Below are 57,671 nucleotides of genomic sequence, written 5' to 3'. Positions count from 1 at the left end.
GGTTGAAATTGACATCCGCCGTCGAGGGCATGCCCTCGTCGATCAGATACATATCGAAATCAAGCGCCAACAACAGCGCGAAAGACAAGCGTGAGCGCATTCCGGCAGAGAATGTCGACACGGGCATTTCGAAATATTCGTCCAACTCGCAGAGCCAGCGGCAAAACGCCTCTACGTAATCGGGATCAAGATCGTAGAGCTCGGCGATGAAGCGAACGTTTTCGCGCGCGGTGTGTTTGCCGATCAGCCCACCCATGAAGCCCAAAGGAAAAGACACACGACAGCTGCGGCGAATTTCGCCCTCGTCGGGTTTCTCTAACCCGGACATCATATTGATGATCGTGGTTTTGCCCGTGCCGTTGGGGGCGAGAATGCCGAGGGAGTTGCCGATTTCGACACGAAAAGACGCGCGATCAAGGATCACCTTGCGCTGCTTGCCCGTCCAGAAGGACTTGCTGACATTGTCAAATTCGAGCATCTCTACGCGCCCTGATACTGCCTCAACACCCAACGTTTACATGGGGCTTCTTAATGGACTGTCTTACACGGCCATTTCGGCCAGAATATGTCGCCGCATCTGCGGCAAGAATGCTTTTGATCGCGCATATGTGGCAGGAAAGCGGCCAAATCGCAAGTTTGTAACCTTGGTGCAGAAACAGTAGCGCCTGCATATGGCTCTTTTACGCCGATTGTTTCTTAACGCCGCACAGCTTGCCCGCCACGATTGACACGATGGCTGCGAAGAATGAGAACAACGCGCCCATCTTGGCGGCGGCCTGAACCGGAGTGTCACCAAGCATGGCGTTGCCGTCAAAGGCGACGGCGGCGATGAACAGCGACACAGTAAAACCGATGGCCGCGACACAGCCGATCACGAAGAGATCAATCGTGCGCATCCCCGCAGGCAACCCAAGCTTGAGCGCATGCGCGGCAAAAGCGCCCATGACCAAAACGCCAAGAGGCTTGCCAATCAAAAGGCCCGCCAGCACAAGCCAGGTCGGATCGCCGATCGCATTGAATTCAACGCCCGCGTTCAGGAGGCCGAAGAAGAACAGGATGACCTCAACCGGGCCTTTGAGCTTGTGTTCAATGTCGTTCAACAGGTCATGAAGATGCTCTTCGGCGGCGGCAAAAATGCCGAAGGCGCGGTCGGCGTGCGGGATGGTCGGCACGATGGGCAAGAGGCCCAAAGCCGGGTGAATGCCCGCGCGCATGAAACCATACCAGGAAATACAACCTGCGATCAGATAGGGCCAGAAGGACAGGTGTTTGCGCATCCAAGTCGAGTTGGGCCGAAGCTGATTGCCCGCATCCATTTTGCGCGGCAGCCAGTTGGCGAAGACAAAGACCGCGACAGCAGCGGCCAACGACAGCAAAAGCCACTGCGGTCCAAGCTCACCCGTGGGGTAGAAAATCGCTAGAATAACGAGACCTGCGGCATCATCCGCGATGGCCAAAAGCAACAGGAACCGCACCGCCGGATGCCCCGCGCCAAATACCACGCGGCCCACCAGATAGGAAAAGGCGATGTCGGTGGCGGTCGGCACGGCCCAGCCGTTTTTCACCGCATCAAAGGTGTCGGACCCCATGAGCATCGCGAGGCCCAGATAGACCGCAATCGGCCCCAGCATCCCGCCAGAGGTCGCGATCAGCGGCGTGGCGGCTTTTTTTCCGCGCAGGCTGCCATTTTTGAGGATCACCGCTTCCCAGACCTCTTTTGCCGCAATGGCAAAGAAGAAGGCCATAAAGAGATCGTTGAACAGATAGTGCAGCGTCAATGTTCGGTGGACATGGCCGTGATCATCAATATGGGCGTGACCGATGAAGAAATTCTCGGCAATCGGGTATTCGACAAAAGCGTGGTAGGAATGCGCATCCACATTGGCCCAGATCAGCGCCAAAATCGCACCAAGGATCAAGAGGAGCGAATAGTTGGTAACAAAATTCCAGACCTTATACATGCTCAGCCCTTCTTAGCCCGATCCCGTCTGGGAGGCATCCGGAGGCCGGATGTTCGCCAAACCCTATAGTCGGGATAATTCAACTGGGCTTTCAGAGCAAGCGCGGGCCTCTTCTGGTCGCGCTCGCAGGGGGGTCAGAAGGCTGACCAGATCACCCCGGCGAGCACCGCGCCGATGAGGGCAAAGCCGATATAGGCCGCAAAGACGCGCGGTTTCACCAGCGCCCAGACGGCGACGGCCGCCGGGATGCAGGAAATGCCGCCCGCGATCATAAAGGACATGGCGGCGCCTTCGGCCATGCCTTGTGAGATCAGCCCGGACATGAGCGGCACGGCGGCAAACCCGTTGAGATAGGCGGGCGCGCCCACGACCGCGCCGATCAAGATCGGTTTAAGGCCCTCGCCGCCCATAACGGAGGCGATCACATTGGCGGGCAGGTAGGACAGCATCACACTTTCGAGCGCGTAAGCCACCAGCATCCATTTTCCGAGGAACAACAAGTTCTTGAGAAAGCTCGATTTGAAGGTCGCGATGCGATCCATGTCGCGCCAAAAACTCCAATTCGGCTTGCCACGCAGGCCTGAGGTGGCACAGCAAGAGGGCTTGTCGAAGGCCTTGAGCGGATCGGCAAACAAAGCGGTGCCGCCCAGTAGTTTTACGCCCAAGCCGCCCAAAAGTCCGATGCCCACGGCAGCCACGGTTTTGGCGATGGCGAAATCCATGCCCAACTCGCCCGCAGTGACAAAGAACATCGCCGGGTCCATCAGGGGCGAGGCGAGCCAAAAGGCCATGACGGCAGACAAAGGTACGCCCACGGCCAGCGAGGCGGCGATAAAGGGGATGACCTGACAGGAGCAAAAGGGCGAAATGCCCCCCACAAGCGCCGCCACAAAGATCATCTGCATCTCGCGGCCCTCAAACGCTCTGCTCAACAGGGTCTCTGCGCCCGTGGCCTGAACGTAGGCGGTGGCGAGAATGGCAAACAACAGGAATGGCGCCGCTTCCCACAGGGCTTCCAGCGTGAATTTGAAGGTCGGGAGCAGGTTTGTCGGATCAAAGATTACCACGGCCAAGAGCACCAGTCCGGTGACCAAAAGCGCCTTGTCGAGCCGCTTCCAAAGTTGCGGGAGGCGAGGCGGGCTCTGGGTGAGATCAGTCATTTCTCCGTTCCTTTCGGCAGGTCTCGGTCACAGCGATCCTCGGGTGCGCAATCGGCACAGCATTCGCCCAAAAGACCGGTGAGCTGGCTTTGCAGCTGGTCGTAATCGGCGGCGATGCAGATCACCGAGCGGCCTTGTTTCTCCTGTTTCACGACGCCAACGGCGGCGAGCGTTTTCATGTGATGGGTCAGCGTCGCGCCGGTGATGCCGGTGCGATTGCCCAACTCGCCGATGGACAGCCCCTTTGGCCCCGCCCTCAAGAGGGTGCGCAGAACCATGAGACGTTGCTCGGACCCCAGCGCTGAAAACAGGCTAGCGGCTTCAGCCAAAGATAGGTCATCAAACTGTGGCGAGAGGTGTGGAGCGGACATGAGGGTCTCCGGCATAGGATGTGATTCATTTCTATATTTCTAAAAATATCAAAATGAGTCAAGTGGCCAATCATGCGCCCTCGCGCTACAACCCCAGAATGACACTCGCTCATGACATCCAAAACTGTCGCCTCTGCGCAGATCGCTTTGCCGCCACGGCCACGCGACACAGCCCGCGTCCGGTGGTTTGGTTCCGCCCCACGGCGCGCATCCTGATCGCGGGACAGGCCCCCGGCGCGCGGGTGCATGAGAGCGGGCGGCCCTTTACCGATGCCTCGGGCGAGCGGCTGCGCACGTGGTTGGGGTTGGATGAGGCAACGTTTTATGACCGCGACCGCATCGCCATCGTGCCGATGGGTTTTTGCTTTCCGGGCTACGATGCCAAGGGATCGGACCTGCCGCCGCCCGCGCTCTGTCGCGACACATGGCATGACAAGGTGATGGCGGAGCTGACCGATCTGGAGCTGATCCTGTCCGTGGGCCTCCACGCGATCCGTTATCATACGGGTCACAAAGGCAGTCTGACCAAGGCCGTGACCCACTGGCGCGCGCATGCGCCGCGTCTCTTTCCCTTGCCTCATCCGTCCTGGCGCAATACGGCTTGGCTCAGGAAAAATCCGTGGTTCGAGGCCGAGCTATTGCCGGACCTGCGCGCCCGTATCCAAATGCTGTTGTGAGAGATGAGATGACCGAACAGACCCCGATTGATCTGGCCCATGCCGCCATGCAGGCTGCTCCCGACGATGACAACGCGCGTCTGCGGTTTTTTGAACGGGTGGCCGATGGCGAATGGTTCCTGCTTTTGGAGGAGGAACATGACGGCGAAGGCCCGATCTCGCCGCGTGTCTTTCCGGTCGAGGCGGATAATTTCGTGCTGGCCTTTGACCGCGAGCAACGTCTGGCGGAATTCGCGGGCCATGCGCCCTATGCCGCTATGTCGGGGCGGGTTTTGGCGGAAATGCTGGCGGGGTCGGGCTATGGCCTGGGGCTAAACCTGTCCGTGGCGCCGTCTGAAATGCTTTTGCCGGGGGCGGCGGTCGATTGGCTGCATGCGACCCTGGGCAATGCGCCCACCGAGGGCCATGGCAAAGCCGAAGAGATTTTCCCGCCTGCAGGTCTTCCCGAAGCGCTGATCGTGGCTCTGGATGCCAAACTGGCGATCGCGGGCGGACTGGCGAAGCTCGTTTATCTCGCAGGGGTGAAATACGAAGATGGGGTGCGCTCGCACCTTTTGGCCTTCGTGGATCAAATTCCCGGCGCGGAAGATGCCTTGGCGAAACTTGTCTCCGAGGCGCTGATTTTTTCGGGCGTCGAGGCGGGCGCCTTGGATGTCGCGTTTTTCAAATCCTCCGATCCGCTCTGTGCGCCTTTGGCGCGCTTTGGCCTGCGTTTCGATTTGCCGGAGCCTGAACCGATCTCGACCGGACCGTCGGCGCCGGGGATGGACCCGAATTCGCCGCCGAAACTGCGGTGATGTGAGTCTTTATCGCAACAAAGGAAACGCAAGCGCGAAGTGCGAGGGGGCGGGTCAGTACCCTGCGCTGCGGTCCACGAGGTGCAGCAGCGGTTCACCCGCCTCAGAGCGTCTGATGTTTTCCGCAATGACGCCGGAAGCGGTGTCGGCGCGGGTTTCGGCGGCGATATGCGGCGTGACCGTGACGTTGGGATGCGCCCAATATGGATGATCCGCGGGCAGGGGCTCGGTGCGGAAGACGTCGAGTGTGGCGTGGTCGATCTGACCGCTGTCCAAAGCCGCCAAAAGCGCAACGTCGTCAATCAGAGTGCCGCGCCCCGGATTCACGATACGCGCGCCCTTGAGCATCAGCGCAAGCGTGTCGGCGTTCAAAGTGTTTTGGGTTGCCGGCGTGTCGGGCAGGAGTGTGACGAGGATCTCGGCGGTGCTCAGCGCCTGAGCGAGGCCATCGGGGCCGTGGAGGCACGTGAGACCGTCAATCTCTTTGGGGCGCCGAGACCAGCCCGTGACGTTAAAGCCAAGTTGCGCAAGGGCCACAGCACAGGTCCGGCCCAATTCTCCAAGGCCTAGAATTGTCACCGAGCGGTCCTTGGCCAGCGGCGGCGTGATATGATCCCATTGGCCGTTCAGTCCGTGGATATGACGATCCATGCCGAGGTGATAGCGCATCACATGGCCGACGACATAATCCCGCATCCCAAGCGCCAGACCGGGATCGACCATGCGGCAGAGCGGCTGGGTGAGCGTCGCATTGGGGGCGATTTTCTCGACCCCGGCCCAGAGGCTTAAGACGGCTTTGGTGTTTGCGTAGGGGGTGAAATCCTTGAGCACGTCATTGGGGGCATAGACGATGTAGTCGACCTCTTCCGGGGGGGCCGCGCGGGTGAGACGGGCCTTGAGGCCGGCGTGTTTCAGGGCTTGTGGCAGCACGGCTTCATAGGCGGGCCAAATCCGGTCGGGCGCGGAAAACAGCAGGGTCAGCGTCATCTTAAATCATCTTTTGCTGCGGGGGCGGTGCACATGCGCCGATTGCAGGATGCCGAAAGCCGCCAAGAGCACCAGCATCGCCGAGCCACCATAGGACACGAGCGGCAAAGGCACCCCCACGACGGGCATCAGGCCCATCACCATCGACATGTTCACGGCGAAGAAGAGGAAAAACGTTGCGGCGATCCCGATGGTCACAAGCGCGCCGAAACGGTCCTTGTTGTTCATCGCGGAGACCAGACAAAAGACGATGATCCCAGCGTAAAGCGCCAAAAGCGAGAAGGCGCCGATAAAGCCGAATTCCTCAGCCAATGTGGTGAAGATAAAGTCGGTGTGCTTTTCGGGCAGGAAGTTCAAACGCGATTGCGTGCCCTGCATGAACCCGCGCCCGGTCCAGCCGCCGGAGCCAAGCGCGATCTTGGCCTGTGTGATGTGATAGCCTGCCCCCAGAGGGTCGGCGGAGGGGTCGAGGAAAGTGTCGATGCGGCGATATTGGTAGTCGTTGAGCAACTGCCACGGCGTGCCGCGTGAGGCGAAAACGGCGGTGATCAGGCCTGCGAAAAGCGCGATGACGACACCGAAATAGATCCAGCTCACACCCGCCGCAAACATCACGATGGCGCCGCCCGCGACCAAGAGAATTGAGGTGCCGAGGTCGGGTTGTTTGAGCACGAGGAAGGTTGGCACAAGGATCAGAACGACGGGGATTAGGACCCACAAGGGCCGCGAGACTTTCTCCAAAGGCAGCCAGTCATAATAGGCCGCTAACAGCATCACGAGAGAGATTTTCATCAATTCGGAGGGTTGAAGTTTGATTGGGCCAAGATCGATCCAACGCTGCGCGCCCATGCCGACGTGGCCGAAAAATTCCACGAAAATCAAAAGCATGAAGGAAAAGATATAGGCCAGACCCGCGATGTTCCGCCAAAACCAGATGGGCACCATGGCGATCATCAGCATCGCCACCATGCCAAGCGCAAAGCGTTTCATCTGCGGCTCTGCCCAAGGCTGAAACGAGCCGCCTGCGTTGGAATAGAGCATCAGAAAGCCGACGGAAGCGACAGCGGAGAGCAACAGCACGAGCGCCCAGTTGACATAAAGTACCTTTGAGATGCCCGTGGGCGTCGTCTTGAGCGTGCTTTCGAGATAGCTCATGCTTGGCTCCTCTCGTCGCTCTCCACGTCATTGCCGATCAGGGGCAGGGTGCGGAAGCGCTCGCGGATCGTGTTGCGCTGCGAGCTCGGGTAGGATTCCATCGGCGGCACAGCACCATGGAGTGCGAACAGCATCAGGTCGCGTGCGATAGGTGCGGCAACAGAGGAGCCGCCGCCGCCATGTTCGACCACCACGGAAATGGCGTAGCGCGGCGCATCATAGGGGGCAAACGCGACGAACAGCGCATGGTCTCGCTCTTCCCAAGGCACGTTGTTGTTGTTCACCACGGTCGAGCGCACCTGCGAGGTCCCGGTCTTGCCCGCCATGCGCAGGGTCTCATCGGCGATCCGCGAGGCGTAGGCCGTGCCGCGATTGGAGTTCGAGACTTCGAACATGCCCTGACGCACGGCGCGCAACATGTTTTCGTTGAGGCCCAAGTCGCCGCCGCCCTGAACAGGTTGTTCGACCCCGTCGATGGAGCGCACGATGCGCGGGATCACTTCGCGGTTGGTGGCGATCCGGGCGGTCATCACAGCAAGCTGCATCGGCGTTGCCAAGACAAACCCCTGACCGATGGAGGCGTTGAGGCTGTCGCCGACGACCCAATCTGCACCGCGATTGGCCAGTTTCCATTGTTTGTCCGGCATGAGACCCGAGTTGATCCCGGAGAGCGGCAGATCGTAGGTCTGCCCGAGGCCGAGACGCCGCCCCATCGCCGCGATTTGATCGATGCCTGCGCGCTGGGCCATCTCGTAATAATAGACGTCGCAGGAATGGCGCAGCGAGCCGACGAGGTTCACGTTGCCATGGCCCGCACGTTTCCAGCAATGGAACCGCCGCCCGCCAACTTCCGTATGGCCAAGACAGCGCACGGTCTCGTCGGGCGTGGTCACCTCCGCCTCAAGTGCGGCCATTGCGGTTACCATTTTAAAGGTGGAGCCGGGGGGATAGGCGCCTTGCACGGATTTCGCGGGCAGGGGCCGGTGGTCGTTTTCCAAGAGCGCGTTGTAATCCGGCACGGAAATGCCGCGCACAAACAGGTTCGGATCAAACGCAGGGGTCGATCCCGCGGCGATGATGTCGCCGGTTTGCACGTCGATCACCACGGCGGCGGCACTCTCGGCACCCAGACGCGCTTGAACGAAGTTCTGCACTTTGTGATCGACGGTCAGCTGCACATTCGCGCCGGGCTGGCCCTCTTGGCGGTCCAGCTCGCGGATGATCCGGGCGTGCACGTTCTGCTCGACACGTCTGAGCCCGGCCTTGCCCTTGAGTGTGTCTTCGAGTTTTGCTTCGATGCCGAATTTGCCAAGTTGGAATTTCGGAATTTTGTAGACCGGATCGACCGTGTCCATCCGGGAAATGTCATAGCTGGACACCGGACCGACGTAGCCGACGAGGTGTGCGAAATCACTGTGCAGCGGGTAGTAGCGCGACAGGCCGACCTCGGGCGTGACCCCTGGTAGCGCGGGGCCATTGGCGGAGACGAGAGAGAAATCCTCCCAACTTAGTCGATCCGCGATGATCACGGGGGCGGAGGGGCCGGCTTTTTTAAGCTCGTCACGTACGCGCGCCTGATCTTCGGCGGTGATGCCGATCAACTCTTGGAGTTTGATGAGAACGGCATCCAATTCGGCGGCGTCTTCTTTGCGGATCACAACTCGAAGCGTCTGTTCGTTCTCGGCCAAAAGCGCGCCGTTTCGGTCGTAAATCAACCCGCGTGCGGGCGCTAAAAGGAAATCGCGAATGCGATTTTCCTCGGCCAAAAGTCGGAACGTGTCGGCCTGATCGACCTGAAGATAGCGCATGCGCAGGCCCAAAGCGCCCATGAAGGCCACCTGAGAACCGCCCAGAAATAGGGCGCGGCGGGTGATCTTGCGCGAGGAGGCGGCGTTTTCCGTAGGCGTTCGTTTCATCGCACATACCTCATCTCATCGGCCTCAGACGGCGTGATCTTGGCGATGCCAAGTCCGTAATGGGAAATGGCAATAACGATAGGATAACTCAAGATGGTCGAAATTTGTCCCAAAATGGCCAGCCCCAGAGAGGTTTGATCCACCATGAAAATCGCGAGGCTGAGGCGATAGGTCACCGCCATCGCCAGCATAACACCGGCCACCATCGCCCATTCGATGGCAAAGGGCAGATCGCGCGAGGTCGGTTCGCGGCTGCGCAGGAATTCGAGGCCCATGATGCTGAGCGCGGCCCATAGGCCCGGCGGGCGCAGAAAGATGAAATCGGCCAAAAGCAGCACAGGGGCCAATAGAAACACCGGCACATAGTCGGGGCGTCTGAGGACCCAGGCAAAGGCAAAGGCGAGGATCAGATCCGGGCCCGGCCAGCGACCGGAGCCGACTTGCAAGGGCAAGAGGTAGAAAAACGTCGCTAGAGCGGTGATCCCAAGGAAAACACCGCGGAAAGACCAGGTGCGCACCGTGCGGGGATCAACCATTCTCGGCCTCCGCGCTTTGCTCTGCGTCGTCGACCGTCTCGGCGTCAGGCAGCGGACTATCCCGCTCCGGGAGGATCAGCGCGCCGGGGTCCGTGATGCGTTCGCTCTCATGGGTGCGCAAGACGCGCAGGTAGTCCATGCGTTCGTAATCCGCGGCCAAAATGACGCGCAGACGCCGGTCCGGGCCTTTGGCGACTTGACCGATCAGAATGCCCGGCGGAAACACCCCGCCATCGCCAGAGGAAATCACCCGGTCGCCGGGACGGACCAGTTCGGGTGTCTCGATGAAATCGAGCGAGGGGCGGATGGAGTTGTCACCCGAAAGGATGGCGCGCTGGCCTGAAGGCTGGATCGTCACCGGCAGGCGGGAGTTGCTATCGGTCAAGAGAATCACCCGCGCGGTGTTCTGTCCGACACCAGAGATACGCCCAACGAGGCCGATCCCGTCCATCGTGGCCCAGCCGTCCATGATCCCGTCACGCGCGCCGACGTTCAACAGTACGGATTGGCGAAACGGAGAGCCGCTGTCGGCCATCACAACGCCGGTCACATAGGTGTAGCGCGGGTCGATCCGCACCTTATTCAAATCCAGAAGTTTGGCGTTTTTCTGTTCCAGCTGAAGCGCGGCTTCTTTCCAGGCCTGCATCTGGCGCAGCTCGTTGCGCAGCTCCTGGTTTTGATCGTAAAGCCTTTGATAGCTTTGGAAATTCTCGATCATTCCGATGGTTTTGGTGACCGGAATTAAGGCCCATTCAAACGAAGGCACCACCTTGTCGACCAAGCCCGCACGGAGCCGTTCGACCCGTGGGCTGTCGATGCGCCAGAGGATAAAGAGACCGAGAAAGCACAAGAGCATGATCCCGATCAGCAAACGCCGGATCGGGCGGACATAGGTTTCCGAATTGCCCTTGTTTCTGGCCATCTATCCTCCGGGTCCGCGCGCCGGACATCCCGCCAGACATTTTACTGGGGATGCGCCCGAAAGGCGCAGGTCCTCAGCTGTCGTAGTCAATAACGTGCCGGAGTTGTTTCTCATATTCCAGCGCTTTGCCAGTGCCCAGAGCCACACAATTGAGTGACTCGTCGGCCACCGAAATGGCAAGGCCGGTCTGTTCGCGCAGCGCCAGATCCAATTCGCCCAAAAGCGCGCCACCGCCCGTCAGCATCACGCCACGGTCGACGATGTCGGCGGCGAGATCCGGCGGAGTGGTTTCCAAAGCGGTCATCACCGCTTCGCAGATTTGTTGCACCGGCTCGGCCAGCGCTTCGGCAACCTGCGCCTGGTTGATCTCAATCTCTTTCGGCACGCCGTTCAACAGGTCGCGCCCGCGAATGGTCAGCACAGAGCCACGGCCATCGTCGGGCATCCGTGCGGTGCCGATGGTGGTCTTGATGCGCTCGGCGGTGCCTTCGCCGATCAAAAGGTTCTGCTGGCGGCGCAGGTAGGCGATGATGGCGTCATCCATCCGGTCGCCGCCGACACGCACGGAGCGCGCGTAAACGATGTCGCCCAGAGACAGAACAGCCACCTCGGTGGTGCCGCCGCCGATGTCCACGACCATGTTGCCGGTCGGATCGGTGATCGGCATGCCCGCGCCGATGGCCGCTGCGATCGGTTCGGCGATCAGCCCGGCCTTGCGCGCACCGGCGGAGAGCACGGACTGACGGATTGCGCGTTTCTCGACGGGGGTGGCGCCATGCGGCACGCAGACGATGATCTTCGGCTTGGAGAAGGTGGTGCGTTTGTGAACTTTGCGAATGAAATGTTTGATCATTTCCTCGGCGGTGTCGAAGTCGGCGATCACACCTTCGCGCATCGGGCGAATGGCTTCGATGGAGCCGGGGGTTTTGCCGAGCATGTGTTTGGCGTCTTCGCCGACGGCCAGCACCTGTTTGCGTCCGTCTTTGACGTGATAGGCCACAACGGAGGGTTCATTGAGGATGACGCCCTTGCCTTTGACGTAGACCAGCGTGTTCGCCGTGCCCAAGTCGATTGCCATGTCGGAAGAGAAAAGTCCCGCAAATCCTGCCATTGTGTGCCCCGTGTGTGCCCCGTATGCCCCGTCTAACCAAAAAGGCCAGCCGCAAAGGGGAGAATCCCCCCGTATCGGCAGACTTATAGGGGGCGCTTTGGCTGTGGAAAAGGGGGGGCTTGGGCTGGGCTTGGCGAAGACTTGCTCAAATTCGGGCGTCGCTCACGAAAAAGGCGCCCGGTGGGCGCCTTTTGACAGTCATGCAACGGAATGCCGCCTTTGATCAGCTGGCGTCAGTGTATTTGATCTCGCGCACATCCGCGTTCGGTGCGGTTTTGCCGCGGCGCACGATCAGGCGGTTCAGTGCGTTGACATAGGCCTTGGCAGAGGCAAACACCGTATCCGTGTGTGAGCTTTGCCCGGTGGAGATCAAACCGTCCTCTTCCATCCGCACCATAACGGTCGCCTGCGCGTCGGTGCCTTCGGTCACGGCCTGCACCTGATAGAGCTGCAAGCGCGCCTGAGTCGGGTAGAGGGTTTTGATCGCTTTGAAGGTCGCGTCCACCGGACCGTCGCCCTCAACTGTGCAATGGCTTTCGACGCCATTGATTTCAAGGATGATGTCGGCGGTTTGCGGCGCCTCAGACCCACAGATCACGCGCAGATGCTTGATCTTGATGACCTCGTTCTGGCTGTCGGCACCTGTGGCCTGCATCAGCGCGACGATGTCATCATCCAGCACTTCCTTCTTGCGATCCGCCAACTCTTTGAAGCTGACGAACAGGTCTTTGAGCTGGTTGTCGCCCAGCGTGTAGCCCAGTTCTTCGAGCTTGGCGCGCAGTGCGGCGCGGCCGGAGTGTTTGCCCAAGGGCAGGGAGGTGCCCGAGAGACCTACGTCCTGCGGGCGCATGATTTCGAAGGTTTCCTTGTTCTTCAGCATGCCATCCTGGTGGATGCCGGACTCATGAGCAAAGGCGTTTTTGCCGACGATGGCCTTGTTCGGCTGCACCGGGAAACCGGAGACCTGCGACACGCGACGCGAGATGTTCATGATCTTCGTCGTGTCGATGCCGGTGGTGAAGGGCATCACATCGTTGCGCACCTTGAGCGCCATGACGACCTCTTCGAGTGCGGTGTTGCCCGCGCGTTCGCCCAGACCGTTGATTGTGCATTCGATCTGACGTGCGCCTGCTTCGACGGCGGCCAGCGAGTTGGCGGTCGCCATGCCCAGATCGTTGTGACAGTGGGTTGCAAAGATGATCTCGTCAGCACCCGGCACGCGCTCCAACAGCATACGGATGATGTCGGCGCTTTCGCGCGGCGTGGTGTAGCCCACTGTGTCGGGGATGTTGATGGTGGTCGCACCCGCCTTGATCGCAATCTCAACGACGCGGCAGAGATAATCGTGCTCGGTGCGGATCGCATCCATCGGCGACCATTGCACGTTGTCCGTCAGGTTGCGGGCGTGGGTCACGGTCTCGTGGATCTTGTCCGCCATCTCGTCCATCGTCAGCGCCGTGATGTCGCGGTGCAGGGGCGAGGTGCCGATAAAGGTGTGAATGCGGGGACGGGCCGCGTGGCGCACGGCTTCCATGCAGCGGTCGATGTCGCGTAGGCTGGCGCGCGCCAAGCCACAGATCACCGAGTTCTTGGAGTTTTTCGCGATGTCGGTGACCGCTTCGAAATCGCCCTCGGAGGCAATCGGAAAACCCGCCTCGATGATGTCCACGCCCATCTCGTCGAGCATGGCGGCAATCTCGAGCTTCTCATTGTGGCTCATGGTTGCGCCGGGGGATTGTTCGCCGTCGCGCAGGGTCGTGTCGAAAATCAGGACGCGGTCCTGCTTGGTTGTCTCGGTCATTTTGAAATCTCTCTTTTAGTCCTTAGCGTTTCTCTCCGGCGCATGCGGTCACCTCTGAGCATCGCGCCGTCGGCACGCTCAGAGGCAGCTAAGAAGGAGGAGGCCACGACGAAGCGCCGCACCGGAGTGCGGGGGCAAGGCAGAATGGCATGCCGCGATATGTGTCGTGCTCGTCATGGGGTCGGAATATACTCCGCGCGGGCGGCTTGAAAACCCCAAAAATCCAAAAGTCTGATTTTGAACCATATTCGGCAGAGCGGCGTAATGTCTCTGAGAGGATAGAGATATGAAAGCATTGGTCATAGGCGCCTCAGGCGGGATCGGCGCGGCAGTCTGTCATAGTTTCACGGACCAGGGGATGGCGGTCACCGGCCTGTCGCGGCGCGAAGACGGGCTGGACGTCACCGATCCCGACAGCGTGGCGGCGCATCTTGGAGCCCTCGAAGGTCCGTTCGAGCGCGTTGTGATTGCCACCGGGAAACTCGAAGGGGCAGGGGCGCCGCCGGAGAAATCCTTGCGGGCGCTGAGCGCCGAGGCGCTGCGCGATCAATTCGCGACCAATGCCATCGGCCCGGCTTTGATCCTGCGCGAATTGCCCCGGCTCTTGCCGAAAGATGCGCCCTCGGTGGTGGCCGTTCTGACCGCGCGTGTGGGCTCCATCGGCGACAATCACTTGGGTGGCTGGTACAGCTACCGCGCGGCGAAGGCGGCGGCCAATCAATTGACCCGCACGGCGGCTATCGAGATCGCGCGCGGTCACAAACAGGCCTGCCTCATCGCCTATCACCCCGGCACGGTGGCCACCAAATTCACCGAAGGCTACAGCCGTGACAAGTTGAGCCCGGAGGGAGCCGCCGGTCATCTGATCGACGTCATGGCGGCGCGGGAGCCGCAAGACACGGGGCGGTTTTTCGACTGGAAAGGGCAGGAGGTGCCCTGGTGAGCCGTGTCATCCTGATCCTCGGCGATCAGCTTTCTTCTGAGATGTCGTCGCTCAAAGAAGGCGATAAGGCGCGCGATCTGGTCGTCATGGCGGAGGTCGCCGCAGAGACCGATTACGTCGCGCATCACCCGAAAAAGATCGCGCTGATCTTTGCCGCCATGCGCCATTTCGCCGAAGAGCTGCGCGCCGCGGGCTGGCAGGTGGCCTACACAAAGCTCGACGATGAGGACAATACGCAGTCGCTTTTGGGCGAAGCACGACGTCGGGCGCAAGGCCACGGCGCGGATGAGATTGTCATGACAGAGGCCGGGGAATGGCGATTGCGCTTAGAGGCCGAGGAAAGCGCGATACCTGTGCGGCAATTGCCCGATACGCGGTTCATCGCGACGGAACAGGAGTTCGCCGATTGGGCTGAAGGGCGCAAGGCGCTTCGGATGGAATATTTTTACCGTGAAATGCGGCGCAAAACCGGGCTTCTGATGGACGGCGACGCGCCCTCTGGTGGGCAATGGAACTTCGACCACGACAATCGCAAACCCGCGTCTGACGACCTGTTCCGGATCAAGCCTCTGACGTTCAAGCCGGACGAGATCACCCGCAAGGTCCTCGATCTGGTCGAGGCGAAGTTTGGTGAGAACTTCGGAGAGCTGCGCCCGTTCTCTTATGCGGTGACGCGCAAGGACGCCGAATGTGCGCAGCAGCATTTCCTTGATCATCATTTGCAGGACTTCGGCACCTATCAGGATGCGATGCTCTCGAATGACCGCGTGCTGCATCACTCGCTTTTGTCAGCCTATCTCAACATCGGCCTCTTGGACCCTTTAGAACTCTGCCGCGCGGTCGAGCAACGCTACCGCGATGGCAAAGTGCCGATCAACTCCGCCGAAGGCTTCATCCGGCAAATCCTCGGCTGGCGCGAATATGTCCGTGGGCTCTATTTTCTCAAAGGCCCCGACTATCCGCACCAGAACAAACTCAATCATCAACGTGGCCTTCCTGCGCTCTACTGGGGCGCTGAGACCAGGATGAATTGCCTGTCGCACGCGGTCGCCCAGACCCGCGAAGACGCCTATGCCCACCACATTCAGCGCCTCATGGTCACCGGCAACTTCGCGCTTTTGGCCGGGGTCAATCCGAAGGAGGTGCATGAGTGGTATCTGGCGGTTTACATCGACGCCTTCGAGTGGGTCGAAGCGCCCAATACGGTGGGGATGAGCCAATTTGCCGATGGCGGGGTGATCGCGTCCAAACCCTATATTTCCTCGGGCAATTACATCCACAAGATGTCGGATTATTGTGGTGACTGCGCCTATGCGGTGACGAAGAAGACGGGGGAGGGGGCCTGTCCATTCAACCTCTTGTATTGGCATTTCCTCGACCGCCACCGTGAGCGGTTCAAAGGCAATCCGCGTATGGGGCAGATGTATCGGACTTGGGATCGGATGGATGAGGACAAACGCCAAACGATACGAAAAGAGGCGGCCGCATTTCTGGACCGCCTCTCGAATGGGGAAACTGTTTAGCGTTTATTCGGAGGCGGGTGCTTCCGGCGCGGGGTCTGCCGGGGTGTCCTCCGCAGGCGCATCCTCGGAGACCAAGGCCCCATCGACCCATTCGCCCGAGACCACTTTGCCATCGGCATAGGTGATCGTGCCGTGGCCGTTGGATTTACCTGCGACAAACATGCCCTCATAGCTGTCGCCATTGGGGTAAGTCGCTTTGCCGCGGCCCTGAATTTCGCCGTCTTTCCACTCGCCGGTGTAGGTGAACCCCGATGCCATCACAATGGAACCGATCCCGTCCCGTTTGCCCGCGACGTAATCGCCCTCATAGACTGTGCCGTCGACATAGGTGGCTTTGCCTTTGCCCTGACGTTGACCATCGACCCAGTCGCCGTCGTAGACGAAGCCATCGGCGTAGGTCATTTTGCCTTTGCCGTGGTTCTGCGCGTTCTTGAACTCGCCCTCATAGGTCAGTCCGCCTGCATAGTGTGCCACGCCCGTGCCGTCGATCACGCCATATTGCCAATCGCCCTCATAGGTCGTGCCATTGGGATAGGTGATCTTGCCCTTGCCATGTGACAGGTCGTCAAGGAATTCACCGACATAGACGGAGCCGTCCGGGTAGGTCACCTGACCCTGACCCTCGATCCGCCCATCGGTCCAAGCGCCGACATAAAGGTAACCGTCCGCGCCGGTGAACGTGCCTTGGCCATCGCGTTTGTCGTCGTCAAAGCTGCCTTCGTAGACGTCGCCGTTGGCATAGGTCACTTTGCCTTCGCCCTGACGTTTCCCGCCAACCAGCTCGCCGGTGAACACATCCCCATTGGGCTGGGTGATCGTGCCCTGACCGTTGCACTGATTTTCAACCCAGTTGCAATCGAGAATCATGCCCTCGTCGGTGGTCAACACGCCTTGCCCGTGGCGCATGTCGCGGGCCATTTCGCCCTCGTAGGTCGCGCCCTCGGGATAGGTGATTGTTCCACGGCCTTCCTTAACACCGTTGACCCAGCCGCCCTCGTAGATATAGCCGGTCGGGCTTTCCAGACGTCCTTGTCCGTGGTGCTTGGCAGCCAGAAAGCCGCCCTCATATTTCACGCCGTTGGCATAGACCGCAACGCCCGATCCGGTGGCCTCACCCTCGACCCAGTCGCCCTCATAGGTGCCGCCGTCGGCATAGGTGATCTTGCCAAAGCCATGCGGTTTGCCCTTCTCGAAAGCGCCCTCATAGACCGAGCCGTCGGTGAACCGCGCAAGGCCCTGGCCCCTGATCTCACCCATCACCCATTCGCCGGTATATTCATAGCCGTTGGGCAGGCTGTAGGTGCCCACACCGTCCTGCAAGCCGTCCTTGAACGTGCCCTCGTAAATCCCGCCCTCTTCGAACTGACGGGTTTCCACCTGTCTGGCGTCCTGTGCAGCCGTCGCCATGGGGAGGGCAGGCATGGCCCCGATCATCGTTACCGCGAAAAGCGTGATGCGCATTCGTGTCACTGTCTTACGTCCCATTCCCGATGAGGTCATGTGTCTGCCTGGGCCGCCGCTGTGTCGCTTTGGTCGCCTAGGTGGACCTTGTTCTAATCCGGGCCCTTGTCTCCGCGGGCCCTTTCGCGCGCCAGACTAGGGGTAAGGCCCGCGGTCTTCAAATGTTTTTCCCGTGAGCGCCTTTCCCTTGAGCGTCATTCTGCTAAACCATGGCGTAAGAGATGAGGACACATGAGTGCCGAGACCGCTGTTATGACCGAGACCTTCCGCCTGACCCTAGCCCAGCTCAACCCGACCGTGGGCGCGATCGATGCCAATGCCGACAAGGTCCGCGCGGCATATGCCGAGGCCAAAGCGGCAGGCGCCGATATGATTGTCTTTCCAGAGCTGTTCCTGATCGGCTATCAGCCGCAGGATCTGGTGATGAAGCCCGCTTTGGTGAACACGGCCATGGCCATGGCCGAGGAACTCGCTGCACTGACGATCAACGGTCCTGCGATTGGTGTCGGCGCGCCTTATTCCTACGGTGATGCGCTCTACAATGGCTATTGGATTTTGGCCGATGGCGGCGTCAAACAGGTGCTGCGCAAACATCACCTGCCGAATTACAAGGTCTTCGACGAGAAACGCCTTTTTGCCTCCGGCCCCATCGAAGGCCCCTATGCCATCGGCCCGCTGCGCATCGGCTCGCCGATTTGCGAAGACGCCTGGTATGAGGACGTCGCCGAGGCGCAGGTTGAAAGCGGGGCGGAGATTCTGATCGTGCCCAATGGCTCGCCGTATTATCGCAACAAATTCAACACGCGCCTCACGCATATGGTGTCGCGTGTGATCGAGAATGACGTGCCTCTGGTGTATTTGAACATGGTTGGCGGTCAGGACGATCAGGTCTTTGACGGGGGCTCTTTCGTCTTGAACCGCCACGGCAAGCCAGCGCATATTTTGCCAGCCTTTGATGAAGCGCTGCGTCATGTGGATTTCGAGAAAGCCGACGGGCGCTGGGTGGCGCTTGAGAGCGAAGTGACCCATCAGCCGGATGAGTGGGAGCAGGATTATCGCGCCATGGTCGAGAGCCTGCGCGATTACCTTGGCAAGACCGGATTCAAAAAGGTCGTTTTGGGTCTCTCCGGCGGCATCGACTCGGCGATTGTCGCCACTATTGCCACCGACGCGCTGGGTGCCGAGAATGTTCACTGCGTGATGCTGCCGTCGGAATACACGTCCCAGGGCTCTCTGGACGACGCCAAGGATATCGCTAATCGTCTCGGATGTCGCTACGACTTCGTGCCGATTTCCCAAGGCCGCAATGCGATCACCGACACACTGGCGCCGATCTTTGGCGATCTTCCGTTCGACACCACCGAGGAAAACATCCAGTCGCGTTTGCGGGGTTTGCTCCTGATGGCGCTGTCAAACAAGTTCGGCTCTATGTTGCTGACAACAGGTAATAAATCCGAAATGGCCGTGGGCTATTGCACGATCTATGGCGATATGAACGGCGGTTATAATCCGATCAAGGATCTCTACAAAACGCGCGTCTTCGAGCAATGCCGCTGGCGCAATGCCAATCATCGCGATTGGATGAAGGGTCCGGAGGGCGAGGTCATCCCGGTCACGATCATCGACAAGCCGCCCTCGGCGGAGTTGCGCCCCGATCAGCGTGATGACGACAGCCTGCCGCCCTATGAGGTGCTGGATGCGATCCTCGAAGGTCTGGTAGACCGTGAGGAAAGCGTCTCCGATCTGGTCGAGGCTGGGTTCGACCGGGCAACCGTCAAGCGCGTCGAGCATTTGCTCTATATCTCTGAATACAAACGCTTCCAATCCGCGCCGGGCACCCGTCTGACGCCGCGTGCTTTCTGGCTGGATCGTCGCTATCCGATCGCAAGCCGCTGGCGCGATCCGAGCTGACGCCTCCCCTTGCTCAAGGCGCTCTGCGGCGTTAGACAGCGCGCTTTCCCCTCAGGAGGCGCGTTATGGAACTCACGGTTGGCATCGACTTCGGCACATCGAATTCCGCGCTGGGCCTTGCGGTCAACGGCACGCCTTGGCTCGTCGAACTTGAGCCCGGTGAAAAGACCCTGCCGACGGCTGTGTTCTTTGATCCGCGCGGCAACATGCGGCTCGGATCGGCGGCCAACAAAGCGCTGATCGACGGCGATGAGGGCCGCTATATGCGGGCGCTTAAATCCGTGTTGGGCACACCTTTGTTGCGAGAAACCCGTCCTATTGGGGGCAAGCGTCAGAGCCTTTTGGAGGTGATCGCGCAATTCCTGACAGTGCTTAAAACCCGCACCGAAGATCAACTGCGTCAGCCGGTCACAGGCGTCGTTTCCGGTCGTCCGGTGCATTTTCACTCGAAAGATGCCGGACGCGATGCGCAGGCGGAACGTGATCTGCGCGAGGCCTACGAGATGGCCGGGTTTTCTCGCATCCGCTTTCTGGCCGAACCCGAAGCGGCGGCGCTGGCCTCGACGGATTTGCAATCGAGTGAGATCGGGTTGGTCGTCGACATCGGTGGCGGCACCTCGGATTTCACGCTGTTTCGCAAAGAAAACGGCAAGGTTGAGGTGCTGGCCTCTCACGGTATTCGCCTTGGCGGCACCCATTTCGACCGCGCGCTGAGCCTTGCCCATGCCATGCCGCTCTTGGGTGCGGGGACCGAGCTGCGGCGGACCTTTGGTGAGGGCCTGTTGCCCATGCCGACACAGATTTTCAACGACCTTGCGACCTGGCAAAACATCCCCTTTCTCTACACCCGTGACACGCTCTCGAAGGTCGAAGATCTTCACGCCCATGCGGTTGAACCAGAAAAACTCGAACGTCTCGTTGAGGTGATTGAGGCCGAGTTGGGCCATGATCTGGCCTTTGCGGTGGAGGCGGCGAAGATTGGGGCCAATGGCGGTGCGGCGGCACAGATTGATCTGGCGCTTATTGAAAAAGGCCTGTCTGCGCCTTTGACCCCCGCCGCGCTGGCCGAGGATTTGGCGAGTTATCAGGCTGAGCTTGCAGAGGCGATAACGGCCACCCTTGCGCTTGCGGGGCTCGCGGCCGAGGCCATCGGCGCGGTCGTATATGTCGGCGGCTCAAGTCTGATGCATGTCGTAGAAGCGGCCTGCCAAACCGTGCTGCCTGAGGCCCGCGCGTTGCGCGGCGAGGCCTTTACGGCAGTCGTTGATGGTCTCGCTTTGGCCTCCGCCGAAGGGGCATAGGGCCTACAGCGTGATCAATTCGCAGTCGGGCAAAAGTCGGGACACATCCTCCGACGAGCACAACTGCGTCCCGGCGGTCAATACGGCGGCGGAGGCGGCGGCGGTGCCAAAACACAGCGCCTCTTGCATCGCATCACCGCGGGTCAAGGCATAGGAAAACGCGCCCACGAAACTGTCGCCTGCGCCCACGGCGGAGACCACATCTTCGGGATTGATCGCCCGCGATGCGTGCCAGCGCCCTGTTGAATTGGCGAGCGTCGATCCATCCGCCCCCCGCGCGACGATGACGTTTTCGGCGACCCCTTTGGCCACCAATTCTGAGGCGAAATCCGCCGTGTCCTCGCGCGTCGGAAGCGGGTGCCCCGCCAAATCCTCCGCCTCGACATCATCCATTCGAAGCACATAGGGATTGGCCGTGTGTTTGACCAATTCATGTAGCGGCTGACCAGAGGTGTCGACGAACAGTTGCACGCCTTTCGCGGCCAGATGGCGCGCCAGACGGGCCGGGTAATCCATCGGCACGCCCGGCGGTTGCGAGCCGGAGAGTACGATGACACCGCTCGCGGGCGCGGCTTGTGCAATGGCGTTGAGCGACTCGTTGACCATCTCGTGGTTCCAATAGGGTCCGGGCATGACGAAACGGTATTGTTTGCCGGTCTCTTGCTCGGTCACGGCGATAGATTGCCGCGTGGCGCCGCCGGTGACGGAAAAGGCGGTGAAACGCACATGTTCCTTCGCCAAAAGCCGTAAAAGCTGCGCGCCTGTTTCGCCGCCGACGGCGGTAAAAGCGGTGCTGTCACCACCCAGGAATTTGATCGCGCGCGACACGTTGATGCCGCCGCCGCCCGGATCGGCTTCTGGCGTTGTACAGCGCAGCTTCGGCCCCGCTTCGACGGTGGCAGTCGCGGTGGACAGGTCCACGGTCGGGTTCAATGTGATGGTCAGGATATGGGCCATGGGTGTCTCCGTGTCACGACTCTCTCACTTTTGGCCGATCTTAGCGCCGCTAGCGTTAACATCATTGATGCAGGTCACGTCGTCCTGCCTTACGACCGTTTTTTACGCAGTCCCGTCCGGCACTGTCTAATGCTTTTGCAAATGATATGTGACACGGACCAGTTGCAAGGGGCTCTGACAGGCGCGTGCTGCGGCGGACCGGATTGGTGGCCCGCCGCAGAGGTAGTCAGCTTTCGATCATGGTCTGGTAACTGGCCGGAACATATTCGAAATTGCTGTCCTTCGCGGCAACATAGCCCAGTGCAGGGAAGGGCATGTGATAGCCGATGAAGGGCACGCGGTCCGCTGCCATCATGTCCAAAAGTTTGCGACGTGTCGTGGCGGCCATCGCTTTGTCGGTGTCGTAAAGCACCTCCCAATCCGGGTTGGCCAGCGAGTAGACGTAATGGTTGGCGAAATCCGCGCCGAGGATCAGACGTGCGCCTTCACTTTCGAGATGATAGGCCATGTGGCCCGGGGTGTGACCAAAGGCGGCCATGGCTGTGATGCCGGAAGTGACTTCGGAGCCATCATCCAAAAGGTCGAATTGGTCCTGAAGGGGGCGGATCTTGGCCTCGAACCCGTCATTGCCGGACATATCCCAGTGATCCATTTCCACTGAGCCGGTCGAATAGGCGGCATTCGCGAAAGTCGGCGCATCGGTGTAGATGCCGCCGATGTGGTCGCCGTGCATATGGGTGATCACAACGCGGTCGACTTGGTCCGCGGTATAGCCCGCGGCTTCCAGTGCGGCGGTGATGCCCTCGGGCGCGAGGCCGGTGTCAAAGAGGATCAGCTCGGAGCCGGTGTTCACCAGCGTGGGCGTAAAGAAAAACTGCGCGGCATCAGCGGGGATGAATGCGGCCTCGGAGGCGGCGGCGAATTCTTCTTCTGAGGCGTTGAGGCCAAAGATCGATTGCGGATCGGGCACGGTGCGGGTGCCGGCCAAAAGCGTCGTCACCTCGAAATTGCCGAGTGTGAAGCGACGATAGGGGGCTAACGCCGCGCCCATCATCGGCGCTTCGGCACGGGCGCCGAAGGGCAGGCTTGCAGCCACTGGCATAGCCGCAGCACCCAGCAAGAGATGGCGGCGGGATAGGTAAGGCGTTCTCAGAGAAGTGTTTTTCATAATGTGCGTCCTCCGGTTTCGGATAAGATTGACATCAGAATAGCACAGCTTCTCGTCGGCTGGATGACAATTGCGTCAGGTGAGAAAAGGCCCGGCTCACTCGTATTCCCACCACTTGTCGATGGTCGCGATGTCCTCGTCCGACCAGCCGAAATGATGCGCCAGCTCATGCACGGTGACATGTGCCACCATCTGTTGCAGCGTCACATTCCCACGCATGCACCATTCGTCCAGAATGGGCCGACGAAACAGCCAAATCGTGTCGGGCGCCATGGCCTGATCCATTGTCGATTTCTCGGTCATCGGAATGCCGGTATAAAGCCCGGTCAACTCAAAAGGGTCTTCGATGCCGATCTCGGCCAGCAAGTCCTCCGGCGCGAAATCCATCACCGTCAGTGACACATTCGAGGCCAGCACTTTGAAAGCGGGCGGCAGGTCGTTCATCGTGGCGCGGGCGATGTCCTCGATCACATCGAGATCGGGCGCGGTTGCATCAAGAAGCGGTGAAGACATGTCTGACCTCCGGTTGGGACTGGCTCCGATATGGACTCTTTGGCCGCGATATGAAAGAGGAAGCGCAACAGGAGACCCACGATGATCGTCACACGTTTCGCGCCTTCGCCCACGGGCTTTATTCATGTCGGCAACCTGCGCACCGCGCTGTTCAACTATCTGATTACCCGCAAGGCCGGGGGGCAGTTCATTCTGCGTCTCGACGACACGGATCAGGAGCGCTCGAAACAGGAATATGCCGACGGCATTCTTGAAGATCTCGAATGGCTGGGCTTCACCTGGGATCGCTTTGAAAAGCAATCCGAGCGTCTGGACCGTTACCACGCCGCCGCCGATGAACTGCGCGAGAAAGGCCGGTTCTACGAGGCCTTCGAGACGCCGACTGAGCTCGATCTAAAGCGCAAGAAACAGCTGAACATGGGCAAGCCGCCGGTCTACGACCGTGCCGCTCTGGCGCTCACTGAGGCCGAAAAAGACGCGCTGCGCGCCGAGCGTGGCGATGGTGTGTGGCGCTTCAAACTCGATCAGGAGCGTATCGAATGGAATGACGGCATTCTGGGCGACATCTCGATCGATGCAGCCTCCGTCTCCGATCCGGTGCTGATCCGTGCCGACGGTCAGTTTCTCTACACGCTGGCCTCGGTCTGCGATGATGTCGATTTCGGCGTGACCAACATCGTGCGCGGCTCCGATCACGTCACCAACACCGCGACGCAGATCCAGATCATCGAGGCGCTTGGCGGCTCCGTGCCGTCCTTTGCGCACCATTCGCTTTTGACCGGCCCGCAGGGCGAGGCGCTGTCGAAACGTCTCGGCACGCTCAGCCTGCGCGACCTGCGCGCGGCGGGGGTCGAGCCGATGGCGCTTTTGTCCCTGATGGCGCGTCTTGGTTCGTCGCAGCCGGTCGAGCTGCGGACCTCCATGGAGGAGTTGGTCGAAGGCTTCGATCTGTCGCATTTTGGCGCCGCTCCGACCAAATTCGATAGCCAAGATTTGTTCTCCCTGACGTCGCAGATCAACCACGCCAAACCCTTTGCGGATGTCGCGGACGACGTGGCCGCCCTTGGCGTGCCCGCGGAGATCGCCGAGCCGTTCTGGACCGTCGTGCGCGAAAACATCACCGTCAAAGCCGATATGAAAGGCTGGTGGGAGATGTTCCGTGATGGCGCCGCGCCGCTGGTGGATGATGAGGACAAAGACTTCATCGCCGAGGCCTTCGCCATGCTGCCTGAACCGCCCTACACGGCGGACAGTTGGAAAGAGTGGACGACGGCCGTGAAAGAGGCGACAGGCCGTAAGGGCAAGGGCCTGTTCATGCCGCTGCGCAAGGCCGTGACCGGTATGGCGCATGGTCCGGACATGTCTAACGTCTTGCCGTTGATGCAGAAAAAGCCGACACTTTAAGCACTTCTGTTCAAAATCACACAAAAAGCCGCCTCGGGATCTCCCGCATGGCGGCTTTTTACTGTCGAAATGTCGTAAGTTTCCTATCGGAAATATTTTCGGCTTGTCCCGAATCTTGCGCTTGCATAATGTCGCGGCAAATCGTGCGTTGGGAGAAGGGTATCCCCTACCGAAGGAGCAACCGCCCCGGAAAACTCTCAGGTAAACGGACCTTCGCACGGTCAAGGACTCTGGAGAGAGGGGTGTGACACCTCCGCCGAAGGGATAACGATCTCAGGCACATAGGACAGAGGGGGCATCATAAGGGCGCCGACGGCTTAGGGTCGTGGTGCCAGAGAGATGCAAAGGGGATAGAATGTCGGATCATGCGACGGCGCTCATGCGCACACCGCTCTACGAGTTTCACATCGCGCAGGGCGCCAAGATGGTGCCCTTTGCGGGCTATGAGATGCCGGTGCAATATCCCATGGGCGTGATGAAAGAGCATCTGCACACGCGGGCGGGCGCGGGGCTTTTCGATGTGTCGCATATGGGGCAGGTGATGCTGAGCTCTCCCGAAGGGTTCGAGGCGCTGGCTCTGGCCTTGGAATGCATCGTGCCTGTGGATGTGCTGGGGCTTGCGCCGGGGCGTCAACGCTATGGGATTTTCACCGATGAGACGGGTGGCATTCTCGACGATCTGATGATTTCCAACACCGGCGATGGGCTGTTTCTGGTCGTGAACGCGGCCTGTAAAGTGGAAGACATCGCGCATCTGAACGCCACCCTGCCGGATCATGTCACGGTCACGGAAATCACCGACCGTGCGCTTTTGGCGCTGCAAGGCCCGATGGCCGAGGCGGCGCTGGCGCGTCTGGTGCCGCAGGTCACGGAGTTGAAATTCATGGATTCTGTGCGCATCACCATCGACCATGTCGAATGGTGGATTTCGCGCTCGGGCTACACCGGCGAGGACGGGTTTGAAATCTCGATCCCCGCCGCGCTTGCGACGGACGTCGCCGAAAAACTGGTTGCCATGGAAGAGGTCGAACCCATCGGGCTCGGCGCTCGCGACAGTCTGCGATTGGAAGCCGGGCTCTGCCTCTATGGCCATGACATCGACACCACAACTTCGCCGGTTGAGGGCAATATCGCCTGGGCCATTCAAAAAGTCCGTCGCTCCGGCGGCGCCCGCGAGGGCGGCTTCCCCGGCGCGGATCGTATCCTATCTGAACTTCACAACGGAGCAGAGCGCAAACGCGTCGGCCTCTTGCCACAGGGCCGCGCGCCGATGCGCGAAGGCACGCCGCTTTTTGCCACGGCTGAGAGCGACGATCAGATCGGCGAAATCACCTCCGGCGGCTTCGGCCCCTCGGCCCAATGCCCCGTTGCTATGGGCTATCTGCCCACGGAACTTGCCACAAACGGCACCGAAATCTTCGCGGAACTGCGCGGCAAACGCCTGCCTGTGACGGTCGCTCCGATGCCGTTCCACGCCACCTCTTACAAACGCTAAACTCTATAGGGACCTTATTTATGGCCGCTGACATCAAATTCACCGAAGAACACGAATGGCTCCGCGTTGAGGACGATCTGATCGTTGTCGGCATCACCGAACACGCCGCCGAGCAACTGGGCGATGTGGTCTTCATCGAACTGCCGGAAGAGGGCACCACCGTGTCGAAAGACGATGAGGTTGTGGTGATCGAGAGCGTCAAAGCAGCCTCCGACATTCTCGCGCCGCTGGACGGTGAAATCGTCGAGGTGAACGACCCGCTGACCGAAGATCCGGGCAAGGTCGGCGAGGACCCGATGGGGGATGCGTGGTTCTTTAAAATGAAGATCGAAGACCTCTCCGCGCTCGACGACTTCATGTCGGAAGCGGAATACAAAGACTTCATCTCGTAAGGAACGCGCACCGTGGCCTATACCCCGTCGAGCTATAACCCCTATGATTTCGCCAACCGCCGGCACATCGGCCCGTCTCCCGACGAGATGGCCGAGATGCTCAAAGTGATCGGCGCCACGTCTCTCGATGCCTTGATCGACGAGACCGTGCCGATGGCGATCCGTCAGATGGAGCCGCTCGACTGGGCGCCGATGACCGAACATGAGGTGCTGGGCCATATCCGCAAGGTGGCCAAGCGCAATCTCGTGATGACCTCTCTGATAGGGCAGGGCTTCTACGGCACGGCCACGCCGCCCGCGATCCAGCGCAATATCCTCGAAAATCCCGCGTGGTATACGGCCTACACGCCCTACCAGCCGGAGATCGCGCAGGGGCGTCTGGAGGCTTTGCTGAACTTCCAGACCATGGTCAGCGATCTCACCGGCCTGCCGGTCGCTAACGCGTCCTTGCTCGATGAGGCCACGGCTTGTGCCGAGGCGATGACCATGGCGCAGCGCGTCGCGAAATCGAAGGCAAAGGCGTTTTTCATCGACGAAAACTGTCACCCGCAGAACATCGAGGTGATGAAAACCCGCGCCGCCCCTCTGGGGATCGAGCTGATCATCGCTGACCCGTGCGCTTTGGTGCCCGAAGACGTCTTCGGCGCGATCTTCCAATATCCCGGCACTTACGGCGATGTGCAGGATTTCACCGCCCAGATTGCAGCCCTCCATGAGGTCAAAGCTGTGGCGGTGATGGCGACCGATCTGATGGCGCTGACCATGCTCAAGGACCCCGGCGCTATGGATGCCGACATTGCTGTCGGTTCCGCGCAGCGCTTTGGTGTGCCGATGGGGTTCGGTGGACCGCATGCCGCGTTCATGTCCTGCAAGGATGCGATGAAGCGCTCCATGCCCGGACGCATCGTCGGCGTGTCTGTGGATGCCAGCGGCAATCGCGCCTATCGCCTGTCGCTGCAAACCCGCGAACAGCATATCCGCCGCGAAAAGGCGACCTCGAACGTTTGCACTGCGCAGGCGTTGCTCGCCGTCATGGCGTCGTTTTATGCGGTTTTCCACGGACCGCAGGGCTTGCGCGCCATTGGCGAACAGATCCACGCCAAGGCCGTGAAACTGGCCGAGGGGCTGAAATCCGAAGGCTTCAAAGTTTCCCCCACCGCGTTTTACGACACGATCACGGTCGAGGTCGGCGCGATGCAGGGGGTGATCCTGCGCTCTGCCGTGGCCGAAGGTCTGAACCTGCGCAAGGTGGGCAAGGATCGGATCGGGATTTCGATGGACGAAATGGCCGATGACGAGGTGATCCAGTCGGTCTGGCGCGCTTTCGGGCATGAGGCGGAGGTGCCGGGAGGCTTCCCCGGTCTTGGCTTCCCGGAAAAGCTTGTGCGTGAAACGGCCTATCTGGAGCATCCGATTTTCGGCATGAACCGCGCCGAGGGCGAGATGATGCGCTATATGCGGCGTCTGGCCGACCGCGATCTGGCCTTGGACCGCGCAATGATCCCGCTTGGATCTTGCACGATGAAGTTGAACGCGGCCGTCGAGATGATGCCGATCACTTGGCCCGAGTTCAACGCCATTCACCCCTACGCGCCGGAGGATCAGTCCGAGGGCTATCGCTACATGATCGACGATCTGAGCGCCAAGCTCTGCGAGATCACCGGCTATGACGCCATGTCGATGCAGCCGAATTCCGGCGCGCAGGGCGAATATGCCGGGCTTTTGACCATTCAGGCTTACCATCGCGCGAACGGGCAGGGCGGGCGCAATATCTGTCTCATTCCGATGTCTGCGCATGGTACCAATCCGGCCTCTGCGCAGATGGTCGGCCTCAAGGTCGTGGTGGTGAAAACCGCCGAAAATGGCGATATTGATCTGGATGATTTCCGCGCCAAGGCGGAAGCCGCGGGGGATAAACTCGCCGCCTGTATGATCACCTATCCCTCGACGCACGGGGTGTTCGAGGAGACGGTGAAAGAGGTCTGTCGCATCACACATGAGCACGGTGGGCAGGTCTATCTCGATGGCGCGAACCTCAACGCCTTGGTGGGGCTTGCGAAACCCGGCGAGATCGGCTCCGACGTGTCGCACCTCAACCTGCACAAGACCTTCTGCATTCCGCATGGCGGCGGCGGTCCCGGCATGGGGCCGATCGGGGTCAAAGCACACCTTGCCCGCTTCCTCCCTGGTGCGCCGGATGGCTCGGGTGACATTGGGCCGGTGTCGGGGGCGAATTTCGGCTCCGCCTCGATCCTGCCGATCTCCTGGGCCTACTGCATGCTGATGGGCGGTGCGGGTCTGACGCAGGCGACGAAGGTGGCGATTTTGAACGCCAACTACATCGCAGCACGTTTGAACGACGCTTTCCCGGTGCTTTATAAAGGCAAACAGGGCCGTGTTGCGCATGAGTGCATCGTCGATCCACGCGGGTTTGAGAAGACCACTGAGGTCACCGTCGATGACATCGCTAAGCGCCTGATCGACAGCGGGTTCCACGCGCCGACCATGTCCTTTCCTGTCCCCGGCACGCTGATGATCGAGCCGACGGAGAGTGAAACTAAGGCAGAGTTGGACCGCTTCTGTGAGGCGATGTTGTCGATCCGTCATGAGATCGCTCAGATTGAGGCCGGTGAACTGCCGCAAGACAACAACCCGCTGAAACATGCGCCGCATACGGTGAACGATCTGGTAGCCGACTGGGATCGGCCTTACCCGCGCGAACAGGGTTGTTTCCCGCCGGGCGCATTTCGCGTCGACAAATATTGGCCGCCGGTGGGCCGCGTCGACAATGCCTACGGCGACCGCAACCTGATCTGTCTCTGCCCGCCGCCCGAGAGCTATATCGAAGCGGCGGAGTGATCAGCGCGTCTTCGGCCGCAGGTCGTCCTCAGAAAAGGAGACGCCCTGCGGCGTGAGCCATGCGTTGAAACGGCTGATTTTCTCGTCCATGAAACAGGTGGTCGTCTGGCGCGCCATTTCGTCTTCATAGGCCGCGCGCAGGCGGGCTTGGTCTTCGGATGGCAAATCGCGAAAGGGTGTCATTTTGACCTCTTGAACCGGGGTGTGTCAGGTTACATATATTCCTTAACTCGAATATGAAAAGGAGGCAGGCCATGGCCGCCGCTCTTGATAAGACCGATGTGAAACTGGCCTGTCCGACCTGTGGTCAGGTGAACCGTGTGCCGGTGGCGAAACTCACGGCAGGGCCGAAATGCGGCACCTGTGGCGAGCCTTTGATGTCCGGCAAAGTGGCGGAGCTGGACCCGAAGGGGCTTGAGGCGCTGTCGAAAAAGGATGATCTGCCGGTGCTGGTGGACTTTTGGGCGCCGTGGTGTGGCCCGTGCCGGATGATGGCGCCGGAATTCGCCAAGGCGGCGCAGGTGCTGAAAGGCCGCGCGCGGTTCGCGAAGATCAACACCGAAGATCACCCCAACGTGTCGATGAAAAACGGCATCCGCGGCATTCCCGCGCTGATCCTCTACCAAGGCGGCAAAGAGGTGGCCCGTATCGCTGGTGCCCGCCCGGCGCGCGATATCGTGGCTTTCGTCGAACAGAACGGCAAATTGCCGCGCTAAGACCGGGATCGGGCCGCTTGACTCTGCGGCCCGACATACCCAATTCTTTGGCCAGAGTGGGGTCGTAGCTCAGTTGGGAGAGCGCGTCGTTCGCAATGACGAGGTCGTCGGTTCGATCCCGATCGACTCCACCAATTTCATGTAATTTCTCTTTGGGGTGTTCGCCCATGTCCTCCCTCAATGAAAATCCCGGCTCGGGAACAGTCGTTTCGCCTGCTCCCTCGGATGTCTGGCACGCGACGGATAACGCGGTGGTCGTGGGGCGTCGTCGGCTTGCGGCTGGGTGATGCCGATGGCGTCGTCGAGTGGATGACCCAACTCGGAGAGCTTGTGCGACAAGTCTTCAATGTGATCAGCAATGAGATGCACCACGATTCCTTCACGCTCCAGCCGCCCGGTGACGCGCAAAAGCCGTCCGCCCATGACAATGCGGCGGAAGCGATCGTAAACCTTGGGCCAGACTACAATGTTAGAGACGCCGGTTTCGTCTTCGAGCGTCAGGAAAATTACGCCTGACGCCGTGCCGGGACGTTGCCGGGTGATGACGAGGCCGCAGACGGTGGTGCGGATGAGGGGCGCAACGGGTAAGCGGTCGTGCGGTGTCAGGCCGGGGATCGTTGGGCGCAAAAGCTCCATCGGATGGGCACGAAGCGTCAGGCGCAGAGCGACGTAATCCTCCACCACCTCCTCGCCCAGATGCATGGTCGGCAGGTGCACTTCCGGTTCGCGAATGCCCTCGCCATCGAGCGGATCGGAGAACAGCGGCAGCGGTTTTGGGGCGCGAATGGCGCGGACCTGCCACAATGCGTCGCGACGCGTCAGGCCCATGCCGATGAAGGCATCCGCTTCCGCCAGCCGTTCGAGCACATGGGGCGCGACGCCCGCACGCAGCCAGACGCTTTCGGGGTCTTGGTAGCCGTTGCCGCGCGCCGCCACGATCCAGCCCGCGTCCTCTTCGCGAAAGCCTTTGATTTGACGAAATCCAAGCCGAAGCGCCAGTGCCCCGTCGGCGCGTCGCTCCAACTGATTGTCCCAGTCGGAATGGTTGACGCAGACAGGCCGCACCTCGACACCATGGTCCCGCACATCGCGCACGATCTGGGCCGGTGCGTAGAACCCCATCGGTTGGGAGTTTAGCAAGGCACAGGCAAACACCGCCGGGTGGTGGCATTTGAGCCAGGACGACACATAGGTTAGCATGGCAAAGGCCGCCGCGTGGCTTTCGGGGAAACCGTAATCGGCGAAGCCTTCGATCTGCCCAAAACAGGCCTCCGCGATTTCTTGGCTGTAGCCATTCCCCATCATGCCGCGCACGAAACGGTCGCGGTGCTCGCCGATGGTGCCCATGCGCCGGAAGGAGGCGAGAGAACGTCGGAGTTTGTCGGCTTCTTCGGCGGTGTAGCCCGCGCCGACGACGGCGATCTGCATCGCCTGTTCTTGGAAGAGCGGCACGCCGAGGGTCTTGCGTGTGACCTCTGCGAGCGCAGGGCCAAAGGGTTCGGGTGCCTCCAATCCCTGACGCCGCCGGATATAGGGTTTGACCATGCCGCCTTGAATGGGGCCGGGGCGGACAATCGCGACCTCGATCACCAGATCGTAAAACGTGGCGGGTTTCATGCGTGGCAGAAAGTTCATCTGCGCCCGGCTTTCGACCTGAAATACCCCCACCGCATCGGCGCGTTGTAGCATCTCATAGGTCGTGCGGTCCTCTTGCGGCACCGTGTCGAGGGTCAGGCGGGTCTTCTCATGCGCGTCTAACAGATCAAAACTCTTACGCAGACAGGTGAGCATCCCGAGACTGAGAATATCGACCTTGAGAATGCCAAGCGCGTCGATGTCGTCCTTGTCCCATTCGATGCAGGTGCGGTTTTCCATCGCTGCGTTCTCGATGGGGCAAAGCTCGTCGAGACGCCCGCGCGTGATGATAAACCCACCGACATGCTGGCTCAGGTGGCGCGGAAAGCCGATGATCTCGCCGATGAGTTCAATCGTCTGCGCCAACCGCCGGTCTTTGGGATTGAGGCCCAGTTCTTTCGCCCGCTCCATATCCGCGCCGGAATTGGTCAGCCCCCAGATGTCGCCCGAGAGCCGCGCGGTGAGGTCTTGGGAAAGGCCCATGACCTTGCCCACTTCGCGGATCGCGGCGCGGGTGCGGAAATGGATGACGGTGGCACAAAGCCCCGCGCGGTGGCGGCCGTATTTCTCATAAATCCACTGGATCACCTCCTCGCGGCGCTCATGTTCGAAATCCACGTCAATGTCGGGCGGCTCGCCGCGATGGCGGGAGATGAAGCGTTCAAACACCATGCCGATCATGTCGGGCGACACATCGGTGATGCCCAGAAGGTAACAGAGGATCGAATTGGCCGCCGAGCCGCGCCCTTGGCAAAGAATGCCGCGCGATCGGGCTTCTTGGACAATGTCATGGACAGTAAGGAAATAGGGCGCGTAGTTCAGCTCGCCGACAAGGCTCAGTTCCTTTTCCATCAGATCATGCACGCGTTGTGAGGCGCCATGAGGATACCGCCGTTTGATCCCGTCTCGCGCTAAGCGTTCCAGACGCGCCTGAGGTGTTTCCCCTTTGGACATTTCGTCCGGGTATTCGTAGCTTAACTCGGAGAGATCGAAACCACAGCGCGCGGCGATTTCTAGCGTGCGTTTGAGCGCCGCCGGATGGTTGCGATAGAGCCGCGCCATGTCGGCGGCGCCTTTCAGGCGACGTTCTGCATTGGGCAGCGCCTTCGTGCCGATCCGGTCGATGGTCAGCCCCTCGCGCAGACAGGTCAGCACATCCGCGAGCCGCCGCCGCCGCCCGTGATGCATAAGCACATCGCCCACCGCCACCATCGGCGCTGAACAGCGGAGCGCCAGTGCGGCACAGGCATCGAGCCACGCCTGATCGGAGCCGTCATATCGCGGCGCGGCGCCTAGAAAAACGTGACCGGGGTAGCGGCGTTGCAGCTTTTGAAGGGCCGGTTGAGCACGCGTTAGGTCTTTCGGCGGCAAGGCAATGAGGATCATGCCCTGACAGCCCGCCTCAAGATCGCGCAGGTCAAGATGGCACTCGGCTTTCTCTGCGCGGCGTTTGCCGAGTGTCAAAAGTCGTGACAGCCGATGATAGGCCGCGCGGTCGGTGGGCAGCGCCAGCCATTCGACGGGGCAATCGCGCAGCACAAGCCGGGTGCCGACGATGAGCTTCGGAAGCTTTGGGGTGTCCGGCACCGGCAGGTCTTGTGGCGCGCCGATTTCCTGTCGAGAGCAGGGATCAACCTGATGGGAAGAGCGCACACGGAGCTGTTCCGCGGCCTCTTCGCGGAGCGTTTTGAGCGCTGAATAGGCTCGCACCACGCCCGCCAAAGTGTTGCGGTCGGTGATGGCCACGGCCTCCAACCCCAGCTCGGCGGCGCGCAGCATCAGCTCCTCGGGATGCGAGGCCCCGGTGAGGAAGGTGAAGTTCGAAGTGACACAGAGTTCCGCGTAGCTCATGCGAATTCCCCCTGCACAAACCAGCCGGGGTTTTGCGGCGTGTGATAGAGCCAGAGGCGTCGCCCTTCGCGGGTCTCGATCCGCCAATAATCGCGCAAGCCCGAGCGCCACGCCTCATCCGGGAGCCACCATTCCGGCGCGATCCGTTCGGGGCCGATGGCGCGCCCTGTGGTCAATGACATGCGCCGCCATCGAAAGCGGGCGGGGGGCTCCGCGCCGTGTCCTGCAATGGGTTCAGGCGGGAACAGGCGCAAAGGGCGCGGGCGCAGGCAAGACCACGCGCTCCTCGGCACGCTGAAGGCGGCGGGGGCGATGGTAAAGCTGCGCTCGGGAATATGGCTGTCGGCGGGGAGAAGGCGTTGGATGTTTTCCAGTCCGATGCGCGTGCCGATCCGGGTGATCAGGTCGTTCAGCTGATCGGGGGAGGTCTGGACGCTGCCGATCTGTTGCACCGCGAGCGGTTCGACATGTGTAGCTTCTAGCCGGATTTGGTCGATGCCAAAGCCCGCGTCCACTTCGCCCACGCCGCGCTCGAACAGGGGCAGGATGCGGTGCGGGTCGCGCAGCGGCGCGGCGAGGCGCAGTTCGACCTGCTGGCTGCCCTGATCGACCCGGCGCAGGGTCAGCGTGAGGCGGCGCGCCCCCATCTCATAGCGGTTGAGTTTGTCGCAGAGCGGGGTCAGAAGCCGGGCGGTGAGGCCCATCACGTCCTCTGTGAGGCCAATGGGGTCCGGCAGGCTCATGCGGGTGGCAAAGCGCGGTGGTTCGACCTCGGGCGTGACGGGTTCGGGGACGTGGCCCATGGCTTGATCGAGGCGCAGCAGCAGATCAGGGCCAAAGCGACGGGTCAGCGGGGCACGGGCAGCTTCCGCCAGATCGCCAACGCTGCGCAGGCCGAGACGTTGCAGGGCTGTCACTGTCGCCTCCTCAAGACGCAGCGCGGCGACCGGCAGGTCGGTCAGGGACGCCGTTCCAGTGCCGAAATGCGCAAAGGCCCAAGCCGCACCACGGGTCGCCGCACATCCTAGACGAAGTGTCAGGCCCGACCGCATCGCGCGGCTTTCGATATCCGCCAGCATCTCCGCCTCGCCGCCCCAAAGATGGGTTGAGCCGGTGACGTCCAGTACCAGCCCGTCCAGCCCATCACGCCCCACCCAAGGGCAATAGCGCGTCGCCCAGCGGCGCAGGGTGGCGAGGAAGCGGGCATCAAGATCGGGGCGCGCAGGCTGGCTGATCAGATCGGGGCAAAAGGCGCGTGCATCGGCAAAGCTCATGCCGCGCGTCAGGCCCAAGCCTTCGGCGGTCTCGTTGAGGCAATAGATCCGCTCGGTGTTGTTCGATTTGAGGGTGATCGCGAAGGGGCCGTTCACGGGGCGTGCACGCAGAACCCGGTCACTCGCCAACCGGGGAAACCACATGCACACGACGCGTTTTCGAATCCCATCGAACATTCCAGGCCCCATTTGTTCCTGATTTGTTCTTTTTAATTTCCCATCGCATCAGAGTCGAGTCTTCGCTTTGTGTGGTGAAGATCGGCGCAACATGCCACCGCGTTTCGGCGGCGTTCGAGCCCATGCCTTCGGAGATCAAACACAGCCCTGTTGTTCCGCCTGCCTTGGCTGCGAGTTGCAACCGCCGCCCCTCGCGCAGGTTCAGCGGACGCGTGATTTCGATGATGACAGCAGGGACCGCGCCGTCTTTCAACGCCTCCTCGGCCACGGCCAGCGCATCGGTTTGATCCTTGGGGCGCGCCAGAAGCACGCGGGCGGGATCGAAAAAAGGCAAAAGCCCCTGTGGGGTGAGCGTGTCGGAGAGCCAGCCCTCACGAATCCACAGGCATGCCCCTGACGCCGCCATGGCGGCAAAGCTCATGACGGCGAAGCCTACGGAGCCGGGCCCATAGGCCTCATGTACCCGGCCGCGGCGCAGGGGAAAGACAGTGTGGAAATCGACTCGCATAAGGAGAACATAATGGGAACATTTGATTTCGACAATCTGTTGGGGCGTCGCAATCTCAGTGGTCGGCCGCGTCTGCCAGTTCCAGAATCCGTTCGATTTCGGACGCGGAGAGACGCACCGGGTTGGCCTGTGTTGACGAGGCCGTCCGCGCGCGTTCGGCCATCTCGGACCAAAGAGAGGGGCCGCACTTCAGTTCGGTGAGCGAGGCCAGTCCCTCTGCGTCAATGAAAGCCTGCAACGACTGTCCGAGACCGTCGCGCAGCCAGCCGTCGACCTCATCCAAGCGCGTGACCGACAGGCCGGCGTTCACCATAGCTCCGCGGTTGACCGTCAGGGCCGCGGGCAACAGGCGACCACAGATTGCCCCATGTGCGCCGCCCTGACTGCCAATGACCGCAGCAAGGCCGTGGACGACCCCAAGGCCGGAATTCGCCAGAGCGAGACCACTTATGTAGCTGGCCTTGGCCATCGTGTCGCGCGCGGTTTGATCCTCCTGCGTCATGAGGTGGCGCAGTGCCTCCGCGGCTGGCGCGATCATGCCACGCACGAGCGCATCCGTGATCGGATTGGCACGGTTCGAAAGGTAGCTCTCGATCAGTTGCGTCAGGGCATCAAGCCCCGTGGAAAGCGTCAGATGTTTCGGCAGACCATCGGTCAAAGAGGCATCCACCACGGCCAAATCCGGCACAAGACGCGGGTCGCGCAGGCTGATCTTGAGCCCTTGTTCCGGCACGCCGATCACGGCGTTTCGGGTGGCTTCTGCGCCTGTGCCAGAGGTGGTGGGAACCGCCACGAAGGGCAGCGGGTCGTTGAGCTTCGACGCCGGATCAGACCCAAGTCCAAGATGATCCAACACATCGCCTTCGGAGACGCAGAGACCCGAGACGGCCTTGCCCAGATCAATCACCGCACCGCCGCCGATGGCGACGATACAGTCGGCATCCGATGCGCGCGCTTGGGTTACCGCCTCGCGCACCTGATCGGCGGTGGGTTCTCCGCGGGCGATCTGTGTCGTCACGTTGAGGCCCCGCGTTTGCAGTTCTGCGATGAAAACATCGGCCCAGGCCACCGACGCGCTGCGGAGCACGAAAACCCGATGCCCCATGGCGTTCACTGCATCGGCGACCTGCGCCTTGGCATTGCGTCCGATCAGGCACCGCGCGGGGGCGGTGAAGGGAACATCTGCAATCGGCTGAGCCGCGAGGCTTTCGGCGAGACCTGACATCAAAACTGCATCGTTGCACGTACGGCGCGCGCCCAGCTGTCACATTTCGTTTGACGCGTCGCAGCGTCCATATGCGGCTCGAATGTGCGATCCAGTGCCCATGTCGCGGCAAAGCCTTCCATATCGGGATAGACGCCCGCGCGTTGACCGGCGAGCCAAGCGGCACCCATCGCGGTGGTCTCCAAGACTTTCGGACGATCCACGGGGGCGTCGATGATGTCGGACAGGAATTGCATCGCAAAATCTGAGGCACTCATGCCGCCATCAACCCGCAGCGCTGTGGTGGCGTCGCCCTGCCAATCGGCATGCATGGCTTCTAGCAGGTCGCGGGTTTGATAGCCGACGCTTTCGAGTGCGGCGCGGGCAAATTCCGCTGGCCCCGAGTTGCGTGTCATCCCGAAAATCGCGCCCCGGCATTCGGCATTCCAATAGGGTGCGCCCAGCCCGGTGAAGGCGGGCACAAGCACCAAGTCCTGCGTTTCATCGGCGCTTTCGGCCAAGGGCTGTGTCTCTGAGGCCTCGCGGATGATCTTCAACCCGTCGCGCAGCCATTGCACCACGGCACCCGCAATAAATATTGAGCCTTCGAGCGCATAGGTCGTCTTGCCGCCGATCCGATACGCGATAGTGGTCAACAGCCGGTTTTGCGACATCACCGGCGTCTCCCCCGTGTTCAAAAGCGCGAAGCAGCCGGTACCATAGGTCGATTTCACCATGCCCGGTTTGAAACAGGCCTGACCGATGGTGGCCGCCTGTTGGTCGCCCGCGATGCCCAAAATCGGGATCGGACGGCCAAAGAGATCGGAGCGGGTTTCGCCGAAATCGGCATCGCAATCGCGCACCTCGGGCAGCATCGCCATCGGGATGTCGAAGCGTTTGCAAATGGTGGTGGACCAATGGCCTTTGCGGATGTCGTAGAGCATGGTGCGGGCTGCATTGGTGGCGTCAGTGGCGTGGACCTTGCCGCCCGTGAGTTTCCACACCAGCCAGCTGTCGACCGTGCCAAACAAAAGCTCGCCCGCCTCGGCACGGTCTCGCGCGCCTTCCACGTTGTCGAGAATCCATTTGAGTTTCGTCGCCGAGAAATAGGGGTCGAGCAACAGCCCGGTCTTCTCCGTGACGACCTCTTCGAAGCCCTCCGACTTAAGTGTCTTGCAAAGCTCGGAGGTGCGACGGTCCTGCCAGACGATGGCATTGTAGACCGGCTGTCCGGTGGTCTTGTCCCAGACAAGCGTGGTTTCGCGCTGGTTGGTGATGCCGATGGCGGCGATTTGTGACACGTCGGCCGAGGATTTCTCGATCACCGCACGACAGGTGGCCGCCGTGGTGGACCAGAGATCGAAAGCGTCATGTTCGACCCAGCCACTTTTGGGGAAATGCTGTTCGAATTCTTCCTGCGCGGTGGCCGTGACGGACAGGTCTCCGTCAAACAGAATGGCGCGGGTCGATGTGGTGCCCTGATCGATGGCAAGAATATAGGTCACATGCATCTCCTTGGTGGTCTCTGCTCGGTCCAAAGCTATGTCACCAGCGCTGGACGGAAAAGAGGGGCAAAAGAGGGCGGTGATCCCGCCCTCTTTCAGAACTTACTGCCAGGAGGCGACGAGTTCGTCGTAGGAGACGGTTTGCGGCTCCTCGCGTTCGTTCTCGATGGCCGGTTTCGGCGCGCCTTCCATGGCGAGCCATTCGGCGGCATCTTTCTCGTCGTTCATGACAGGGCCAAGATCGCCTTGGATGCCAGCACGTTCGAGACGTTCCATCACGCGTTCCATGTCAGAGCAGAGGCTGTCGAGCGCGTCTTGCGCGGATTTCGCGCCGGACATGGCATCGCCGATGTTCTGCCACCACAGCTGGGCGAGCTTCGGGTAATCCGGAACGTTGGTGCCGGTGGGCGACCAGCGCACGCGGTCAGGCGAGCGGTAGAACTCGACGAGACCGCCAAGTTTCGGCGCACGATCGGAGAAGCTCTCATGCTGGATGGTGGATTCGCGGGTGAAGGTCAGACCCACGTGGGATTTCTTCACGTCGACGGTCTTGGAGCCCACGAATTGCGCGTAGAGCCAAGCGGCTTTGGCGCGGTCTTCGGGCGTGGATTGCATCAGCGTCCAGGACCCCACGTCCTGATAGCCAACCTTCATGCCGTCTTCCCAGTACACGCCATGCGGGCTGGGGGCGAGACGCCATTTCGGGGTGCCATCCTCGTTCATCACCGCCGGGCTGTCGACCAGAGGCGCGACGAAGGTGGTGTACATGAACATCTGCTGGGCGATGTTGCCCTGACCCGGAACCGGACCGGCCTCGGAGAAGGTCATGCCCATGGCGGACGGAGGCGAGTATTTGTTCAGCCATTCGATGGCTTTCTCAACCGCATAGACCGCCGCCGGAGAGTTTGCCGCCCCGCCGCGTGCCATACAGGCGCCGACCGGCTGGGAGTTCTCGTTCACGCGGATGCCCCATTCATCGACCGGAAGGCCGTTGGGTTCGCCCTTGTCGCCCATCCCGGCCATGGACATCCATGCGTCGGTGTAGCGCCAGCCCAAGGACGGGTCTTTTTTGCCGTAGTCCATCGAGCCATAGACCTCGACACCGTCGATTTCGCGACCGGTGAAGAATTCGGCGATGTCCTCATAGGCCGACCAGTTGACCGGAACGCCGAGGTCGTAGCCGTATTTCTCTTTGAACTCGGCCATGATTGCGGGATCGGTGAACCAATCGTAGCGGAACCAGTAAAGGTTCGCGAACTGCTGGTCGGGAAGCTGATAGAGTTTGCCATCGGGTGCGGTGGTGAACTGGGTGCCGATGTAGTCGTCGAGATCGAGACCGGGGTTGGTCACATCCGCGCCTTCGTTTGCCATCCAGTCGGTGAGGTTGCGCACCTGTTGATAGCGCCAGTGGGTGCCGATCAGGTCGGAGTCGTTGACATAGGCGTCATAGATGTTTTCGCCGGACTGCATCTGAGTTTGCAGTTTCTCGACCACATCGCCTTCGCCGATCAGGTCGTGGGTGATTTTGATGCCGGTGATGGCCTCGAACGCGGGGGCGAGCACCTGAGATTCATATTCGTGCGTGGTGATGGTCTCGGAGACCACTTTGATCTCCATGCCCGCAAAGGGCTGGGCTGCGTCGATGAACCACTGCATTTCAGCTTCTTGATCGGCGCGGGACAGCCCGGACATATCGCCGATTTCAGCATCGAGGAACGCCTTGGCCGCATCCATATCGGCGAAAGCGGGCACCGACAAAAGGCCGAGGCCTAACGCCAGTGCGGTGGTTGTCTTGAGACGATGGTTCATTGGTTTCCTCCCTATGTGAACCTTTGTTTTTAGGTGTCGATCCGTCGCGGGGCCTCCTCAGACCCAGCGAAAGACGATAGCTGCAAAGATCAGGCAAACGACAAGCGCGAGCGCTTGGTTGGCGCCGACCAGACCGAGCCATGCAAGATTGATGAAGGCCGAGCCCAGAAGGGTGATGAACAAACGATCCCCCCGCGTGGTCTCAATGCCCAATACGCCAACGCGCGGCGTTTCGGGGAATTTGATCGCCAGAATGGTGAAGATCACCAAAAGCGTTGCAATCGTTCCGAAAAAGGCGGCGGTCGGCCATGTCCATGCCATCCAGTCCATGTCGAATTCCTCCTCTTAGACCCGACCGAGGGCAAAGCCCTTGGCGATGTAATTGCGCACGAAGTAGATCACGAGCGCGCCCGGCACGATGGTGAGCACCCCGGCGGCGGCCAGCACGCCCCAGTCGACGCCTGCCGCGCCGACCGTGCGGGTCATGGTGGCGGCGATGGGTTTGGCGTCCACAGAGGTCAGCGTGCGCGAGAGCAGCAGTTCAACCCAAGAGAACATGAAGCAGAAGAACGCAGCCACACCGATGCCCGAGGCGATGAGCGGCATGAAAATCTTCACGAAGAAGCGCCCAAAGCTATAGCCGTCGATATAGGCGGTCTCGTCGATTTCCTTCGGCACTCCGCGCATGAAACCTTCGAGGATCCAGACGGCGAGCGGCACGTTAAAGAGACAATGCGCCAGAGCCACGGCGATATGCGTGTCGAACAGCCCGATTGAGGAATAGAGCTGAAAGAAGGGCAGGGCGAAGACGGCAGGCGGCGCCATACGGTTCGTCAAAAGCCAGAAGAACAGGTGCTTGTCGCCCAAGAAATTGTAGCGCGAAAACGCATAGGCGGCGGGCAGCGCGACTGCGAGCGAGATCACCGTGTTCATCACCACGTAGATCATCGAGTTGACGTAGCCCATATACCACGCCTCGTCGGTGAGGATCGTAATGTAATTCGCCAGCGTCAGATCGCGCGGCCAGAGCGAAAAACTCCCGAGGATTTCCGCGTTGGTCTTCAGGCTCATGTTCAACAGCCAGTAGATCGGCAACATGAGGAACAGAAGATAGAGCGTCATCACCACGGCGCGGCCTTTCACCTTGGGGAGGCTGCGCGGTTTGGTGGCGGCGGGTGTGAGTGCGGTTGCGTCCGTCATCTTACATGCCCTTTTTGTCGAGGTTGACCATGACGGTGTAGAACACCCATGAAATCAACAGGATCACGAGGAAATACATCAAAGAGAAGGCGGCAGCGGGTCCGAGGTCGAACTGGCCGAGAGCCATCTTGACGAGGTCGATGGACAAAAGCGTTGTCGCATTGCCCGGACCGCCGCCCGTCACCACGAAGGGCTCGGTGTAGATCATGAAGCTGTCCATAAAGCGCAGCAGGATCGCGATCATCAACACGCCCATCATTTTGGGCAGTTCGATGAAACGGAACACTTTCCAACGGTTCGCCTGATCGATCCGCGCGGCCTGATAATAGGCGTCGGGGATGGATTTGAGACCGGCAAAGGCCAGAAGTGCCACGAGCGAGGTCCAGTGCCAGACATCCATCACGATGATGGTGATCCAGGCGGAGATTGTGTCCTGCGTGTAGTTGTAGTCGATCCCAAGCGCGTCGAGCGTGTAGCCCAGAAGGCCAATGTCAACGCGTCCAAAAATCTGCCAGATCGTGCCGACCACATTCCATGGGATCAGCAGGGGTAGGGACATGACCACGAGGCAGAAGGACGACCAAAACCCCGATTTCGGCATGTTGAGCGCCACGAAAATGCCCAGCGGAATTTCGATGGCGAGGATGATGCCGGAGAACATCAACTGACGTTGCAGCGCGTTCCACATGCGCTCGTCCGAGAGCATTTCCTGGAACCACTCAAGCCCTGCCCAGAAGAACTGGTTGTTGCCGAAGGTGTCCTGCACGGAATAGTTCACCACCGTCATGAGCGGGATCACGGCGGAGAACGCCACGAGCACCAGCACGGGCAGCACAAGGAACCATGCTTTGTGATTGGTTGTTTTCTGTTGCATCACGCGGCCTCCCCGCCTTGCGGCGCCACACGCCAGTCGTTTGCGTAGACATTCACGCGCGCCGGATCGAAGGTGACGCGGGTCATGTCCGCGCGCACAGGGTCGTCCTCGCCAGCGATGATGTTGATGTCTTGGCCAAAGAATTCGGCGCGGATGATCTTGTGACGCCCGGCATCCTCGACGCGGCGCACTTTCACGGGCAGGCCTTCGCTTTCGCTCAACCGCGCGAACTCGGGCCGCACGCCGATCTCCACCTTGCCGCTCACCGGCGCATAACCCGCGCCGAGCGCAATTTCCGAGCCGTTGATGTAGGCTTTCGTGCCCTCGACCTTGGCGGGGATCACATTCATGCCCGGCGAGCCGATGAAATAGCCGACAAACGTATGCGCGGGCCGTTCGAACAACTCCTCAGGCGTGCCGATCTGAACCACGCGCCCGTCATACATCACCACCACCTTATCGGCGAAGGTCAGCGCCTCCGTCTGGTCGTGGGTCACATAGATCATCGTGTGGCCGAAATCGTGATGCAGCTTTTTGAGCTGGGTTCTGAGTTCCCACTTCATATGCGGGTCGATCACGGTCAGCGGCTCGTCAAACAAAAGCGCATTCACGTCCTTGCGCACCATGCCGCGACCAAGAGAGATCTTTTGCTTGGCATCCGCGCCCAGCCCGCGCGCCTTTTTGCGCAGCATGTCTTCCATGCCGATCATCTTGGCGATTTCCTGAACGCGCTCGGCCACATAGGATTCGTCGCGGCCCCGGTTGCGGAGCGGAAAGGCCAGATTGTCGTGCAGGGTCATCGTGTCGTAGACCACCGGGAACTGGAACACCTGCGCGATGTTGCGCTCCGCCGTGGGCGCACGGGTGACGTCTTTGCCGTCGAACAGAATGCGCCCCTGAGAGGGCATCAACAGCCCTGAAATGATGTTGAGAAGCGTGGACTTGCCGCAGCCTGACGAGCCCAAAAGCGCATAGGCCTCGCCGTCTTCCCAGTCGTAATTCAGTTCCTTGAGTGCGTAATCGTCCTCTGACGCCGGGGCCGGATTGTAGGAATGCGCAAGGTTATCGAGTGTAATTCTAGCCATGATCGCGCCTCCTCACGCCGCCATCGCGTAGGCGGCGGGCGCAACGAGCCCCCCGTCTTCGCCGAACACATAGACATGCCGCGGGTCGAGCCAGACGTCGAGCGCGGCGCCGATTTCGAGGTCATGCACGCCGTGGATCAACCCGACCCAACGCGCCCCATGGTGATCGAGATGGACGAAAGTTTCCGAGCCGGTCAGCTCCGTCACATGCAAGTTCGTTGTGAATTTCATCGCATTTTCAGCGTGCTGCATGATTTCGAGGTGGTTGGGGCGGAACCCCGCCGTGTAGCGTCCATCCGCCAGATCGGCGAGCTTGCCGGTCGCCTGCGCGCTTTGTCCGTCACCGAACATCAACCGATCGCCGGTCTTGGAGATTTGCAGGAAATTCATCGGCGGATCGGAGAACACCCGCGCCGTGGTCGCATCCACAGGCTGGCGATAGACCTCGGGTGTCGGCCCGAATTGCGTCACGCGGCCCTCCCAGAGCGTCGCGGTATTGCCGCCGAGCAAAAGCGCCTCTTCGGGCTCCGTCGTGGCATAGACAAAGATCGAGCCGGAGGCCTCAAAAATCTTCGGAATCTCGACGCGCAACTCTTCGCGCAGTTTGTAATCGAGGTTCGCAAGCGGCTCATCCAAGAGCACGAGGCCTGCGTTCTTGACCAGCGCCCGCGCCAGAGCACAGCGCTGTTGTTGCCCGCCTGACAGCTCCAGAGGTTTGCGGTCCAGCATCGGCGTCAGCTTCATCAGCTCTGCCGTCTCACGCACGCGCGCGTCGATCTCCGCCTTGTCCACGCCCATCAGCTTCATCGGCGAGGCGATGTTGTCGTACACGCTCATCGAGGGGTAGTTGATGAATTGCTGATACACCATCGCAACCTTGCGATCCTGCACCCGCATGCCGGTGACGTCCTTGCCGTCCCAGAAAATCCGCCCGGCGCTCGGTTGATCGAGCCCGGCCATCAGACGCATCAGCGAGGTCTTACCCGACAGAGTCGGCCCCAGCAGAACGTTCATCGTTCCTTTTTCGAGCGTCAGATCGGTCGCGGCAATATGCATTTGCCCCTCGACGATCTTCGATACGCCCTTCAGTTCCAGCGTCATAAGGTCCTCCTCCCCGCGCCTTATTATCTTTGGCCTTTGGCTCTATTCAGCTGCGGCACTCCCCGCACGGTGGGTCTTCATCCAATAATCCAGATCATGGATCTGCGTTTCATCCAGTCGCAGCCCAAGTTTCGAGCGGCGCCAAACAATGTCCTCGGCCGTGCGCGCATATTCCCGCTCCATCAGCCATGTCACTTCGGTCTCGGTCAGGGTCGCGCCGAAATCACGTCCGAGCGCCTCGACACTCTTTGCGTCTCCCAGCATTTCACGCGCTTCCGTGCCGTAGGCGCGCACCAGACGTCGCGCCCAGAACGGCGTCAGAAACCCGAATTGCGCACGAAGTTCGGAGACGAGCCGGTCAAACCCGTCGACCGGGAAATCCCCACCTGCGAGCGGCACACCTGCCGTCCACTGGCCCTTTGCGTCCGGCAGGTGTTCCGAGATTTTCTCAAGCGCGCTTTCCGCAAGCCGCCGATAGGTTGTGATTTTCCCCCCGAAGATGTTGAGCACCGGCGCACCGTCCTGTGCATCGACCTTGAGCGTATAGTCCCGCGTTGCCGCTGTCGCCGATGACGCTCCGTCATCATAGAGCGGGCGGACGCCGGAATAGCTCCAGACCACATCCTCGGCGCTGATCGGCGCTTTGAAATATTTGTTGGCAAAGGCAATCAGATAGTCGCGCTCTTCGTCGGTGCAGCTGGGTTTGATCGACGGATCGCTATGTTCTGCGTCCGTGGTGCCGATCAGGGTGAAATCTGTCTCGTAGGGAATGGCGAAAATGATCCGCCCATCGGTGCCCTGAAAGAAATAGCATTTGTCGTGATCGTAGAGCTTGCGGGTCACGATATGACTGCCGCGCACAAGCCGCACGCCCTCTTTCGACGGCAGGTCGATTTTGTCGTGAATCACGTCGCCGACCCAAGGCCCGCCCGCATTCACCAGCATTTTGGCGTAATGGGTGGCGGTGCGGCCATTTTCCATATCTTTCGTTTCGACACGCCAGAGATCGCCTTCGCGGGTCGCGTGGGTGACCTTGGTTCGCGTCAGGATCGCCGCGCCGCGTGCCTCTGCGTCGCGGGCATTGAGGATCACGAGACGGGAATCTTCGACCCAGCAATCGGAATATTCATAGGCTTTGGTAAAGCGTTCCTGAAGCGGCGCGCCCTCGGCCGTTCCCGTCAGATTGACGGTTTCCGACCCGGGAAGAATTTTGCGCCCGCCCAGATGGTCATACATGAACAGGCCAAGCCGGATCAGCCACGCCGGCCGACGCCCTTTCATCCAAGGCATCACAATGGACAGCAATTTCGAGGTCGGTGTTTCCGACTCGAAGCGCATATCTTTATGATAAGGAAGGACAAATCTCATCGGCCAGCTGATGTGCGGCATGGCGCGCAGGAGAGCTTCGCGTTCGATCAGGGCCTCGCGCACCAGTCGCACTTCGAAATATTCGAGGTAGCGCAGCCCGCCATGAAAGAGTTTTGTCGAGGAGGAAGAGGTCGCAGACGCAAGGTCGTTCATCTCCGCAAGCGTCACGGAATATCCCCGTCCCGCTGCGTCTCGCGCGATCCCACAGCCGTTGATGCCGCCGCCGATCACAAAGAGATCGACTGGATGTGTGCTCTCGTTTCCGCGCACAGATTTTCCTCCCGATTTATGGCGCTAACGTAGATTTGAAACAAATAGAAACGCAAGTCATTTATTTTCGTTTTTTTTCGATTGTTGGAAATCAAATACTTAAGTGAATATTTTCTGCAGGTGCGAACGTGATTTTTCGAAAACCACGCGCTCGCGGCGATAAATCATCTGGATTCGCAACGGATTTTCGCGTTTTTTTATGGAAAGCGAAAAAAGCGAAGAAAATCGAACATCATGTCCAACAATTTCCGCCATCCCGTCATTCTCGACATCGCCCGCAAGACCGGCAAAGTCACCGTGGAAGGTTTGGCGGAGCATTTCGGGGTGACTCATCAGACCATCCGCCGCGATCTGTCGGAACTGGCCGACATGGGGCGTCTGGAGCGGGTGCATGGCGGGGCGGTGATTGCCTCCGGCACGATCAATATCGGCTATGAGGATCGCCGCCAATTGAATGCGGAGGCCAAGATCCAGATTGCAAAGGCCTGCGCGCAACAAATTCCGAGCGGCATTTCCCTGTTTCTCAACATTGGGACGAGCACCGAGGCCGTGGCGCAGGAATTGCTAACTCATAAGGATCTGATGGTCGTGACGAACAATATGAACGTCGCGCAAATACTGGCGGGCAATCCCAATTGCGAGGTGATCGTCACCGGTGGGCATTTGCGGCGCTCGGATGGGGGGCTGGTCGGTAATCTGGCGACCGAGACCATTCGCAAATTCAAATTTGATCTTGCGGTGGTCGGCTGTTCCGCGCTGGATCGCGACGGTGACCTGCTGGATTTCGACATTCAGGAGGTGAGCGTCAGTCAGGCGATCCTGAACCAGTCCCGCAAGACCTTTCTCGTGGCGGATCACACGAAATTCTCCCGAAGCGCCCCGGCGCGGATCGCGTCCCTATCTGATATCGACGTGTTTTTCACCGACCGTCCTGTGCCTGATGATCTCTTCAAAGCCTGTCGTGACTGGCATACCGAAGTGGTCTGTGGCGTCTGAAACCCGACACGATGCGCGGTTCCAGCCGTGCGCGCGGTCCGAATGGCGTTGGCTTAAAACCGTCAGAAAGCATGTGAGACCAAAGTTGACACGCGCCATAGGAGAAATCGTGTTAGCATCGCGCCCGGAGAGGAGGCGCGCATGATCGGGCAAAACCACGTCAAGGAGATTGAGCAGGTGCTGGATGGGCGCGCGAGCGGGCGGGACAGCTATGTCGAGGCCTCGTGGCGACGCTGTGTCGAACTTTACGGCATGGATCCCTCCCACAACGCGCCTGCGCATATCGTCACCGAATCCGAATTCCGCACCCATCGTGAACAGGCCGACTGGATGATCGGTGCGGCGCGCGCCAGTCTTCAGAGTTTGTTCCGTCAGGTCTCCGGGCAGAATTACGTCCTGTTGCTGACCGATGCCAAAGGTGTCTGTGTCGACTTTTTCGGCGATGATCTTTTTGCGAGTGAGTTGCGCAATGCCGGTCTCTACCTTGGTTCGAATTGGTCCGAAGATTTGGCGGGCACTTGCGGGGTCGGCGCTTGTATCGTGACAGGCGAGCCGGTCACGGTGCATCAGGACGATCACTTCGGGACGGCGCATATGTCGCTGTCCTGCACCTCGGCGCCGATCTACGACAGCCTTGGTCAACTGGCGGCGGTGCTCGATATTTCCCTGCTGCGCTCACCCTCACCGAAAAGCAGCCAGAACCTTGCCATGTCTCTCGTGACAGCGGCGGCGCGGCGGGTGGAGATGGCCAATCTGATGGCGGCCAGTCGTCGGGAGTGGGTGCTGCGCTTTTCCTCAAGTCCCGAATTTCTCGATGTGGACCCGGAAGGCGCCGTGGCCTTGGATGGGTCGGGCCGCATCATCGGCGCCACACATGCGGCCACACGGATGCTGTCGCGGGGCGGGGCCACTCTGATCGGAGAGCGGATCGACACCCTTCTTGGTCTCAGCGTCGATGATTTGCCAGACCTGATGCGCGACCGCCCGACGGAGGATCGTGTCGTCGCGCTGGGCGACGGTGGCGCGGTGTTCGGTCATGCGATTGCGCCGCAGGCGCCGCGCAGGGTTGAACGGCATTTGCCGTCAAAGGACAAGCGCGCCGGTGGTGTGCTGAACGCGATGGCGGGCAGCGATCCGACCATGGCGCGTCTGCTGTCACAGGCCGAGCGCCTTGCGACGACGCAGGTTCCGCTTGTGATTTGTGGCGAGAGTGGCACGGGAAAGACCAAACTTGCGCGCGCCATCCACATGATTTCGCGGCGCGGTGGCTTTGTCTCTGTGGACTGTGCTGGAACGTCGCAAGACGAGATCAGTGCGCTCGCAGCGGCACAGGTCGGTCCGACGACGCTTCTCTTGCAACGCATCGAAGACCTGAGTGCCGATGCCGCACGCGCGTTACCCGGTCTCCTTGATGCCCACCCTGATCTGCGTCCGATCGCGACCAGCGGGCAGGGCGCCAAGGCGCTGTTGTTCGAGGACCATCTGCCGTCCGCTCTTTATCACCGGCTGGCGGGCGCGGTGCTTGCCCTGCCGCCATTGCGGGAGCGGCAGGATCTTGGTTGGATGATCGACCGCCTGTTGCGCGGACGCTGCGGAGACGAGCGGCGCCTGACGCCCTCGGCGCGCGCCGAATTGATGGCGCGCGATTGGCCGGGCAATCTGCGGGAGTTGGGCAATGTGCTGGATGTGGCCTGCACCTTGTCGGACAGCGCTGTGATTGATCTTCCGGACTTGCCGGCGGCGCTAAGTCCCGAGCCGGATGATCAGGATCTTGAAGCCGTGCTCGATGCCTGCAACTGGAACATGGCGCGCGCTGCGCGGCGACTTGGGGTCAATCGCTCCACCATTTTGCGCCGCATCCGCAAGGAAGGCTTGCAACCGCCCGACTAACCTGTTGCGCAACGTTGCGTGCGCAACATGCCGCGATGCCGCAAGTCGAAAGACGATCGAAACGGCGAATTTTGCGTGGTCAGAGTGTCTCTGCGCTCGTCACATTCTCTTCATCACATTGCCGATGAGGAGGAAACGCAATGCTCGATTCAACAACAATCGCACAGGTGCAGGAGACGCTCGATACCCTGAACGCCGCCTTGGAGGAGGGCGACGTACAGGCCGCAAGCGCAGTTTTTGCCACCGATAGCTACTGGCGTGATCTGGTCGCAGTGACCTGGAACCTGAAGACGGTAGAAGGCCCGTCTGGCGTCGCAGACATGCTGAATGCGCAGCTGAACCACACCGGGCCTCGGGGCTTTGCGCTCCAAAGGGGGGAGACCCCGAAAGAAGATGGTGGGGTGATCACGGCTTGGGTGACGTTTGAGACCGCGGTCGGTCGTGGCTGGGGCTTGATGCGTCTGAAAGAGGGGCGGATCTGGACCCTTTTGACGGCTCTGCAAGAACTCAAAGGTCACGAAGAGAACCGGGGCAAACGCCGCCCGATGGGCGCCGAACACGGCGCGAAGAAGAACCGCACATCCTGGAAAGAAGCGCGGGAGGCGGAGGAGGCGTCTCTTGGCTATGACACACAGCCCTATACGGTGATCATCGGCGGCGGGCAGGGCGGTATCGCTTTGGGTGCACGTCTGCGCCAGCTCGGGGTGCCCACCATCGTTTTGGACAAACACGACCGGCCCGGAGACCAGTGGCGGTCGCGCTATAAATCGCTCTGCCTTCACGATCCGATCTGGTACGACCATCTGCCCTACATCAAGTTTCCCGACAACTGGCCGGTGTTTACACCAAAGGACAAGGTCGGCGATTGGCTTGAGATGTATACCAAGGTCATGGAGATCAACTACTGGACCCGTTCCGAAGTGCAGAAGGCCAGCTATGACGCGGCCAGCGGCACTTGGGAGGTTCGGGTCAATCGCGACGGCGAAGAGGTGATCCTGCGCCCGACGCAACTGGTGCTGGCGACTGGCATGTCGGGCAAGGCGAATGTGCCGCAGTTCCCGGGCATGGACAGTTTCAAAGGCACGATCCAGCATTCTTCACAACATGAAGGGCCGGATGCCTGGGCCGGGAAAAAGGTGGTTGTGGTGGGCTCCAACAACTCCGCCCATGACATCTGTGCCGCGCTTTGGGAAGCGGATGCCGACGTCACGATGGTGCAGCGGTCCTCCACCCATATCGTCAAATCCGACAGCCTGATGGAGATCGGTTTGGGCGGGCTCTATTCCGAAGAGGCGCTCGACAATGGCATCACCACAGAAAAGGCCGATATGATCTTCGCTTCACTGCCCTACAAGATCATGCATGAGTTCCAAATCCCGCTCTACGACCAGATGCGCGAGCGCGATGCCGACTTCTATGCGGGTCTTGAAAAGGCGGGATTCAAACTCGACTGGGGCGATGACGGGTCGGGGTTGTTCCTGAAATACCTGCGTCGCGGGTCCGGCTATTACATCGATGTGGGCGCGAGCCAGTTGATCATCGATGGCGAGGTGAAACTCGTTCAGGGGCAGGTCGATCATTTCGATGATCCCGCCGTTGTGTTGGCCGATGGCACACGGCTTGAGGCGGATCTCGTGGTGATGGCCACGGGCTTTGGCTCGATGAACGGCTGGGCGGCGGACCTGATCAGTCAGGAGGTCGCGGACAAGGTGGGCAAGGTCTGGGGCCTCGGCTCTGACACCACGAAAGACCCCGGCCCATGGGAGGGCGAACAGCGCAACATGTGGAAGCCGACGCAGCAGGAGAACCTGTGGTTTCACGGCGGAAACCTGCACCAGTCGCGCCACTATTCGCTCTATCTCGCCCTGCAATTGAAAGCCCGTATGGAGGGGATCGACACCCCTGTCTACGGCCTTCAGGAAGTGCATCACCTCTCGTGATGCGCATGGCGCGTCCGGGCTTTCTTCCCTGCCCGGGCGCAAACTGTACGAACCAAGGAGAACCACAATGAAAGCAGCACGCTGGCATGGCGTCAAAGATATCCGCGTCGAAGACATTCCCGAACCCTCCCCGTCGGCGGGTGAGGTAAAGGTCAAAGTGGCCTGGACCGGGATTTGCGGCAGCGACCTGCATGAATATCTGGCCGGGCCGATTTTCATCCCCGTGGACGAAGAACATCCACTGAGCCATGACAAGGCGCCGATCACCATGGGCCACGAATATTGCGGCGAGATCACCGAGGTGGGCGAAGGTGTGACCGGGCTTGCGGTCGGTGACCGCGTCGCGATCGAGCCGATCTTTGCCAGCGAAACGAGTCAGGCGTCGCTTGAGGGCAAATATAACCTCGACGAGCAATTGGGATTTGTCGGTCTGTCGGGCGGTCACGGCGGCTTTGCCTCGCATTCCGTGATCCCGGCGAAGATGGTGCACAAGATGCCCGAGGGCCTGTCGATGGAGCAGGGTGCTTTGGTCGAACCCGCCGCCGTCGCATTGCATGCGGTGCGTATCTCGGCCATCCGGGCCGGGGATAAGGCGGCTGTGTTTGGCGCCGGTCCCATCGGTCTGTTGGTGGTGGAGGCGCTGCGCGTCGCAGGGGCATCGCAAATCTATGTGGTCGAACCTTCTGAAGTGCGCCGCGAAAAGGCACTTGAACTGGGCGCCACAAAGGTGATCGATCCGATGTCCGAGGATGCTGTCGCCGTCATTCGCGAGGCAACCGATGGCGTCCATGTGGCCTTTGAAGTCACGGGCGTGCCCGCCGTGCTGCCGCAATGCATCGACAGCACCCGCCATGACGGGCAAATCCTTGTGGTCTCGATCTGGGAAGGCGATGCGGCGTTCAATCCGAACACGGTCGTCCTCAAAGAACGCCAGATCAAAGGCTCGATCGCCTATCGCCACGTTTTCCCTGCCGTGATGGAGTTGATGACGCAGGGCTATTTCAGTGCCGAGAAGCTGGTGACCAAACGCATTGAGTTGGATGACGTGGTGTCCGAAGGCTTCGAAGCCCTCGTCGCGGAAAAGTCGCACGTCAAAATCCTCGTCAAAGCGCCGAACTGATCGGGCACTTGGGTCGATAGACCTGAGTAACGAGGAATATGAAAAGCCCGGCGCGAGATCAGAAGGATCGCGCCGGGCGCTTTGGAGATTTACCTCCCTTGATGCGGAAGGCTCAGGCGATCCACACGCGGCAGGTCTTCGGCCAGGATGTCGTAGACCAGACGGATCCGGCGGCTCGTGCGCAATTCGCGGTGGGTCACCAACCAAAGTGGAAAGGTGGCGATGGGCGTTTCGGGGAAAAGCTCGACGACATTCTCGGTCCGGATCGCAATTTCTCGCGCCATGGCACAGACGCCCAATCCGCGTTTCACCATTTCCCAGACGGCCACACCGCTTTCAGAACTCAGACGAAAATCTTGTGGGGCTGCGTTGAGACCTGCGGCTTTCAGGTGCTGGGTAAAGCCTTCCAAGTCCTCAAAGCCGATGAGATCTTCTGTCGCAATGTCAGAGAACGACTTCGGGTGGCCGTGGCGTGCCACCCAGTCGCGCGAGGCATAGAGGCCCGCCGTGCTGTCGCGAAGACGTTTGGCAATCAGCCCGTCGCCTTCGGGGCGCACATTGCGGAGCGCGATGTCTGCCTCTCGTCGGTGCAGGTCGCTCAGAGCGTTGCTGGAGACCAGAACCAATGTCACTTGCGGCGCTTCACGGCGAATGCGCTCGAAAATTTCGGGCAGAATGTAGGCCGCGTAGGCGTCACTTGCGGAGATGCTCACACGCCCCTCTATGGCCTCTGATCGTCCAGAGGCGGCAAGCGTCATCGCGGACGCGGCGTCGCCCATGGCGCGCACATGCTGGAGAAGGCTGTCACCGGCGTCCGTTAGAATAAGCCTTTTGCCAACCCGCTCAAACAAGGTCACATCCAGTTCGGCTTCGAAGGCCGCAATCTGTCGCGAGAGCGTGGGCTGCGACAGTTTGAGCGCTCTCGCGGCGGCAGAGAGCGAACCCGTCTCAGCGGTGGAGAGAAAAGCGCGCGCGTGATTCCAGTCCAGATTTTTCATACGAATATGTATATAATCTATGCATAATACCGCAATTTTATTCTTTTTCGTATATGATAGACCCGCCGCGAAAGGAGACTGCCATGACAGACCTCAAGAAAGACGCGCGTTTTTGGAACCGTGCCGCCCGCAAATATGCGGCCTCGCCGGTTGCCGACATGATGGGATATGAGAGAACGCTTGAGCGGACGCGACAGTCTCTGACGGCAGAGGACACCGTGTTCGAATTCGGCTGCGGCACTGGCACGACGGCGCTCAAGTTGGCGCCATCGGTCAGACAGTATGTGGCGAGCGACATCTCAAGTGAAATGATTGCGATTGCCCGCGAAAAGGCCGACCGGGAGGGCGCCACCAACGTCCGTTTCGAGATTGGCACGCCGGAGGAGACAGTGTGGTCAGAGGGGACGTTTGATGCGGTTCTGGGCTTTAGCGTTCTGCATCTTGTCCCGGATTTGGACGTCACCTTGCAAAGCGTGCATCGGCTTTTGAAGCCCGGCGGCACATTTATCACCAAGACCCCCTGCCTTCGCGAGATGAACATGCTTTTGCGTCTGGTCGTCCCTGCGATGCAGCTCGTCGGCAAAGCGCCCTCGGTGTTGTTTCTGTCGGCCAAGGAACTTGAGCAGAGGATGGAGGCGGCTGGTTTCGAGATCGTCGAACGCGCCCGCCATGGTTCAGGGCGCAAAGATGCGCGTCCTTTCCTCGTCGCGAAGAAGCGCGGAGCTTAAACGTATAGGCCCACACCTCGACTGATAGGTCGAGGTGAGATCAGAGGCTTAGAGCAGTCGCCGCGCCGGGCTCACAGGATCAGCGGCACGAAGGCGATCATCAGGTAGACGAAAAGCAAGACCCCGAGATAGGGCATGACTGTCCGGGTGATCTTTTCGATCGGTAAGCGCGCCGTGGTGGAGGCGACGAACAGGTTGATCGCCACCGGCGGTGTGACCATACCAATGGCCAGACCCACCACGATGATGATGCCGAAATGCACGGTTCCGAGACCCAGTTGCGCGGCCAAGGGCAAGAGCATTGGCGTCAGGATGATGAGCGCAGAAGCTGTTTCCAAGAATACGCCTGCGACCAAGATCACCAGCATCACCAACAGCAAAAGCACATAGGTGTTGGACGACAGCGACAGCGCGGCGGTGGCGATCTGGTTCGGCACCTGCCAGCTCGACAAAGCCCAGCTGAGAACGGAGGAGGCCGCGATTACGAACATAATGACGGCGGTGGTGACGCCGGCGCGGATGATGATGCGATAGAGCTGTTTCAGCGTCATGTCGCGATAGATGAACAGCGATACGAGGATCGCGTAATCCACTGCGATCACGGCGGCCTCGGAAGGTGTGAAAAAGCCGGAGAAAATCCCGCCAAGAATGATCAGCGGGGCCATCAAGCCCCAGCTGGCTGACAGGAAGGTCCGCCCGATGGTCGCGAGATTGAACGCTGTGCCGCGCGGGTAGGCGCGTCGGTGTCCTTGAATGAGGGCGATGAAAATAAGGCCGATGCCCATCGCGATTCCGGGGATAAAGCCGTTCAGGAACAGTTTCGCCACGGATTCTTGGGCGATGACGGCATAGATGATCATCGGCACGGAGGGCGGGATCACCACGCCGATGGTGCCGGAAGCGGCAATGAGAGAGGCGGCGGAGGCGGGGTCGTAGCCCTTGCGTTTCAGTTCGGGCACGAGGCTCGCGCCAACGGCCGCCGTGGTGGCCGCGCCAGAGCCGGAGATTGCGGCAAAGAACATCCCGGCCAGAACCGACACGATGGACAGACCGCCACGAATAAATCCGAACATGCTGTCGGCAAAGGCGACGAGGCGTTTGGAAATCTCACCCTGCGCCATGACATCGCCCGCCAGAACGAACATCGGCACGGCGACGAGCGCAAAGGAGTTGATGCCGGAGAACATCTGTTGCGGCACAACCATGAGGGGCACGCCTGCCATGTTCAGCGCGCTCATCGTGGCCGCGCCGATCACGATGGCGACCGGGATACCCATCAGCAGGAAAAGAACGAAGAGACCGGCGAGCACGAGGTTCATTTCGTCTTCTCCTCTCGCGTGGCATCGCCCGCGAGTTCATGTTCGAGATCGCTGTCGAGTTCGGCATGCGCCTGACGGATCGGAGCGCCCGCCAAAAGCCGCAACAGATCGATCACCGACAGCCCGGCCATGATCACCGCAGCCAGAGGCATAACGGCATAGACATAGGTCATGCTGATCCGCAAAGACGGCGACTTTTGGAAGCTTTGCATGTTCATGTAGCGCCAGCCGATATCGGCCAGCGTCAACAGAAAGGCAATGGCGACAAGTGTCGCTAGGCCGGTCACGATCCGGCCAAGCGCGGGCGGCAGGCTATCACGGGCCATTGTGACCGCGATATGCCGACCCTGTTGATAGGCCAGCGCGGCACCGAGAAAGGTGATCCAGATCAGAAGAAACCGTGCGACCTCTTCCGTCCAGCTCATGGAGGTAAAGAAGACCCGCGACACGATCTGAAGAGTGATCACGAAGGTCAATCCTGCCATCCCCGCGAAAACCACGGGTTTCAGGATCTCTCCCACTTTCCGGTCTATCCACGCCAGCCTGGAGAGCATCTTATTTCAATGCGTCCTGGATGCGCGGCAGGTAGTCGCCGAATTTCGCACCGTATTTCTCGTAGACCGGCTGAACCGCGGCGGAGAAGGCCGCCAGATCGGCATCTTCGACGATGGTCATGCCTGCGTCCTTGAGAGACTGAAGCTGTTCACCTTCCAGCTCGGCGTTCAGTGCGCGTTCGTATTCCGCCGCGTCCTGCGCTGCCTCGGTGATGAGGGCTTGGGTCTCTTCGGACAGCTGGTTCCATTTCGGCATGCCCATCACGAACAGCGCCGGCGCGTAGGTGTGGCGCGTCATGGTCATGTTGGTCTGGGTCTCGTTCAGTTTGAACGCGTAGACCACGCCCACCGGGTTTTCCTGACCATCAATCGTGCCTTGCTGCATCGCGGTCAGGGCTTCGGTCCAGGCCATCGGGATCGCATCGGCGCCCAATTCACGGAAGGTGTCGATATAGACCGGGTTTTCCATCACGCGGACACGCAGCCCATCGAGATCGGCAGGGGTCGTGACGGCACGTTCGGAGTTGGTCAGGTTGCGGAACCCGCGCTCGGCATAAGCGAGACCTTTAAGGTTCACCTCGGACAGGCGGTCCAGAAGCTCCTGGCCAATCTCACCGTCGAGAACGCCATAGGCGGCTTCTGGCGAGGGGAAGAGGAACGGCAGTTCAAAGACGGCCATGTCTTCGAGGAAGTTGGCGACGGGGCCGTTGGTGATCACGCCCATATCGACGGTGCCGATTTGCATGCCCTCAAGCAGGGTGCGCTCATCGCCCAGCGTAGCGTTCGGGAAAATCTCGATGGTGATTGCGCCCTCGGAGCGTTCCGTGACCAGTTCCTGGAATTTCACGGCAGCGGTGTGATAGGCATCCTGTTCGTTCACCACATGCGCAAGACGCAGGGTCACGGTGTCGATCTCGGCGGCCAGAGACACGGTGCTCGCGCTCAGGGCAGTGGCCGCAACGGCAGCCACTTTCAAAAAGGCATTCATTCTTGTCCTCCCAGACAGTGCATATGCAAAGCGCGCGTCGGCGCGCTCCTTTCAAAAAATCCGAAGGCGGGGTTGCATCGTCACAAAGATGCAAAAACGCGCGCCAAAATGCAGATTTGGCCCGCATATGGGGGAAAGTTGCGCAAGAATGCAAGCCGGGGAGGGACGGATTCCCACCGCGGCTCGCTTGGTCAATCCCCCTGTGCATTTTCAGATGAATGGAAGGGGCATTGCGTGGGGGATTTCGTTGGGTTCCTTGCCGAAAACCGCCATAAGCCCCTCAGGAAAACGCCGCCACAAAGGCGTCTAGGGCTAGGTCGCTGTCACCTTTGGCGAAGGCTTCCATGCCGACCGGACCGCTATAGCCCATTTCGGTGAGGGCCTTGGCGACGCCGTTGTAGTTGATTTCGCCCGTTCCCGGTTCGCATCTCCCGGGGTTGTCCGCCACCTGAACCTCTCCGATCCACGGCAGGCAGGCTTCGCACCAGCGGATGAGATCGCCCTCGCCAATTTGCGTGTGGTAAAGGTCGAGGTTGATGCGCAACTCCGGTCGGTTGATTGAGGACACCAGCGACAGCACATCAGAGGTCGACCCGAAGGGGCAGCCGGGATGATCAAGCGGGTTCAGGTTCTCCAAGGTGAACACGACACCTTCGCGCTCCGCCATGTCGCAAATCCGCTGCAACGTATCGCGCGCGCGCTGCATCATTCCCGGGGCGAAGGCGCCATGCTGCGGGATCGGAATGCCGCCGTCGCCAAGTCCCGTGCCATGCAGGTTCAGACGATCCACGCCCAAACGCTTGCCCACCTGTGCGGTCTCATAGGCTGATTGCAGAAGCTTTTCGGCACCTTCCGCATCGGTCAGGCGGCCTTCGAGATAGCCGTTCATAATCGTGTAATTGGCGCCGACCGCTTCGAGTTTGGCCAGGTCGTGGTCGGGATAATTCCAAAGACCGACGCCCAGACCCCGTTCGGTCAGACGCGCCGAGCGCCAGTCGATCGGTTTGTCTTGCCACAGCATCTCGGCACAGGCGGCCAGCTGAAAAACATGTGTCATGATTTCTCTCCTCTTCGTGCCTTTCGTGAACCTGTCCGGCTCACATCAAATGTTCGACTTCTGGGGCCGGAACGAACCGCCATTTGCGCAGCGGACCGGCCATGACGTTGAGGTAGTACATCTCGAACCCGTAAGGCGCGCCGCAGGGGTGGTGACCGCGCGGGACGCAGACGACGTCGCCGT

General features: G+C 60.5%; 50 protein-coding genes, 1 tRNA gene and 1 riboswitch (1 of these 52 running past the window's edge). Of the genes, 17 read left to right on the top strand and 34 right to left on the bottom strand.

Annotation, left to right across the window (positions count from 1 at the left end; translation table 11 throughout):
- From J5Y17_RS16305 to J5Y17_RS16290, 4 genes are all read right to left on the bottom strand, one after another.
- Positions 1–478: the 5' portion of an ABC transporter ATP-binding protein gene (locus J5Y17_RS16305; protein ID WP_219786595.1), read on the bottom strand. 176 nt of this gene lie to the left of the window's left edge; only the first 478 of its 654 coding nucleotides appear in the window; the start codon lies at positions 476–478; its stop codon lies beyond the left edge, outside the window.
- Between the two features lie 202 nt (positions 479–680).
- Positions 681–1,961 (bottom strand): Na+/H+ antiporter NhaA, encoded by a 1,281-nt coding sequence (locus J5Y17_RS16300; protein ID WP_219786593.1) that lies wholly within the window; start codon positions 1,959–1,961, stop codon positions 681–683.
- Positions 1,962–2,095: 134 nt separating this feature from the next.
- Complete coding sequence (locus tag J5Y17_RS16295; RefSeq protein WP_219786591.1) at positions 2,096–3,121, bottom strand: permease; 1,026 nt, start codon at positions 3,119–3,121, stop codon at positions 2,096–2,098.
- On the bottom strand, positions 3,118–3,492 hold the full coding sequence (locus J5Y17_RS16290) for a helix-turn-helix transcriptional regulator (protein WP_219786589.1): 375 nt from the start codon (positions 3,490–3,492) through the stop codon (positions 3,118–3,120). Before J5Y17_RS16290 ends, J5Y17_RS16295 begins: the two co-directional genes overlap by 4 nt.
- 98 nt (positions 3,493–3,590) lie before the next feature.
- On the opposite strand from J5Y17_RS16290, the gene J5Y17_RS16285 reads away from it, so the two are divergent.
- Together J5Y17_RS16285 and J5Y17_RS16280 are read left to right on the top strand one after the other, a co-directional pair.
- On the top strand, positions 3,591–4,169 hold the full coding sequence (locus J5Y17_RS16285; RefSeq protein ID WP_219786682.1) for a uracil-DNA glycosylase family protein: 579 nt from the start codon (positions 3,591–3,593) through the stop codon (positions 4,167–4,169).
- An 8-nt stretch (positions 4,170–4,177) separates the two neighbouring features.
- Complete coding sequence (locus tag J5Y17_RS16280) at positions 4,178–4,966, top strand: SseB family protein (RefSeq protein ID WP_219786587.1); 789 nt, start codon at positions 4,178–4,180, stop codon at positions 4,964–4,966.
- A gap of 54 nt (positions 4,967–5,020) precedes the next feature.
- Here the strand turns inward: J5Y17_RS16280 and J5Y17_RS16275 are convergent, their stop codons facing one another.
- From J5Y17_RS16275 to J5Y17_RS16245, 7 genes are all read right to left on the bottom strand, one after another.
- A complete protein-coding gene (locus J5Y17_RS16275) occupies positions 5,021–5,953 on the bottom strand; it encodes a glyoxylate/hydroxypyruvate reductase A (protein WP_219786585.1) in 933 nt (310 codons plus the stop codon).
- A 6-nt stretch (positions 5,954–5,959) separates the two neighbouring features.
- A complete protein-coding gene (rodA, locus tag J5Y17_RS16270; RefSeq protein ID WP_219786583.1) occupies positions 5,960–7,108 on the bottom strand; it encodes a rod shape-determining protein RodA in 1,149 nt (382 codons plus the stop codon).
- Positions 7,105–9,024: a penicillin-binding protein 2 gene (mrdA, locus tag J5Y17_RS16265; protein ID WP_219786581.1), complete on the bottom strand. Its 1,920-nt coding sequence runs from the start codon at positions 9,022–9,024 to the stop codon at positions 7,105–7,107. The genes rodA and mrdA overlap by 4 nt, the downstream gene beginning before the upstream one ends.
- Positions 9,021–9,560, bottom strand: coding sequence for a rod shape-determining protein MreD (locus J5Y17_RS16260; protein ID WP_219786579.1), 540 nt, complete (start codon positions 9,558–9,560; stop codon positions 9,021–9,023). Before J5Y17_RS16260 ends, mrdA begins: the two co-directional genes overlap by 4 nt.
- Positions 9,553–10,482, bottom strand: a complete 930-nt coding sequence (gene mreC, locus J5Y17_RS16255) for a rod shape-determining protein MreC (RefSeq protein WP_219786577.1) — start codon at positions 10,480–10,482, stop codon at positions 9,553–9,555. The genes J5Y17_RS16260 and mreC overlap by 8 nt, the downstream gene beginning before the upstream one ends.
- Positions 10,483–10,555: 73 nt before the next feature.
- Positions 10,556–11,593: a rod shape-determining protein gene (locus J5Y17_RS16250; RefSeq protein WP_219786575.1), complete on the bottom strand. Its 1,038-nt coding sequence runs from the start codon at positions 11,591–11,593 to the stop codon at positions 10,556–10,558.
- Between the two features lie 223 nt (positions 11,594–11,816).
- Positions 11,817–13,394 carry a 2-isopropylmalate synthase gene (locus J5Y17_RS16245; RefSeq protein ID WP_219786573.1) on the bottom strand — a complete coding sequence of 526 codons (1,578 nt, stop codon included), beginning with the start codon at positions 13,392–13,394 and terminating at the stop codon, positions 11,817–11,819.
- A 286-nt stretch (positions 13,395–13,680) separates the two neighbouring features.
- On the opposite strand from J5Y17_RS16245, the gene J5Y17_RS16240 reads away from it, so the two are divergent.
- Together J5Y17_RS16240 and J5Y17_RS16235 are read left to right on the top strand one after the other, a co-directional pair.
- Positions 13,681–14,337, top strand: a complete 657-nt coding sequence (locus J5Y17_RS16240; RefSeq protein ID WP_219786571.1) for an SDR family NAD(P)-dependent oxidoreductase — start codon at positions 13,681–13,683, stop codon at positions 14,335–14,337.
- Positions 14,331–15,860: a cryptochrome/photolyase family protein gene (locus J5Y17_RS16235; protein ID WP_255572165.1), complete on the top strand. Its 1,530-nt coding sequence runs from the start codon at positions 14,331–14,333 to the stop codon at positions 15,858–15,860. The genes J5Y17_RS16240 and J5Y17_RS16235 overlap by 7 nt, the downstream gene beginning before the upstream one ends.
- Positions 15,861–15,863: 3 nt before the next feature.
- On the opposite strand, the gene J5Y17_RS16230 is transcribed toward J5Y17_RS16235, so the two are convergent.
- Positions 15,864–17,345, bottom strand: a complete 1,482-nt coding sequence (locus J5Y17_RS16230) for a 2-isopropylmalate synthase (protein ID WP_219786568.1) — start codon at positions 17,343–17,345, stop codon at positions 15,864–15,866.
- A 228-nt stretch (positions 17,346–17,573) separates the two neighbouring features.
- Between J5Y17_RS16230 and J5Y17_RS16225 the strand changes: the two genes are divergently transcribed.
- Together J5Y17_RS16225 and J5Y17_RS16220 are read left to right on the top strand one after the other, a co-directional pair.
- The gene (locus tag J5Y17_RS16225; protein WP_219786680.1) at positions 17,574–19,232 is read left to right on the top strand and encodes an NAD+ synthase; all 1,659 of its coding nucleotides are present in this window, start codon (positions 17,574–17,576) and stop codon (positions 19,230–19,232) included.
- A gap of 65 nt (positions 19,233–19,297) precedes the next feature.
- Entirely contained in the window at positions 19,298–20,533 is a 1,236-nt protein-coding gene (locus J5Y17_RS16220) for an Hsp70 family protein (RefSeq protein ID WP_219786566.1), read from the top strand.
- Between the two features lie 3 nt (positions 20,534–20,536).
- Here J5Y17_RS16220 and J5Y17_RS16215 read toward each other — a convergent pair whose 3' ends face one another.
- The 3 genes from J5Y17_RS16215 to J5Y17_RS16205 form a co-directional block, all read right to left on the bottom strand.
- A complete protein-coding gene (locus tag J5Y17_RS16215) occupies positions 20,537–21,490 on the bottom strand; it encodes a 1-phosphofructokinase family hexose kinase (protein WP_219786565.1) in 954 nt (317 codons plus the stop codon).
- 226 nt (positions 21,491–21,716) lie between these two features.
- Positions 21,717–22,658 (bottom strand): MBL fold metallo-hydrolase, encoded by a 942-nt coding sequence (locus J5Y17_RS16210; protein WP_219786563.1) that lies wholly within the window; start codon positions 22,656–22,658, stop codon positions 21,717–21,719.
- Between the two features lie 96 nt (positions 22,659–22,754).
- Positions 22,755–23,171, bottom strand: a complete 417-nt coding sequence (locus tag J5Y17_RS16205; RefSeq protein WP_219786561.1) for a metallopeptidase family protein — start codon at positions 23,169–23,171, stop codon at positions 22,755–22,757.
- A gap of 81 nt (positions 23,172–23,252) precedes the next feature.
- Here J5Y17_RS16205 and gltX point away from each other — a divergent pair, with 81 nt between their 5' ends.
- The 4 genes from gltX (at position 23,253) to gcvP (ending at position 29,321) form a co-directional block, all read left to right on the top strand.
- Positions 23,253–24,575, top strand: coding sequence for a glutamate--tRNA ligase (gltX, locus tag J5Y17_RS16200; RefSeq protein WP_219786559.1), 1,323 nt, complete (start codon positions 23,253–23,255; stop codon positions 24,573–24,575).
- A 139-nt stretch (positions 24,576–24,714) separates the two neighbouring features.
- Positions 24,715–24,798: riboswitch (glycine riboswitch) on the top strand.
- Positions 24,799–24,930: 132 nt separating this feature from the next.
- Complete coding sequence (gcvT, locus tag J5Y17_RS16195; RefSeq protein ID WP_219786557.1) at positions 24,931–26,070, top strand: glycine cleavage system aminomethyltransferase GcvT; 1,140 nt, start codon at positions 24,931–24,933, stop codon at positions 26,068–26,070.
- Positions 26,071–26,102: 32 nt separating this feature from the next.
- The gene (gcvH, locus tag J5Y17_RS16190; protein WP_219786678.1) at positions 26,103–26,462 is read left to right on the top strand and encodes a glycine cleavage system protein GcvH; all 360 of its coding nucleotides are present in this window, start codon (positions 26,103–26,105) and stop codon (positions 26,460–26,462) included.
- 12 nt (positions 26,463–26,474) lie between these two features.
- Entirely contained in the window at positions 26,475–29,321 is a 2,847-nt protein-coding gene (gene gcvP, locus J5Y17_RS16185; protein WP_219786556.1) for an aminomethyl-transferring glycine dehydrogenase, read from the top strand.
- On the opposite strand, the gene J5Y17_RS16180 is transcribed toward gcvP, so the two are convergent.
- Complete coding sequence (locus J5Y17_RS16180; RefSeq protein WP_219786554.1) at positions 29,322–29,504, bottom strand: hypothetical protein; 183 nt, start codon at positions 29,502–29,504, stop codon at positions 29,322–29,324.
- 71 nt (positions 29,505–29,575) lie between these two features.
- On the opposite strand from J5Y17_RS16180, the gene trxC reads away from it, so the two are divergent.
- Positions 29,576–30,037: a thioredoxin TrxC gene (trxC, locus tag J5Y17_RS16175; RefSeq protein WP_219786552.1), complete on the top strand. Its 462-nt coding sequence runs from the start codon at positions 29,576–29,578 to the stop codon at positions 30,035–30,037.
- A gap of 58 nt (positions 30,038–30,095) precedes the next feature.
- Positions 30,096–30,171 (top strand) — tRNA-Ala (locus tag J5Y17_RS16170).
- Between the two features lie 43 nt (positions 30,172–30,214).
- Here J5Y17_RS16170 and J5Y17_RS16165 read toward each other — a convergent pair.
- The 12 genes from J5Y17_RS16165 to glpD form a co-directional block, all read right to left on the bottom strand.
- Complete coding sequence (locus tag J5Y17_RS16165; protein WP_219786550.1) at positions 30,215–33,523, bottom strand: error-prone DNA polymerase; 3,309 nt, start codon at positions 33,521–33,523, stop codon at positions 30,215–30,217.
- Complete coding sequence (locus tag J5Y17_RS16160; protein WP_255572157.1) at positions 33,520–34,941, bottom strand: DNA polymerase Y family protein; 1,422 nt, start codon at positions 34,939–34,941, stop codon at positions 33,520–33,522. The genes J5Y17_RS16165 and J5Y17_RS16160 overlap by 4 nt, the downstream gene beginning before the upstream one ends.
- The gene (locus tag J5Y17_RS16155) at positions 34,916–35,482 is read right to left on the bottom strand and encodes an ImuA family protein (RefSeq protein WP_219786546.1); all 567 of its coding nucleotides are present in this window, start codon (positions 35,480–35,482) and stop codon (positions 34,916–34,918) included. The genes J5Y17_RS16160 and J5Y17_RS16155 overlap by 26 nt, the downstream gene beginning before the upstream one ends.
- 55 nt (positions 35,483–35,537) lie before the next feature.
- Entirely contained in the window at positions 35,538–36,707 is a 1,170-nt protein-coding gene (locus J5Y17_RS16150; protein WP_219786544.1) for an iron-containing alcohol dehydrogenase, read from the bottom strand.
- Positions 36,707–38,191 carry a glycerol kinase GlpK gene (glpK, locus tag J5Y17_RS16145; protein ID WP_219786542.1) on the bottom strand — a complete coding sequence of 495 codons (1,485 nt, stop codon included), beginning with the start codon at positions 38,189–38,191 and terminating at the stop codon, positions 36,707–36,709. Before glpK ends, J5Y17_RS16150 begins: the two co-directional genes overlap by 1 nt.
- A gap of 102 nt (positions 38,192–38,293) precedes the next feature.
- Entirely contained in the window at positions 38,294–40,000 is a 1,707-nt protein-coding gene (locus J5Y17_RS16140; protein WP_219786540.1) for an ABC transporter substrate-binding protein, read from the bottom strand.
- 57 nt (positions 40,001–40,057) lie between these two features.
- The gene (locus J5Y17_RS16135) at positions 40,058–40,330 is read right to left on the bottom strand and encodes a DUF2160 domain-containing protein (protein WP_088652784.1); all 273 of its coding nucleotides are present in this window, start codon (positions 40,328–40,330) and stop codon (positions 40,058–40,060) included.
- 15 nt (positions 40,331–40,345) lie between these two features.
- Positions 40,346–41,200 carry a carbohydrate ABC transporter permease gene (locus tag J5Y17_RS16130; RefSeq protein ID WP_219786539.1) on the bottom strand — a complete coding sequence of 285 codons (855 nt, stop codon included), beginning with the start codon at positions 41,198–41,200 and terminating at the stop codon, positions 40,346–40,348.
- 1 nt (position 41,201) lies between these two features.
- Positions 41,202–42,074, bottom strand: a complete 873-nt coding sequence (locus J5Y17_RS16125; RefSeq protein ID WP_207020869.1) for a carbohydrate ABC transporter permease — start codon at positions 42,072–42,074, stop codon at positions 41,202–41,204.
- Positions 42,074–43,159 (bottom strand): ABC transporter ATP-binding protein, encoded by a 1,086-nt coding sequence (locus J5Y17_RS16120; protein ID WP_219786537.1) that lies wholly within the window; start codon positions 43,157–43,159, stop codon positions 42,074–42,076. The genes J5Y17_RS16125 and J5Y17_RS16120 overlap by 1 nt, the downstream gene beginning before the upstream one ends.
- Positions 43,160–43,171: 12 nt before the next feature.
- Positions 43,172–44,260: an ABC transporter ATP-binding protein gene (locus tag J5Y17_RS16115; RefSeq protein WP_219786535.1), complete on the bottom strand. Its 1,089-nt coding sequence runs from the start codon at positions 44,258–44,260 to the stop codon at positions 43,172–43,174.
- A gap of 42 nt (positions 44,261–44,302) precedes the next feature.
- Positions 44,303–45,898, bottom strand: coding sequence for a glycerol-3-phosphate dehydrogenase (glpD, locus tag J5Y17_RS16110; protein WP_219786533.1), 1,596 nt, complete (start codon positions 45,896–45,898; stop codon positions 44,303–44,305).
- Between the two features lie 234 nt (positions 45,899–46,132).
- On the opposite strand from glpD, the gene J5Y17_RS16105 reads away from it, so the two are divergent.
- From J5Y17_RS16105 to J5Y17_RS16090, 4 genes are all read left to right on the top strand, one after another.
- Entirely contained in the window at positions 46,133–46,894 is a 762-nt protein-coding gene (locus tag J5Y17_RS16105; protein ID WP_219786532.1) for a DeoR/GlpR family DNA-binding transcription regulator, read from the top strand.
- Between the two features lie 141 nt (positions 46,895–47,035).
- Positions 47,036–48,784 carry a sigma-54-dependent Fis family transcriptional regulator gene (locus J5Y17_RS16100; RefSeq protein WP_219786530.1) on the top strand — a complete coding sequence of 583 codons (1,749 nt, stop codon included), beginning with the start codon at positions 47,036–47,038 and terminating at the stop codon, positions 48,782–48,784.
- 140 nt (positions 48,785–48,924) lie between these two features.
- Positions 48,925–50,724, top strand: coding sequence for an NAD(P)/FAD-dependent oxidoreductase (locus J5Y17_RS16095; RefSeq protein ID WP_219786528.1), 1,800 nt, complete (start codon positions 48,925–48,927; stop codon positions 50,722–50,724).
- A gap of 67 nt (positions 50,725–50,791) precedes the next feature.
- Entirely contained in the window at positions 50,792–51,844 is a 1,053-nt protein-coding gene (locus tag J5Y17_RS16090) for a 2,3-butanediol dehydrogenase (protein WP_219786526.1), read from the top strand.
- 89 nt (positions 51,845–51,933) lie between these two features.
- Here the strand turns inward: J5Y17_RS16090 and J5Y17_RS16085 are convergent, their stop codons facing one another.
- Complete coding sequence (locus J5Y17_RS16085; RefSeq protein ID WP_219786524.1) at positions 51,934–52,842, bottom strand: LysR family transcriptional regulator; 909 nt, start codon at positions 52,840–52,842, stop codon at positions 51,934–51,936.
- Positions 52,843–52,925: 83 nt separating this feature from the next.
- Between J5Y17_RS16085 and J5Y17_RS16080 the strand changes: the two genes are divergently transcribed.
- Positions 52,926–53,570 (top strand): class I SAM-dependent methyltransferase, encoded by a 645-nt coding sequence (locus J5Y17_RS16080; RefSeq protein ID WP_219786522.1) that lies wholly within the window; start codon positions 52,926–52,928, stop codon positions 53,568–53,570.
- 71 nt (positions 53,571–53,641) lie between these two features.
- On the opposite strand, the gene J5Y17_RS16075 is transcribed toward J5Y17_RS16080, so the two are convergent.
- The 5 genes from J5Y17_RS16075 to J5Y17_RS16055 form a co-directional block, all read right to left on the bottom strand.
- A complete protein-coding gene (locus J5Y17_RS16075; protein ID WP_219786520.1) occupies positions 53,642–54,889 on the bottom strand; it encodes a TRAP transporter large permease in 1,248 nt (415 codons plus the stop codon).
- Positions 54,886–55,410: a TRAP transporter small permease gene (locus J5Y17_RS16070; protein ID WP_370628982.1), complete on the bottom strand. Its 525-nt coding sequence runs from the start codon at positions 55,408–55,410 to the stop codon at positions 54,886–54,888. Before J5Y17_RS16070 ends, J5Y17_RS16075 begins: the two co-directional genes overlap by 4 nt.
- A 34-nt stretch (positions 55,411–55,444) precedes the next feature.
- On the bottom strand, positions 55,445–56,431 hold the full coding sequence (locus tag J5Y17_RS16065) for a TRAP transporter substrate-binding protein (RefSeq protein ID WP_219786516.1): 987 nt from the start codon (positions 56,429–56,431) through the stop codon (positions 55,445–55,447).
- A 280-nt stretch (positions 56,432–56,711) separates the two neighbouring features.
- The gene (locus J5Y17_RS16060; RefSeq protein ID WP_219786514.1) at positions 56,712–57,488 is read right to left on the bottom strand and encodes a TIM barrel protein; all 777 of its coding nucleotides are present in this window, start codon (positions 57,486–57,488) and stop codon (positions 56,712–56,714) included.
- Between the two features lie 40 nt (positions 57,489–57,528).
- A partial coding sequence (locus J5Y17_RS16055) for a 5-deoxy-glucuronate isomerase (RefSeq protein WP_219786677.1) occupies positions 57,529–57,671 on the bottom strand: 143 nt, incomplete at its 5' end.

This window comes from Celeribacter sp. PS-C1, assembly GCF_019429625.1.
Lineage (GTDB): Bacteria > Pseudomonadota > Alphaproteobacteria > Rhodobacterales > Rhodobacteraceae > Celeribacter.
This window is presented reverse-complemented; position numbering and strand designations above follow the sequence as displayed.

Coding starts and splice junctions, on each gene's coding strand:
- J5Y17_RS16160 (WP_255572157.1), bottom strand. CDS start 34,941: ATGTGGTTTCCCCGGTTGGCGAGTGACCGGGTTCTGCGTGCACGCCCC.
- J5Y17_RS16125 (WP_207020869.1), bottom strand. CDS start 42,074: ATGCAACAGAAAACAACCAATCACAAAGCATGGTTCCTTGTGCTGCCC.
- J5Y17_RS16215 (WP_219786565.1), bottom strand. CDS start 21,490: ATGGCCCATATCCTGACCATCACATTGAACCCGACCGTGGACCTGTCC.
- J5Y17_RS16135 (WP_088652784.1), bottom strand. CDS start 40,330: ATGGACTGGATGGCATGGACATGGCCGACCGCCGCCTTTTTCGGAACG.
- J5Y17_RS16280 (WP_219786587.1), top strand. CDS start 4,178: ATGACCGAACAGACCCCGATTGATCTGGCCCATGCCGCCATGCAGGCT.
- J5Y17_RS16275 (WP_219786585.1), bottom strand. CDS start 5,953: ATGACGCTGACCCTGCTGTTTTCCGCGCCCGACCGGATTTGGCCCGCC.
- J5Y17_RS16090 (WP_219786526.1), top strand. CDS start 50,792: ATGAAAGCAGCACGCTGGCATGGCGTCAAAGATATCCGCGTCGAAGAC.
- rodA (WP_219786583.1), bottom strand. CDS start 7,108: ATGAGCTATCTCGAAAGCACGCTCAAGACGACGCCCACGGGCATCTCA.
- J5Y17_RS16245 (WP_219786573.1), bottom strand. CDS start 13,394: ATGACCGAGACAACCAAGCAGGACCGCGTCCTGATTTTCGACACGACC.
- J5Y17_RS16100 (WP_219786530.1), top strand. CDS start 47,036: ATGATCGGGCAAAACCACGTCAAGGAGATTGAGCAGGTGCTGGATGGG.
- trxC (WP_219786552.1), top strand. CDS start 29,576: ATGGCCGCCGCTCTTGATAAGACCGATGTGAAACTGGCCTGTCCGACC.
- J5Y17_RS16165 (WP_219786550.1), bottom strand. CDS start 33,523: ATGAGCTACGCGGAACTCTGTGTCACTTCGAACTTCACCTTCCTCACC.
- J5Y17_RS16260 (WP_219786579.1), bottom strand. CDS start 9,560: ATGGTTGATCCCCGCACGGTGCGCACCTGGTCTTTCCGCGGTGTTTTC.
- J5Y17_RS16155 (WP_219786546.1), bottom strand. CDS start 35,482: ATGCGAGTCGATTTCCACACTGTCTTTCCCCTGCGCCGCGGCCGGGTA.
- J5Y17_RS16080 (WP_219786522.1), top strand. CDS start 52,926: ATGACAGACCTCAAGAAAGACGCGCGTTTTTGGAACCGTGCCGCCCGC.
- J5Y17_RS16285 (WP_219786682.1), top strand. CDS start 3,591: ATGACACTCGCTCATGACATCCAAAACTGTCGCCTCTGCGCAGATCGC.
- gltX (WP_219786559.1), top strand. CDS start 23,253: ATGATCGTCACACGTTTCGCGCCTTCGCCCACGGGCTTTATTCATGTC.
- J5Y17_RS16140 (WP_219786540.1), bottom strand. CDS start 40,000: ATGAACCATCGTCTCAAGACAACCACCGCACTGGCGTTAGGCCTCGGC.
- J5Y17_RS16230 (WP_219786568.1), bottom strand. CDS start 17,345: ATGGGACGTAAGACAGTGACACGAATGCGCATCACGCTTTTCGCGGTA.
- J5Y17_RS16300 (WP_219786593.1), bottom strand. CDS start 1,961: ATGTATAAGGTCTGGAATTTTGTTACCAACTATTCGCTCCTCTTGATC.
- J5Y17_RS16095 (WP_219786528.1), top strand. CDS start 48,925: ATGCTCGATTCAACAACAATCGCACAGGTGCAGGAGACGCTCGATACC.
- mreC (WP_219786577.1), bottom strand. CDS start 10,482: ATGGCCAGAAACAAGGGCAATTCGGAAACCTATGTCCGCCCGATCCGG.
- J5Y17_RS16210 (WP_219786563.1), bottom strand. CDS start 22,658: ATGAAAAACACTTCTCTGAGAACGCCTTACCTATCCCGCCGCCATCTC.
- J5Y17_RS16065 (WP_219786516.1), bottom strand. CDS start 56,431: ATGAATGCCTTTTTGAAAGTGGCTGCCGTTGCGGCCACTGCCCTGAGC.
- J5Y17_RS16225 (WP_219786680.1), top strand. CDS start 17,574: ATGACCGAGACCTTCCGCCTGACCCTAGCCCAGCTCAACCCGACCGTG.
- J5Y17_RS16075 (WP_219786520.1), bottom strand. CDS start 54,889: ATGAACCTCGTGCTCGCCGGTCTCTTCGTTCTTTTCCTGCTGATGGGT.
- J5Y17_RS16205 (WP_219786561.1), bottom strand. CDS start 23,171: ATGTCTTCACCGCTTCTTGATGCAACCGCGCCCGATCTCGATGTGATC.
- J5Y17_RS16180 (WP_219786554.1), bottom strand. CDS start 29,504: ATGACACCCTTTCGCGATTTGCCATCCGAAGACCAAGCCCGCCTGCGC.
- J5Y17_RS16115 (WP_219786535.1), bottom strand. CDS start 44,260: ATGACGCTGGAACTGAAGGGCGTATCGAAGATCGTCGAGGGGCAAATG.
- J5Y17_RS16150 (WP_219786544.1), bottom strand. CDS start 36,707: ATGTCAGGTCTCGCCGAAAGCCTCGCGGCTCAGCCGATTGCAGATGTT.
- J5Y17_RS16120 (WP_219786537.1), bottom strand. CDS start 43,159: ATGGCTAGAATTACACTCGATAACCTTGCGCATTCCTACAATCCGGCC.
- J5Y17_RS16060 (WP_219786514.1), bottom strand. CDS start 57,488: ATGACACATGTTTTTCAGCTGGCCGCCTGTGCCGAGATGCTGTGGCAA.
- J5Y17_RS16130 (WP_219786539.1), bottom strand. CDS start 41,200: ATGACGGACGCAACCGCACTCACACCCGCCGCCACCAAACCGCGCAGC.
- gcvT (WP_219786557.1), top strand. CDS start 24,931: ATGTCGGATCATGCGACGGCGCTCATGCGCACACCGCTCTACGAGTTT.
- J5Y17_RS16220 (WP_219786566.1), top strand. CDS start 19,298: ATGGAACTCACGGTTGGCATCGACTTCGGCACATCGAATTCCGCGCTG.
- J5Y17_RS16240 (WP_219786571.1), top strand. CDS start 13,681: ATGAAAGCATTGGTCATAGGCGCCTCAGGCGGGATCGGCGCGGCAGTC.
- mrdA (WP_219786581.1), bottom strand. CDS start 9,024: ATGAAACGAACGCCTACGGAAAACGCCGCCTCCTCGCGCAAGATCACC.
- J5Y17_RS16105 (WP_219786532.1), top strand. CDS start 46,133: ATGTCCAACAATTTCCGCCATCCCGTCATTCTCGACATCGCCCGCAAG.
- J5Y17_RS16085 (WP_219786524.1), bottom strand. CDS start 52,842: ATGAAAAATCTGGACTGGAATCACGCGCGCGCTTTTCTCTCCACCGCT.
- J5Y17_RS16295 (WP_219786591.1), bottom strand. CDS start 3,121: ATGACTGATCTCACCCAGAGCCCGCCTCGCCTCCCGCAACTTTGGAAG.
- J5Y17_RS16290 (WP_219786589.1), bottom strand. CDS start 3,492: ATGTCCGCTCCACACCTCTCGCCACAGTTTGATGACCTATCTTTGGCT.
- J5Y17_RS16250 (WP_219786575.1), bottom strand. CDS start 11,593: ATGGCAGGATTTGCGGGACTTTTCTCTTCCGACATGGCAATCGACTTG.